This window comes from Endozoicomonas sp. 2B-B (assembly GCF_053470045.1).
In genome coordinates, this window is sequence record NZ_JBLZMU010000001.1 from 115,343 (window position 1) to 173,013 (window position 57,671).

Annotated in this window: 44 protein-coding genes, 3 rRNA genes and 1 pseudogene (1 of these 48 cut by a window edge); 15 read left to right on the forward strand and 33 right to left on the reverse strand. The window is 46.9% G+C overall.

Annotated features, from left to right (window positions below; translation table 11 throughout):
- The 6 genes from ACOMHB_RS00375 to ACOMHB_RS00400 all read left to right on the forward strand — a co-directional run.
- A protein-coding gene (locus ACOMHB_RS00375; RefSeq protein ID WP_448215053.1) for a hypothetical protein crosses the window boundary here: on the forward strand, positions 1-1,546 show its 3' portion. Its footprint begins 245 nt before the window's first position; 1,546 of the gene's 1,791 nt are visible here — the last part of the coding sequence; its start codon lies beyond the left edge, outside the window; it ends in the stop codon at positions 1,544-1,546.
- Positions 1,547-1,578: 32 nt separating this feature from the next.
- A complete protein-coding gene (locus ACOMHB_RS00380) occupies positions 1,579-1,800 on the forward strand; it encodes a hypothetical protein (protein WP_422136005.1) in 222 nt (73 codons plus the stop codon).
- Positions 1,772-3,559, forward strand: a complete 1,788-nt coding sequence (locus ACOMHB_RS00385; protein WP_448215054.1) for a hypothetical protein — start codon at positions 1,772-1,774, stop codon at positions 3,557-3,559. Before ACOMHB_RS00380 ends, ACOMHB_RS00385 begins: the two co-directional genes overlap by 29 nt.
- A 355-nt stretch (positions 3,560-3,914) precedes the next feature.
- Positions 3,915-5,735, forward strand: coding sequence for a hypothetical protein (locus ACOMHB_RS00390; RefSeq protein ID WP_448215055.1), 1,821 nt, complete (start codon positions 3,915-3,917; stop codon positions 5,733-5,735).
- Positions 5,736-6,036: 301 nt separating this feature from the next.
- Positions 6,037-7,953, forward strand: a complete 1,917-nt coding sequence (locus ACOMHB_RS00395) for a hypothetical protein (RefSeq protein ID WP_448215056.1) — start codon at positions 6,037-6,039, stop codon at positions 7,951-7,953.
- A 163-nt stretch (positions 7,954-8,116) separates the two neighbouring features.
- The gene (locus tag ACOMHB_RS00400) at positions 8,117-10,177 is read left to right on the forward strand and encodes a hypothetical protein (protein WP_448215057.1); all 2,061 of its coding nucleotides are present in this window, start codon (positions 8,117-8,119) and stop codon (positions 10,175-10,177) included.
- A 43-nt stretch (positions 10,178-10,220) separates the two neighbouring features.
- Here the strand turns inward: ACOMHB_RS00400 and deoC are convergent, their stop codons facing one another.
- Positions 10,221-10,979 (reverse strand): deoxyribose-phosphate aldolase, encoded by a 759-nt coding sequence (gene deoC, locus ACOMHB_RS00405; protein WP_448215058.1) that lies wholly within the window; start codon positions 10,977-10,979, stop codon positions 10,221-10,223.
- 527 nt (positions 10,980-11,506) lie between these two features.
- Here deoC and ACOMHB_RS00410 point away from each other — a divergent pair.
- Entirely contained in the window at positions 11,507-12,457 is a 951-nt protein-coding gene (locus ACOMHB_RS00410) for a LysR substrate-binding domain-containing protein (RefSeq protein WP_422136012.1), read from the forward strand.
- A gap of 63 nt (positions 12,458-12,520) precedes the next feature.
- Here ACOMHB_RS00410 and ACOMHB_RS00415 read toward each other — a convergent pair whose 3' ends face one another.
- From ACOMHB_RS00415 to ACOMHB_RS00425, 3 genes are all read right to left on the reverse strand, one after another.
- On the reverse strand, positions 12,521-12,982 hold the full coding sequence (locus tag ACOMHB_RS00415) for a nucleoside deaminase (RefSeq protein ID WP_422136013.1): 462 nt from the start codon (positions 12,980-12,982) through the stop codon (positions 12,521-12,523).
- A 38-nt stretch (positions 12,983-13,020) separates the two neighbouring features.
- Positions 13,021-13,920 (reverse strand): DMT family transporter, encoded by a 900-nt coding sequence (locus ACOMHB_RS00420; RefSeq protein WP_448215059.1) that lies wholly within the window; start codon positions 13,918-13,920, stop codon positions 13,021-13,023.
- Positions 13,921-14,027: 107 nt separating this feature from the next.
- Positions 14,028-14,504, reverse strand: a complete 477-nt coding sequence (locus ACOMHB_RS00425) for a YbjN domain-containing protein (protein WP_448215060.1) — start codon at positions 14,502-14,504, stop codon at positions 14,028-14,030.
- A 200-nt stretch (positions 14,505-14,704) separates the two neighbouring features.
- Between ACOMHB_RS00425 and ACOMHB_RS00430 the strand changes: the two genes are divergently transcribed.
- The 3 genes from ACOMHB_RS00430 to ACOMHB_RS00440 all read left to right on the forward strand — a co-directional run bounded on the left by ACOMHB_RS00430 (position 14,705) and on the right by ACOMHB_RS00440 (position 17,016).
- Positions 14,705-15,208, forward strand: coding sequence for a hypothetical protein (locus tag ACOMHB_RS00430; RefSeq protein ID WP_448215061.1), 504 nt, complete (start codon positions 14,705-14,707; stop codon positions 15,206-15,208).
- 168 nt (positions 15,209-15,376) lie between these two features.
- Positions 15,377-16,189, forward strand: coding sequence for an orotidine-5'-phosphate decarboxylase (gene pyrF, locus ACOMHB_RS00435; protein ID WP_448215062.1), 813 nt, complete (start codon positions 15,377-15,379; stop codon positions 16,187-16,189).
- Between the two features lie 320 nt (positions 16,190-16,509).
- Positions 16,510-17,016: a DUF29 domain-containing protein gene (locus ACOMHB_RS00440; protein ID WP_422136018.1), complete on the forward strand. Its 507-nt coding sequence runs from the start codon at positions 16,510-16,512 to the stop codon at positions 17,014-17,016.
- Positions 17,017-17,309: 293 nt separating this feature from the next.
- On the opposite strand, the gene ACOMHB_RS00445 is transcribed toward ACOMHB_RS00440, so the two are convergent.
- A complete protein-coding gene (locus tag ACOMHB_RS00445; protein ID WP_448215063.1) occupies positions 17,310-18,323 on the reverse strand; it encodes an IS110 family RNA-guided transposase in 1,014 nt (337 codons plus the stop codon).
- Between the two features lie 471 nt (positions 18,324-18,794).
- Between ACOMHB_RS00445 and can the strand changes: the two genes are divergently transcribed.
- Positions 18,795-19,454: a carbonate dehydratase gene (gene can / locus ACOMHB_RS00450; protein WP_422136019.1), complete on the forward strand. Its 660-nt coding sequence runs from the start codon at positions 18,795-18,797 to the stop codon at positions 19,452-19,454.
- Positions 19,455-19,644: 190 nt separating this feature from the next.
- Here the strand turns inward: can and ACOMHB_RS00455 are convergent, their stop codons facing one another.
- The gene (locus tag ACOMHB_RS00455) at positions 19,645-19,962 is read right to left on the reverse strand and encodes an RING finger protein (RefSeq protein WP_448215064.1); all 318 of its coding nucleotides are present in this window, start codon (positions 19,960-19,962) and stop codon (positions 19,645-19,647) included.
- Positions 19,963-20,355: 393 nt separating this feature from the next.
- Here ACOMHB_RS00455 and ACOMHB_RS00460 point away from each other — a divergent pair, with 393 nt between their 5' ends.
- Positions 20,356-20,886, forward strand: a complete 531-nt coding sequence (locus ACOMHB_RS00460) for a cytochrome b (protein WP_422136021.1) — start codon at positions 20,356-20,358, stop codon at positions 20,884-20,886.
- 187 nt (positions 20,887-21,073) lie between these two features.
- Here ACOMHB_RS00460 and ACOMHB_RS00465 read toward each other — a convergent pair whose 3' ends face one another.
- The 6 genes from ACOMHB_RS00465 to ACOMHB_RS00490 all read right to left on the reverse strand — a co-directional run bounded on the left by ACOMHB_RS00465 (position 21,074) and on the right by ACOMHB_RS00490 (position 27,145).
- Positions 21,074-22,723 carry a hypothetical protein gene (locus ACOMHB_RS00465; RefSeq protein WP_448215065.1) on the reverse strand — a complete coding sequence of 550 codons (1,650 nt, stop codon included), beginning with the start codon at positions 22,721-22,723 and terminating at the stop codon, positions 21,074-21,076.
- 72 nt (positions 22,724-22,795) lie between these two features.
- Positions 22,796-23,554 carry a tRNA pseudouridine(65) synthase TruC gene (truC, locus tag ACOMHB_RS00470; protein ID WP_448215066.1) on the reverse strand — a complete coding sequence of 253 codons (759 nt, stop codon included), beginning with the start codon at positions 23,552-23,554 and terminating at the stop codon, positions 22,796-22,798.
- A gap of 39 nt (positions 23,555-23,593) precedes the next feature.
- Complete coding sequence (locus ACOMHB_RS00475) at positions 23,594-24,520, reverse strand: SdiA-regulated domain-containing protein (protein ID WP_448215067.1); 927 nt, start codon at positions 24,518-24,520, stop codon at positions 23,594-23,596.
- 55 nt (positions 24,521-24,575) lie between these two features.
- Positions 24,576-24,926, reverse strand: a complete 351-nt coding sequence (locus ACOMHB_RS00480) for a hypothetical protein (protein ID WP_422136025.1) — start codon at positions 24,924-24,926, stop codon at positions 24,576-24,578.
- Between the two features lie 164 nt (positions 24,927-25,090).
- On the reverse strand, positions 25,091-26,314 hold the full coding sequence (locus ACOMHB_RS00485) for a BaiN/RdsA family NAD(P)/FAD-dependent oxidoreductase (RefSeq protein ID WP_448215068.1): 1,224 nt from the start codon (positions 26,312-26,314) through the stop codon (positions 25,091-25,093).
- Between the two features lie 153 nt (positions 26,315-26,467).
- Positions 26,468-27,145: a hypothetical protein gene (locus tag ACOMHB_RS00490; RefSeq protein WP_422136027.1), complete on the reverse strand. Its 678-nt coding sequence runs from the start codon at positions 27,143-27,145 to the stop codon at positions 26,468-26,470.
- A 244-nt stretch (positions 27,146-27,389) separates the two neighbouring features.
- Here ACOMHB_RS00490 and ACOMHB_RS00495 point away from each other — a divergent pair, with 244 nt between their 5' ends.
- On the forward strand, positions 27,390-28,160 hold the full coding sequence (locus tag ACOMHB_RS00495) for a siderophore-interacting protein (RefSeq protein WP_448215069.1): 771 nt from the start codon (positions 27,390-27,392) through the stop codon (positions 28,158-28,160).
- A gap of 362 nt (positions 28,161-28,522) precedes the next feature.
- Here the strand turns inward: ACOMHB_RS00495 and rrf are convergent.
- The 6 genes and pseudogenes from rrf to ACOMHB_RS00525 form a co-directional block, all read right to left on the reverse strand.
- A 5S ribosomal RNA gene (gene rrf, locus ACOMHB_RS00500) occupies positions 28,523-28,638 on the reverse strand.
- Positions 28,639-28,848: 210 nt separating this feature from the next.
- Positions 28,849-31,941 (reverse strand): 23S ribosomal RNA (locus tag ACOMHB_RS00505).
- A gap of 374 nt (positions 31,942-32,315) precedes the next feature.
- Positions 32,316-33,857: ribosomal RNA gene (locus tag ACOMHB_RS00510) — 16S ribosomal RNA — on the reverse strand.
- The 16S, 23S and 5S rRNA genes sit together here, the layout of an rRNA operon.
- 834 nt (positions 33,858-34,691) lie before the next feature.
- A pseudogene (locus tag ACOMHB_RS00515) lies at positions 34,692-36,112 on the reverse strand (ISNCY family transposase).
- Between the two features lie 222 nt (positions 36,113-36,334).
- Positions 36,335-37,894: a hypothetical protein gene (locus ACOMHB_RS00520; protein ID WP_448215070.1), complete on the reverse strand. Its 1,560-nt coding sequence runs from the start codon at positions 37,892-37,894 to the stop codon at positions 36,335-36,337.
- A gap of 168 nt (positions 37,895-38,062) precedes the next feature.
- The gene (locus ACOMHB_RS00525) at positions 38,063-39,448 is read right to left on the reverse strand and encodes a hypothetical protein (RefSeq protein WP_448215071.1); all 1,386 of its coding nucleotides are present in this window, start codon (positions 39,446-39,448) and stop codon (positions 38,063-38,065) included.
- Between the two features lie 598 nt (positions 39,449-40,046).
- Between ACOMHB_RS00525 and ACOMHB_RS00530 the strand changes: the two genes are divergently transcribed.
- Positions 40,047-42,497, forward strand: coding sequence for an OTU domain-containing protein (locus tag ACOMHB_RS00530; RefSeq protein WP_448215072.1), 2,451 nt, complete (start codon positions 40,047-40,049; stop codon positions 42,495-42,497).
- 102 nt (positions 42,498-42,599) lie between these two features.
- Here the strand turns inward: ACOMHB_RS00530 and ACOMHB_RS00535 are convergent, their stop codons facing one another.
- From ACOMHB_RS00535 to ACOMHB_RS00580, 10 genes are all read right to left on the reverse strand, one after another.
- Positions 42,600-43,025: a F0F1 ATP synthase subunit epsilon gene (locus tag ACOMHB_RS00535; RefSeq protein WP_422136032.1), complete on the reverse strand. Its 426-nt coding sequence runs from the start codon at positions 43,023-43,025 to the stop codon at positions 42,600-42,602.
- Positions 43,026-43,128: 103 nt separating this feature from the next.
- Positions 43,129-44,505 (reverse strand): F0F1 ATP synthase subunit beta, encoded by a 1,377-nt coding sequence (gene atpD, locus ACOMHB_RS00540; RefSeq protein ID WP_317144281.1) that lies wholly within the window; start codon positions 44,503-44,505, stop codon positions 43,129-43,131.
- A gap of 42 nt (positions 44,506-44,547) precedes the next feature.
- Entirely contained in the window at positions 44,548-45,408 is an 861-nt protein-coding gene (gene atpG, locus ACOMHB_RS00545; RefSeq protein ID WP_422136033.1) for a F0F1 ATP synthase subunit gamma, read from the reverse strand.
- Between the two features lie 85 nt (positions 45,409-45,493).
- Positions 45,494-47,035, reverse strand: a complete 1,542-nt coding sequence (gene atpA / locus ACOMHB_RS00550; protein WP_422136034.1) for a F0F1 ATP synthase subunit alpha — start codon at positions 47,033-47,035, stop codon at positions 45,494-45,496.
- Positions 47,036-47,072: 37 nt separating this feature from the next.
- Positions 47,073-47,606 (reverse strand): F0F1 ATP synthase subunit delta, encoded by a 534-nt coding sequence (locus ACOMHB_RS00555; RefSeq protein ID WP_448215073.1) that lies wholly within the window; start codon positions 47,604-47,606, stop codon positions 47,073-47,075.
- Positions 47,607-47,618: 12 nt separating this feature from the next.
- Positions 47,619-48,089, reverse strand: coding sequence for a F0F1 ATP synthase subunit B (locus tag ACOMHB_RS00560; RefSeq protein WP_422139378.1), 471 nt, complete (start codon positions 48,087-48,089; stop codon positions 47,619-47,621).
- Positions 48,090-48,300: 211 nt separating this feature from the next.
- The gene (atpE, locus tag ACOMHB_RS00565; RefSeq protein ID WP_257253757.1) at positions 48,301-48,555 is read right to left on the reverse strand and encodes a F0F1 ATP synthase subunit C; all 255 of its coding nucleotides are present in this window, start codon (positions 48,553-48,555) and stop codon (positions 48,301-48,303) included.
- Positions 48,556-48,646: 91 nt separating this feature from the next.
- On the reverse strand, positions 48,647-49,528 hold the full coding sequence (gene atpB / locus ACOMHB_RS00570; RefSeq protein ID WP_422136037.1) for a F0F1 ATP synthase subunit A: 882 nt from the start codon (positions 49,526-49,528) through the stop codon (positions 48,647-48,649).
- A 54-nt stretch (positions 49,529-49,582) separates the two neighbouring features.
- Complete coding sequence (locus ACOMHB_RS00575; protein ID WP_422136038.1) at positions 49,583-49,978, reverse strand: ATP synthase subunit I; 396 nt, start codon at positions 49,976-49,978, stop codon at positions 49,583-49,585.
- Between the two features lie 320 nt (positions 49,979-50,298).
- The gene (locus tag ACOMHB_RS00580) at positions 50,299-51,201 is read right to left on the reverse strand and encodes a LysR substrate-binding domain-containing protein (RefSeq protein WP_448215074.1); all 903 of its coding nucleotides are present in this window, start codon (positions 51,199-51,201) and stop codon (positions 50,299-50,301) included.
- Positions 51,202-51,652: 451 nt separating this feature from the next.
- Here ACOMHB_RS00580 and ACOMHB_RS00585 point away from each other — a divergent pair, with 451 nt between their 5' ends.
- Positions 51,653-51,922 carry a hypothetical protein gene (locus ACOMHB_RS00585; RefSeq protein ID WP_448215075.1) on the forward strand — a complete coding sequence of 90 codons (270 nt, stop codon included), beginning with the start codon at positions 51,653-51,655 and terminating at the stop codon, positions 51,920-51,922.
- A gap of 383 nt (positions 51,923-52,305) precedes the next feature.
- On the opposite strand, the gene ACOMHB_RS00590 is transcribed toward ACOMHB_RS00585, so the two are convergent.
- The 5 genes from ACOMHB_RS00590 to mnmG form a co-directional block, all read right to left on the reverse strand.
- Positions 52,306-52,494 carry a hypothetical protein gene (locus tag ACOMHB_RS00590; RefSeq protein ID WP_448215076.1) on the reverse strand — a complete coding sequence of 63 codons (189 nt, stop codon included), beginning with the start codon at positions 52,492-52,494 and terminating at the stop codon, positions 52,306-52,308.
- Between the two features lie 136 nt (positions 52,495-52,630).
- Complete coding sequence (locus ACOMHB_RS00595; RefSeq protein WP_448215077.1) at positions 52,631-53,533, reverse strand: ParB/RepB/Spo0J family partition protein; 903 nt, start codon at positions 53,531-53,533, stop codon at positions 52,631-52,633.
- Positions 53,533-54,339, reverse strand: a complete 807-nt coding sequence (locus ACOMHB_RS00600) for a ParA family protein (protein ID WP_448215078.1) — start codon at positions 54,337-54,339, stop codon at positions 53,533-53,535. Before ACOMHB_RS00600 ends, ACOMHB_RS00595 begins: the two co-directional genes overlap by 1 nt.
- 52 nt (positions 54,340-54,391) lie before the next feature.
- Positions 54,392-55,036: a 16S rRNA (guanine(527)-N(7))-methyltransferase RsmG gene (rsmG, locus tag ACOMHB_RS00605; RefSeq protein ID WP_422136043.1), complete on the reverse strand. Its 645-nt coding sequence runs from the start codon at positions 55,034-55,036 to the stop codon at positions 54,392-54,394.
- A 678-nt stretch (positions 55,037-55,714) separates the two neighbouring features.
- Entirely contained in the window at positions 55,715-57,589 is a 1,875-nt protein-coding gene (mnmG, locus tag ACOMHB_RS00610) for a tRNA uridine-5-carboxymethylaminomethyl(34) synthesis enzyme MnmG (protein ID WP_448218585.1), read from the reverse strand.
- Positions 57,590-57,671 lie beyond the last annotated feature (82 nt).

Below are 57,671 nucleotides of genomic sequence, written 5' to 3' on the forward strand. Positions count from 1 at the left end.
CACTCCCTTTGTTCTCAATCCAAATTCGACCCATCTTATCTTTGCCATGAACCATGAAAATGAACGAGACCAAAAAAAGGATGAGCATTCAGAAGAAGCCGGAGCACAGCAACCACAGCCTTTAATGCACATTCCGCTCCCGCTAATAAACCATGCACAAATTACTACTATGATTCAGGTCCTGAATTCAGACCTTGATGAAGACTCCCTGCCTCCCCTGAACACTATGTTGAGCTACGTACCGGTAACACTCCCCAATGAGAACCTGACCCTTGCAAGCATGATTCAAAAAATCACACAAACACTCAACATTTTGCCTAACTATAACCAGGATGAGGTAATAAATGCTCTATATTCTATCCAAAGCACCCAATCTCCTGTTGATATAACCAAACTACAACAACAACAGAGCCTCGCGATGTTGATGGTCGCTTACTATACGGCCATCAATTCAAGTGGAGCTAACCGTCAGGAAGCTCATGTTTTTTTTAACTCATTCCTGCTTCACGCTGCTTGCTTGTCTGGTATTGAGAGACTTTATACCAAAAAAGATGACCTTTTAGGCACAAAAAAACCCATAGAAGATCACGAAGTCTTAAACGGGAATATTAAAGAATCTGCTTCAGTCTTCACTGCTCTGAAATCACTGGAAAAAATGCGCCTTGCGTTTTCGCAAGAATTGGAGGATTCCTTAGAAGCTGATGAACCCGGGACATCAGTTAATCCACTGCTGATAGCCGCTTTCTCACTGCTCAATCATGCAGTTAATATAAATGAAATGTTTATCTGTGAGCGTAATATAAGATCGTATAAACGAATGTTAAGGCTGATAAGAGAATATGATAAAAAAAAACCTGAATTAATTACCTCGAATAATCAAATCCTGTGTTTCATTCATGCCATAAGCCTGACTCTTGATCCTTTCGATATACAATCTGCAAGTGAATATGTTGACAGCCTGACGAGTTTTCTCAGTAACTCTAATAGGAATCAAACCATTACTGAGTCTGCAAGCAAAGAAGGCAAAGAGCAGACATTGTTTAAAATATTCAAAAAGGTACTATCCGACGCAAAAGACAACCCGGGGAATGAAAACCCCGCATTATTTAAAGACTTGCTTCTGGTCGTAGCAGAATACATATCGCAACAATCACAAAATACCTTTATTGATCCAAATGATTACCAGGCCATGATGGTAACCCTCGGAACAGGATTTGAGGACCTGCTGGAACAATCACACAAGATGTTGCTATTTTTTGAGGCAACTATTGTCACCGATGCCAATGAACAGGCTAATGCAGCCAAATATAACGGGGCAGCAAAGGCACAAAAGGGAAATGAACTCTGCGAAGAAGAGAAGAAGTTAAAACACCTGAAAGAACGGATAAATTACTTGGATAATTTCGTTGATTGGTTCAGGCTTAACTATGATTTTATCATGAAGACCCCTTATAGCTCTGACAGTAGTGATACTGACAGTAGTGATACTGAAATTCTTGATACTGAAAGTAGTGATGCCGACAAAGCAAGTCTTGACGGCGTTTAATTTTTTATTCATCTTCCCTGCTTTCAGACCGAGTGCCACCATCAGGTTTCCCGGAGAATGTTCGACTCGGAAGCGGTATTGGTTTCAGGCGGTCATTCCATGCTCAGGCACAAACCTATATTGAAGACGGCGTGACCGGATCTGACCTGTTCGTAAAATTGAGTACTGCTGCAATCCATGGACTACTTTATCAGGGCACTTATAAAATAGAGAAGGCCGATGTTGATGAGTCACTCCGTTTCTCGATTACCTGAGACAGTAAAGCGATTGATACTTTTCCGTCGTGACAACACCAATCAGTGGGTTGCAGCTACCCTCAGCCTCGTCGCTATGGCTTGCCCCTGTTCAAAATTGCTGGCAGGAAATCCTTTTTCTACACCGGTGGAGGAGAAATTTATTATAGGAAAAATGACAAAAGAGTCTGGCTTCCTGGAGGATTTGATTAACCATAATACTTATATAGGGAAAAACCCTCCTTCTGCTCTCAGCCCGAATACGACTCATCTTATCTTCGCCATGAATCATGAAAATCAGCAAGGTGAAAAAATGGATGAGGATTCAGAAGCATCGGAGGGAGCTGGAGCACAACAACCGCAGCATTTAATGCAGATACCTCTCCCACCAATGACCCTTGCAGAAGTCGCTACTATTATCGAGGGCTTGAATACAGGCTTTAATCAAGCCACCCTAAACACTATGTTGAGCTATGTTCCGGCGACCCCTCCCAATGGGGACCTGACAATTCTAATTATGTTGCAGCAATTGATAAAAACTCTCAACATTACGGTTCAGGATAACCAGAATGTCATGGTAACTGTTCTATCTTCTATCCAGGGTACCACATCACCTGTCGATATCACCAAACCACAAGATCGACGGAGACTCGCGACGTTGATGCTGGCTTACTATACAGCTATCCATTCAAATGGAGCATCCCCACGAGCAGCTGATGTTTTTTTTAACTCATTCCTGCTTCACGCCACTCAGTTGTCTGGTATCGAAAGACTTGATGCCAAAAAAGGTGATCTATTAGGTACAGATGAGCCAATAGAAGCTCACGAAATTTTAAAAGCCAAACTCAAAGAGTCTGCTTCAATTTTCTCTGCACTGGTGGCACTGGAAGAGATGCGCTTTGATTTTTTGGAACAAATGGAGAACCCTCTGGAAGCTGATAGATTCGGAACATCAGCCGACGATTTACAGCTAATAGCTGCTTCCAGTCTACTCAACTATGACGTTAATGAGAACGAAGAATCACTTTATGAGTGCCATATAAATTCAGCAGAACGAATGTTGATGTTAATAAAGGAATATGGTGAAAATAAACCTGAACTGGTTGCCTTGAATAGTCAGTTCATTAATTTGCTTAATGCCATAAGACTGACTCTTGATCCTTTCACTTTACAATCTGCAACTGCACTTATTCACAATATATCGAGTTATCTTAGTAAATCAAAGTCGTATCAAACCTCTACTGAGGTTAGAGGCATAATGAGCAAAGAACAGAAATTATTTGAAATATTCAGAAATATATTAACCGACGCAAAAGACAATCCGGGCAATGAGAATCCTGAATTATTTAAAGAATTGTTTGTAGCCATAAAAAAATACATATCACATCAATTGAAAAACATGTTTGCTGATGAAAATGATTACCAAGTCATAATGGTAACCCTCGGCACAGGATTTGCGGACCTGCTGGGTCATGCACGCATGAAGCTGTCAATGCTTGAGCCAACTATTGACACCAATGCCAATGAACAGGCTGATGATGCCGTGCATAGAGGAGCAGCAAAGGGGAAAAAAGGCATAGAGCTCAACAAAGATGGGAAGACGAGAAAACACCTGAAAGAACGCATAGATTACTTTATTGATTTTGTCGATTGGTTCAGGTTTTACTACGACTTTGCCATGAAGAATCCTTATGATTCTGATACCAGTGACTCTGAAAAAAGTGACTCTCAAAGCGATGACTCTGAAATCAAGATTTTGAGAGTGGTAACGCCTCACTAAGTACCTGGCCGGGAGTAGCGCCCGTCTGAGCGACCCCGTCTGGGCGACCCCGTCTCGGCGACCCCGTCTTGGCAACCCCGTCTCGGCGACCCCTTAGCGAGGACGGCAGAAAATTGAGGATGAAGGTGCAGGAACCAGATCAACGCAGGAGCAGTTGCCACGTTCCGGGGAAGGTACTTAAAATTTGGCACAGAAGCGATCCTTAGACTACTTTTTCAAGTCATTAATAAACTGGTGAAATCAGATGTTGATGAGCAACTCAATTTCTCGATTACCTGGATCAGCAAAGCGATCGATATTTTTCCACCCAGACAAGACTAATCACTCAATTACCGCGTTCCTGGGCCTCATCATTATGACTTGCTCCTGTTCAAAACTGCTGGCAGAAAGTACATTATTAACGACAGTAGACGACAGATTTATCGAAGACAAAACAACAAAATCCTTTGGCTTCCTGGATGACTTGATTAACCATAATGCTTACATAGGAAAAATCCCTCCATCTGTTCTAAATCCGAATTCGACCCAGCTTATCTTTGCCATGAACTATGCAAATGAGCGAGCCGAAGGAATGGATGAGCATTCAGAAGAATTAGAGGGGGCTGTAGCGTCGCAGCCGCAGCCTTTAATGCATATTCCCCTTCCGCCCATGACCCATGCTCAAATTACTGCCATTATCGAAGGTTTAAATGAAGGCCTTGAAGAAGGCACTCTGAACACTATCTTGAGCTACGTCCCGACAACCCTCCCCAATGAGAGTCTGACCATTGTAAGCATGATTCGGCAAGTGATAAAAAGCCTCAATGTAATAATGACCGACGACCAGAATGTGATGATAAAAGTTCTGACTCACATCCTGGGTACCGAATCTTCTGTCGATATCACCAAACCAGAAGATCAAAAGAGTCTCGCGATGTTGTTGGTGAGTTACTATACTGCCATCCATTCAAATGGGGCATCTCCTCAGGCGGCTTATTTCTTCTTTTACTCATTCCTGCTTCACGCCGCTGGCTTGTCTGGTATAAGAAGTCTCCATGCCAGAATAGGTGACCTTTTAGGTGCAGAAAAACCAATACTGGGCCACAAAGCTTTACAAGAAAATGCTAAAGAATCTGCCAAGTTCCTGGTTGGCCTGGAGGTGCTGGATGAAATGCACCTTCAGTTTTTGCAACATATGAAGGATCTCTCAGAAGCTGAAATATCCTGGACATCAATCGATTCAGTGCTAATAGCCGCGTCCACTTTGCTGAACTATGACGTTAATAAGATCGAAATCCCCATTTATTGGCGTAATGTCAAATCAGCCAGACGCATGTACAGTCTGGTAAAAGAATATTACAAAAAAAGACCTGAATTAGTTGCCTCAAATAGCCAATTTGTGAGTCTCATTGATGCCATAAACCTGATTCTTGATCCTTTCCTTATACAATCCGCATATGAACATGTTGGCAAGATTTCGAGTTATTTTAGTCAATCAAACTGGGGGCAGACCATTACTGATTCCAGAGGCAAAGAACAGGAATTATTTCAAATATTCGAAAAAGTATTAGCCGACGCAAAAAACAACCCGGAAAATCAAAGTCCTGATTTATTTCAAGAATTGCTTCTGGCCATTGAAAAATACATGGCGCAACAATTACAAAAAACGTTCGTGGATCAAAATGATTACCTGGTTATATTGGCAACCCTCTGCACAGGATTTGAAGATCTACTGGAACAGTCAGACAAGATACTGGAATTTCTTGAGGCGACTATTGTCATCAATGCCAATCAGCAGACTAATGAAGCTAAGTATGACAAAGCACTAAAGAGACAAGAAGAACTCAGCAAACAAGAGTGGCAGAGAAAACACCTGAAAGAAAGGATATTATTCTTACAGGATTTCGTTGAGTTGCTCTGGTCTAAATATGAATCTGTTATCATTACTCCCAATGACTACGACAGCAGTGACTACGAAAATAATAACTATAGCAATATTGACTATGCCAGTATTGACTACGGCAGTAGTGACTCTGAAAGCAGTGATACTGAAAACAGTCACGCTGAAAATAGTGATACCGACATTGAGGCTTCTGAAAGAAATGATGCTGACAGTAGTGATGCTAACTTAGGTGATGATGAAAGTAGTGATGCTGACAGAAGCGGTCTTGAGAGACTTGACGGATTTTATTTTTAATTTTCTTCCTGTTCTTTAAAACCGATTGCTACCAGAAACCTTCCCAGCAAATTGCTGGCTCCCAGGTGCAGGTGGTATAGATCCGTTCCTGCCTCATAAGCTCAGTGGCAATCGTCAGGTGTCCTGCGGCGTCCCGGCCCGTGAGTTTAAATCCTACGCTCTCTTTGCCACTGTCACAAATCGCTTCCAGTATGATGCAGACAGATTAAGGTTTGACATTCACAGGCACTCAAATTGAGTACTGCTGCAATCCATAGACTACTTTATCAGGGCATTCATTACCCAAAGAAGGCAGAGGTTGATGAGTAACTCCACTTCTCGATTACCCAAAACAACAAAACAATCGATATTCTTCCATCGTGGCAGGGCCTATCGGTCGGTTGTTGCTTGCCTTGGCTTTATCTTTATGGTCTACCCCTATTCAAAACTGCTGGCAGTACATACTTTATTGACACCAGTGGATGAGAGATTTGTTAGAGAAAAAACGACAAAAGCGTCAAATTACCTGAACGATTTGATTAACCATAACGCTTATTTAGGAAGCACCACTCCTTTTTTTCTCAATCCGGATACCACCCAACTCATCTTTGCAATGAACCATGAAAATGAGCAAGTCGAAATAACGGATGAGCATTCAGAAGAATCGGAGGGAGCTGGAGCACTGCAGCCGCAGCCTTTAATGGAAATTCCGCTGCCACCAATGACCCATGCACAAATTACCGACATAATCCAAACGTTGAATACAAGCACTGAAGAACGCAGGCAAATCATGAACGCTATGTTGAGCTACCTACCGATAACACCTCCCAATGAGAGCCTGACCGTTGCAGACATGATTGAGCACGTGACAAAAGCTCTCGGTGTTGTGCCGGACCCTAACCAGGATGACATAATAGAAGTTCTATATTCTATCCAGGGCACTCAATCACCTGTCGATATTACCAAGCCAGTAGACAAATTCAGGCTCGCGATATTGTTGGTGACTTATTATACCGCCATCAATTCAAATGCAGTTTCCCCTAAAGTGGCTAACATTTTTTTTAACTCATTCCTGCTTCACGCTGCCGCCCTGTCCGGTATCGAGAAACTCGATGCCATAAAAGGTGATCTTTTAGGTATAAAAGAACCCATAAAAGATTACGAAGTTTTAAAAGCAAATGTTAAAGAGTCAGCTTCGATCTTCATTGGCAAGGGAGTGCTGGAAGGAATGCGCTTTGATTTTTTGCAACAATTGAAAGATAACTCAAAAATTGTAGAATTCGAGACACCAGCCAGTTACCTGCTATTAGTTGCTTCTACTCTGCTCAACTATGGCATGATTGATAACGGAATGCCGGTTTATCAGCGTAATATGATATCAGCTATCCGGATGTTAAGACTGATCGTAGAATATGGTGAAAAAAAACCCGAATTAGTTGCCTCTAATAGTCAGTTCATCAATTTTATTAATGCCATAAGCCTGATGCTTGATCCTTACGTTATACAATCTGCAAGTGAATGTATTAACAACATGACGGATTATTTCTACCAGTCAAACTGGGATCAAACCATTACCGACAATGAAGGCAAAGAACAACAATTATTTGAAATATTCAAAAAGATCCTAAGCGACGCTAAAGACAACCCGGGAAATGAAAATCCTGAATTATTTCAAGAATTGCTTCTGGCCATAGAAAAATACATAGAACAAAAATTACAAAAAACGTTTACTGATCAAAATGATTACCAGGTCATAATGGTAACGCTCTGCACAGGATTTGACCACCTTCTGGTACAATCAAACAGAATGGTGACATGCCTTGAGTGCAATATTTTCATCAATGCTAATCGGCATAATGATGAATGCAACCATGGCAAGGCAGCAACAGAACAAAAAGAGAGGCAAAAGAAACACCTGGAAGAGCGGATATCATACTTGCGAGATTTCGTCGATATGCTCAGGTCTAAGTATGATTTTGCTATGAAGACCCCTCTTAACTCTTACAGCAATGACTCTGACAGCAATGATTCTGGCAGCAATGATTCTGACAGTGATGACTCTGACAGTAATGATTCTCACATCAGTGAATCTGACAGAAGTGACTCTGGCAGAACTGACTCTGGCATAAGTGTCCCGGGTAGTAGCGACTCTGAAAGTTGTGATGCGGTCATGGATGACCCTGAAAGTAGTGATGCTGAGAGAGGTGCTCTTGAAAGTCTTGACGAAGTTTATTTTTAATCTTCTTCTCTGTTCTTTCAGACCAAGTGCTAATGGCCTTATGGACTGCAGCTTCCAGCATTATCCAGGTAGATTGAGGTGTAGCATTAAAAAGTGCTCAAGTTGGCCAATTCTGCATTCCGTGGACTACTTTATCAGGGAATTTATAAGTTAGAGAAAGCAGATGTTAACAAGTAACTTCATTTCTGAATTTCCTGAAACAGCAAAACAACCGATACTTTTCCATCGTGACAGGGCCAAACGGTCGGTTGCTGCTTGTCTTAGCTTTATCATTATGGTTAGCCCTTATTCAAAACTGATGGCAGCACATACTTTATTCACACCCGTGGATGAGAGATTTATTGAAGAAAAAACGACAAAAACCTCTAATTACCTGAACGATTTGATTAACCATAATGCTTATTTAGGAAAAACCTCTCCTTTTTTTCTCAACTCGAATACAACCGAACTCATCTTCGCAATGAACCATGAAAATGAGCAAGTCGAAAAAATGGCTGAGCATTCAGAAGAATCCGAGGGAGCTGGGGCACAGCAACCGCAGCCTTTGATGGAAATTCCGCTGCCACCAATGAACCATGCACAAATTACCGCCATTATCCATGAATTGAATACAGGCATTGATGAAGACATCTTAAACACTATGTTGAGCTACGTCCCATTAGCCCCCCCCAATGAAAGCCTCACAATCTTAAGCATGCTTCAGCAATTGATAAAAACTCACCACATTGTGGTTGACTTCGTACAGCTTGAAATGATGGCAATTCTAACCAAAATCCATAATACCGAATCATTTGTCGATATGACCAAACCAAAAGATCAACAGAGCTTAGCGGTGCTGATATTGAGTTACTATACAGCCATTAACTCCCCCCCTCCTGGGGGCCATTTCTTTTTTGGCTCATTCCTGCTTCATGCCATCGGCTTATCTGGTATAGAGGTCATAAAAGATGACATTTTAGGCGAAAAAGAACCCATAGAAAATCACGGTTGTTTAAAAGCAAATGTTAAAGAAGCTAATTCGGTCTTCTCTGGTCTGAAATTATTGGGAGAAATGCGTCTTAATTTTTTGCGGCAATTGAATCAACTCTCAAAAGCTGATCAATCCGAGGAACCAGTCAATTTATTGCTAATAGCCGCTACTACCCTACTCAACGATGGCATTAATCGTAACAAAATACCGTTTTATCGACGTAATATAAAATCAGCTAAACGAATATTAAACCTGACAAATGAATATGGTGAAAAAAAAACCGGATTAGTTGTCTCGAATGATCAGTCCATCAGTTTTATTCACTCCATAAGCCTGATTCTAGACTCTTTCGTTAAAAAATTCTCAGTTCTTGAGTATCTCGTTAGAGAATTCTCAAATGCAGATATTGATAGCATATCGATTTACTTTGGCAAACTAGACTTGGGTCGAACCATTACTGACTCTGAAGACAAAGAAGATAAAGAAGATAAAGAAGATAAAGAAGATAAAGAAGATAAAGAAGATAAAGAAGATAAAGAAGATAAAGAAGATAAAGAAGATAAAGAAGATAAAGAAGATAAAGAAGATAAAGAAGATAAAGAAGATAAAGAAGATAAAGAAGATAAATTATTTGAAATTTTCCAAAAAATATTAATCGGTGCAAAAGATAACCCAAAAAATGAAAACCCTGAATTATTTCAAGAATTGCTTCTAGCCTTAGAAAATTACATAGAACACCAATTACAAAAAAAATTAGTTAATCAAAATGATTATCGCGGCATTTTGATAAACCTCTACACAGAATTTAATAACCTGCTGAAACAATCACACAAGATGCTGGAATTTCTTTCAGCGAGCATTATCATCCATGCAAATCAGCAGGCTGATGTAGTCAAACATGACAAGGCAGCGAATGAACAAGAAGTAAAAGAGCTCAGCAATCACAAAAGGCAGAGAAAACTTCTGGAAGAACGCATATTATACCTGCAAGATTTCATCGATTTGCTCAGCTCTAAATATAATTTTGCTATGGAGACACCTATTAACTCTGACAGTAGTGACTCCGATAGCAGTGACTCTGACAGCAGTGTCTCCGATAGCAGTGACTCTGACAGCAGTGTCTCTGACAGCAGTGTCTCTGACAGCAGTGACTCTGGCAGAAGCGGCTCTGGCAGAAGCGGCTCTGGCAGAAGCGGCTCTGGCAGAAGTGACTCTGAAAGCAGTGACTCTGACAGTAATGGATTCTGGCAGTAGCGATGCTGATATAGGGTAGTCTTGGCGAAACTTATTTTTAGACTTATTCCTGTTCTTTCAGACCGAGGGTCACCAGCAGACTTCCAAGCAAACTGCTGGCTCCGAAGCGGTAATGGTTTCGGTCGATCCATTCCTTCCCCATAATGTCAACGGCAATAGCCAGGTGCTCTGCAGCGTCCTGTGCAGTTCGGATGCCGCCCGCAGGTTTAAACCCTACGTTCTGTTTGCCACTGTCACGAATGGCTTCCAGCATGATACGGGCAGATTCGGGTGTAGCATTGACAGGCACTTTGCCAGTAGAGGTTTTGATGAAATCAGCACCGGCTTCAATGCAGATCTCACTGCCTCGACGAATCAGGGCTGGGTCCTTCAGTTTGCCGCTCTCAATAATCACCTTGAGTATCACTTTGTCTGCACAAACTTCTTTGCAGCGGCGAACCAGCTCAGCTCCAATGGCTTCATCACCGTTCATAAAGGCGCTATAAGGGAAAACAACATCCACTTCATCCGCACCATAAGCGACAGCTGCCCTAGTTTCAGTGACTGCCAGTTCAATATCATCACTGCCTTCTGGAAAGTTGCTGACAGTGGCAACCGTTACATCGTTCAGACCCAGCTCTTTCAGCGTCTTTTTGGCGATGGGAACAAATCTTGGGTAAACACAGACTGCCGCAGTATTGCCTGCAGGTGTTTTAGCTGTGTGGCAAAGATCAATAATCACTTCCGGCGTATCGTTATCGTTCAGGGAAGTAAGATCCATCAATTGCAGAGCCTGACGACTGATAGCAGTGAGATCGGTCAAGGTTCGGTCCTCTGGCTAAAGAGTTTTGGAGGTGACAAAAAAGAATAGAAAAGTGCCTGAATGGAGCCTGTCGTCAGTCGTAGTTTATCTTCAATTCCCTTAAGAACACCACCGAACCATGTGGGAAAAACTGTCAAAAACAAAAAAACCCCTACACCAAAGACGCAGAGATTTTTTTGCTGATCATCCACCTGAGTTTGCAGCGTGGACTGCATACTCGACACTTCGTGCAAGAGTTTCTGTACTGCGGGAACAGGCAACAGTGCAGTACACGACTCCTCATAACCTGAGGTTGCTCGAAGTGAAAATTATTTTAGAGAATTCCTGCCAACAGATACAGCAAGTATTTTTGGACGAGCATTCGGCTTTTTTGAATGCTGATGTAGGTGAGTCCTGTCCTGAGAGTCATCTTATATCACTGGAGGCGAGAACATTACGATAAAAAACTCTTATTTAGACTCCCTTTCTGACAACCTTAGAGATACTCTATTAACATCTGAACGTCAGTAGATAGTAGTATTCTCCTCATGATCCCAACGGAATCCCTCGAAATTGTCAGGGCCGTGGCCCACTTCAGAAACTTTACTGCAGCGGCCAAGCACCTGCATAAAGTGCCTTCAGCCATCAGCTACACCGTCCGGAAGCTGGAAGAACGGCTGGATGTGCAACTTTTTCTCAGGGATAGCAAGCGGGTCGAGCTGACTCCGGCAGGTGAACACTTTATCCAGCAGACAGGCAAACTGCTGACTCAGCTGGAGGAGTTAGAAAAAACAACCCGCCAGATGGCTTCAGGCTGGGAACATGAAATCAGGATTGCCCTGGATAACGTTGTTAACCAGGGCATGGTTTACGATCTGATTCGCGATCTTCAGGCAGTTCGTCCCGAGACCAACCTGGTGATCAATACTGAAGTTCATAACGGCTCATGGGATGCTCTCTTCCACAACCGTTGCCAGCTGGTCATTGGTGCTCCCAAAACCATTCCAGACAATATTGCTACTAACGACCGCTTTGAATGGAAGTCTATGGGATCGCTGGCATGGGATCTGGTGATGTCTCCAGAGCACCCATTGGCCAATGTTTCCGATCCGATTAGTCAGGACATGCTGAAAACTTACAGTTCGATCTGCATTCAGGATACTTCCAGAGTCTTTCGACAGGGCTACAACCTGCTGCTTGAAGATCAGCAAATCCTCCTGGTTCCCAGTTTCCGTATGGCTATTGAGTGCCTGCTGAAAGGGTTGGGCATCACCATCATGCCCAGCCACTTTGTTCAGCCCTACATTGAACAAGAATTACTGGTTCGCAAGGATGTTCTGGATATTCCCATGAACGACAGCTGCTATCTTGCCTGGAATAAGGAAGCCATGGGCAATGGTATCCGCTGGGTTCTGGACTGGCTGGGTGAAGAAAATTGGCTGAACAAAGTCTGGCTTCAGTATGACATTATGAAGCCTATGGGCTATCACGTTCCCTGAGTCAGAAATGTCAGTCAACTCTGTACTTGAATGCCAGCACAAAATTCAATAATAAGCAGGTTTTCAAGAAGGATGGGGCCAGCATTTCATATGTGGTTCGCAGGCAAGCTCTTCTTCTATAGGACCAATGACTTCTATGTTGCCATAGCAACGATCAAAAATGTTTCTGCAACCCATTTGGGTGGAGTGACCGGCAATCTGGTCCAGCGCTTCCATGCTGCATCCATATACCACTTTTGGGATTCCGGCCCAATATATTGCTCCGGCACACATTGGGCAAGGCTCTGTGCTGCTGTAGAGTGTGCATTCACATAACTGTTCTCTCGGTATCTGTCTGCAGGCATGACTTACCAGGTTCAATTCTGCGTGCCGGGTCTGATCACTTTCTGCTTCGGTAGTACATTCAGACTCCAGAACGATTTTGCCGTTATGCACCAGCACCGCACCAAAAGGCGCTTCCCCTTTGTCCAGGGCCTGAGTGGATAACTCTATAGCTCTATAGATGAAAGGCTTGTGCTCACTCATGGGAAACCCCATAGATGTTGGAGAAAAGTATTCTTATGTTAGCAGGAAGTCTCGGTTCTGCGCCGGTCAAAGCGGTTGCCCATGGCCAGAAGATTCCCCAGCAAAATAATCCCTACGCCCAACACAGAAACCGGTTTCCATTGGTAACCCTCCAGAACGGTTGAGATCAAGAGGGCTATGATGGGATAGATAATATCGACATAAGCGGTTCGGTCAGAACCTATGCGCTGAATCAGGGCGATATAAGAGGTCATGGCCACAACCGAACCAAAAACCACCAGATAAACCAGGGAAACCAGATAACCCGGACTGAAGTCAAACGTGGGTGGTACGCCGCGGAGCAAGGCCAACCCACCCATTTCCAACCCACCATAAAACATGGCAAACACTGTCACAGGTGCGACTGACAAGCCGTCTTTCTCATTGACCTCACAGGAGACACTGCCCAAGGAAAACATCACTACTGCACCCAATGCCAATGCCAGGCCCTTAAGCTCCTCAGAGTTTGCGTCAATCTTTATGATATGGGGAAAAAACACCATGAACACACCGACACTACCCAATGCCCCGCCTACAAGAACAGAACGTTTAACGGTGTGCCCCAACCAGAACCGGGCAATGACCACATTTGAATAAAGAATCCCCGTACAAATCAATGCTGAAAGCCCGCTGCTGATGAACTTTTCACTTTCGTAGACCAGCCAGTAGGAAATACCGCAAAGGAAGGTTCCCTGGAAAAAGAACCTGAGATGCTGTTGGCGGGTAAAGCCTGAAAAGCCGCCCCTGAACCGGCAAATCAGCCATAACAACAGAGCGCCCAAGAGAAACCGGTAAGCCACTGACCACATGGAGTCTACGGTCCCTAGCTGCCAGCTAACGGCATACCAGGTCGAGCCCCACACCAGAGAGCAGATACAGAAAAGAGTGGCATTGGACACGTTCTGAAATTCCCGCATCAGAATGTTGACTGTATGACATTAGGCCAATTGGAACATTTCGCCAGAGCAGTGACCGTTTTATTTTCTGATATGAGGCAGCTAAACGTTTAGTGGAACGAAAACTTTCCTTCTACCGGGGGAAGACAATGTTCCTGTTCAGACAGAATATAGTGCATGCTCTGGCACTCCCGATACAACCAGCTCTTAGCCTCCAGGGTCATTGCCAGAAATTCGGAAAACTGACTGTAACAGACACCTTTGGAGGTCATCAGGACATCGGAAGCCACCAGCAAAAGATGGCCTGACTCCAGCATCTCCAGAAACAGTTTGAGCGTCGGTAAGCCGAGATTGAGACGCGTCATATCGGCCTGTATTAAAAATGCAGAGTCGGCTTTCAAATCCAGCTCAGTTGAAAAAAGAATACCAAATGGCTCGATAAACAAACGGCTATCAAGTACGCCATCCAGAGACTGAAGGGATGAGATATGCAAGCCGTCGCAACGATCGCACGCCCAGAATTCATGACCGGCCTGATCGAGCCAGATCTCTACCTGCTGCCGGTCTGGTATTACTAATTTCTGCATCAACGCTATCTCTGTTTTGCCAACCATTTTATGAACTCTCGTCAAGCTATGAAATGGTCAGTTTGACCAGACTCTGAGGCATTCCAACTTCACTGGATGAAAATGTGCAAGCATAACTAACCGCTCTGTCAGTCATTTTGGCAGCAAATCCCTGCATACTGAGCCTACAACATGAAATAACACCACAAGGAGTACAGATTATGCAGGGATCAGGAAGAATCAGTGCCGGTATCCAAACAGCCTTATACGCTTCTGCAAGCCCGATCACAGGCATTGCTGAGGCAGTTCAATTGCTGACCACCATGGTAACCACACCCGGTGCTGTCGCAGGCTATCTGATGGGAAAACTGGTCAGCAAAGCGGTTGAAGCAGGTTGTCACAGACTCAATAAAAACCGGACCATGAAGAGCACGATTGATACCCGGAAGTACGTTTGCCGAACCGTCAGGGGGTTTCAAACTGTCGGTGCCATTTCTGGCTCTCCCCTGGTGATCATGCTGGCACTCTCTCACCCTCTATTGATGGCCTTGTATACCGTTCCTTTACTGACAACAGCCATCAAACAAACCGTTAAGCACCTGATGGCCTGCACAACGGTTTACCGGGCGTTCAGAAGATACGGGACTTCAGGAACTCTGAAGAGTGCTGCAGAACAGATGATAAACTCTGGCTTGATGGCACAGCTATTTCAAAAGGCCAGATAAAAGAAGGCACGGAGGAACATTTCAGCTCCTCCGGCAAATTTCTTTTCCTCAATTCGCGTCAAACAGCCTCATTGGGCGGGGGTGGATGTCAATTGGCGCAACAAAACCCGAGCGTTATCTGTTAGACTGCCCGCCCAGACATCGATCAATGCTACATAAGGCTTTGCTATGCGTTTTCTGGATCAGGTTCAGGCGGCTGTGCGTAAGAACAACTCTCTACTCTGCGTAGGCCTGGACCCTCTACCCGAGAAGTTTCCCGCCCACATTCAGGCGCTTGAGCAACCTATTCTGGAATTTAACCGCTTTATTATTGATGCCACTGCCGACTTAGTGTGTGCTTACAAACCCCAGGCCGCCCATTATCATGCCCGTGGTGCAGAAGACGAACTGGCCCAGACCATCGAATACATCAAGGATAATTACCCGGATATCCCGGTCATTCTGGACTCAAAACGGGGCGATATTGGCAGCACGGCTGATCAGTATGCGGCAGAAGCCTTTGATCGCTACGGCGCAGATGCGATCACCGTCAACCCCTACATGGGCATCGACACCATTGCACCTTTCAGCCGATATGAAGACAAGGGCACCATCATCCTTTGTCGAACCTCTAACCCCGGAGCTGCGGCGATCCAGAACCTGAAGGTCGGTGATGACTTCCTTTACGAAGTGATTGCCCGTATGGCCAAAGAAGAGTGGAACAGCCATAACAACCTGCTGCTGGTTGTCGGTGCTACCAACCCTGAAGAACTCAAGCGTATCCGCGCCATTACCGGTGATATGACATTCCTGGTTCCGGGTCTGGGCGCCCAGGGTGGAGACGTAGAAGCCACCGTTAAAAATGGTCTCAACAGTCAGGGTGAGGGCATCATTGTAAACTCTTCCCGTGGCATCATTTACGCTGGCAGTGATGAAAACTTTGCCGAAGCAGCCAGAGCTGCTGCCATTGAACTCAGAGATCAGGTGAATCAGTACCGTTAAACAATGACTACCCGAAGATACCCTGAACGGATATCTTTCTTTAGTTTTCAAGAGCAAGCCCACCCAGGGCTGTGAAGACGGCCCACTGATCTTGCCGGTCGATGCAGGCAGCTCCCGGTATTGGTCTGACTGCCCGCCAATTCCGACTGAACCAGATCACGACGCAGGACAACGGCATCACCGGCGGCTCCGGTGCGTCCCGGCAATAGGTTCAGCGTTTCTCGCACCTGAGGTTAGCGCTGAAGTGCTGTGAAGGGAATGACATAACAATCCTTGTATAAGCTATCCTATACTGGCTGTGATTAACGGGGAATCATGTCATGGATAATGATCAGAAAACACTTTACCAGTCCGACTTCTATCACTGGAAAAAACAGCAAAAACAACATTTGCAAAACCGTGAGTTCGACCGGCTTGATCTTGATAACCTTATAGAAGAAGTAGACGAAATGGGCAGAAGCGAGCGCAATACACTGGAATCCCATCTGGTCATTCTGGTGCTGCATCTGCTCAAATATCAATACCAAACCTTTGTGATTAACCCCAACCTTTACGAACCCAAAGAGTTCAGAAGCTGGTACGAGAGTATTTCACAGTCACGTATGACAATCAGCCGGTTAATCCGTAAAAACCCGTCCCTGAAGCACGAACAGGATGATGCCTTAATAGACAGCTACCCTGATGCCAAACAGGCTGCCATTCGTGAAATGAATAAGTACCTGCGGGAAAATCATCAATTAGATAACACCAGCTTCCCCGACAGTTGCCCGTGGACATTCGATGACATCATGGTTGATGACTTTCTTCCCGACCATCCACAGCGCTAGGAGCCTTATATGGTCCGCCCCGTTTTGCAAGAGCCTGTTTTGTTAATTAGCAAACAAAGATAACTGCAATCATATATACGGCCTATTCATGAGGTCTAACCCTCTGGCCCTGATGGGTATCCGCGCAACCTGGCCTTATCAGTCCGACGGCCTCAAGGGTCAAGGCTCCTATCAGGTTTCAGGTTGCCGGTTTTTACCTGTTTGCCATCAACTGTACATGCTCATCGCAATCTGCGGGGGGGTCCCCTTTGATTAAGCTTATGCTTTACTTTGCCGCTGCCGCCTTTACTTCATTATGCAGCCTTGTAAACTTCATTTCGGGTCATGATGACCCAGACAATCCGAGCCATTTTATTAGCCAGACCAACGGCGGCAACGTTGTGATTGCTGCGCTCATTAAGTTGGCTAACCCATTTTTTACAGCGGTCATCCTTATTTTTGAGGCAGTGGAGTACCGAACGTGCGCCGTGTATCAATAATGTGCGCAGGTATTTATCACCCCGTTTACTGATGCCCAGCAGGACTGACTTACCGCCTGTGGAATGCTGTCTTGGAACTAATCCCATCCATGCGGCAAGGTGTCGACCAGATTTAAAATACGTCGCATCACCAATGGCTGCCTTCAATGCTGTGGCAGTGATGGCTCCGATACCCGGCATAGTCATCATTCGACGACATTCGTCGTCGTTTTTTGCTAGCTCCTGAATTTTCTGGTCATACTGTTGAATACGCTTGTCAAGACTGGCCAACTCTTCTGATAAACCATGTAGCAGCTCACGAGTCAGCGAATGGAGTCCATTTTCAGCATCTTCCAGAATTCGTGGAAGCTGTGCACGAACTTTACCAATACCCTGGGCAACTACAATACCTTCTTCCAATAGTGACCCCCGGATCTGGTTAACCAGGGCAGTTCTCTGATCAACCGCTTGTTGACGATAGCGGTGCAGAAGTTGCCAGGCCTGCTGCTCTGACGTTTTAACAGGTACAAAACGCATGCTGGGCCGTGAAGCTGCTTCTGCAATCGCTTCAGCATCGTTGTAGTCATTTTTGTTGGTCTTGACATAAGGCTTGACAAATTGAGGTGAAATCAGCTTGACAGTATGCTCATAGTTCTTGAATAACCGAGCCAAATAGTGAGCACCACCACAAGCTTCCATAGCGATAATGCATGGCTCCAGATTTGCCACGTACTCTAGAAGGTTCTTCCTGGACGACTTCTTTCTGATGACTTTGCTACCCTGCTCATCAACACCAAACAGGTGAAAGTTGTTCTTGCCAATATCGATACCAAGTACTGAAATAGTCATGGGTGGTTCGCTCCGGTTAATCCTGTTTAAATGGTTAACTCCATTTTGGCTCATTTGAAGCCGTTTAGGAGGGGCGGACCATCCCATTAGACCGAGCATAGCGCCCGTAGCGAGGACGGCAGAAAATTGAGGATGAAAATTCGGTTTTGTAAGGAGAATAGCGAGCTATTTGACGAACAAAAGCGGATTTTCAGACCAATTTGCTGCCGCAGCACGACTGCATGGATGCAGGAGCTAGAGCAACGCAGGAGCAGTTGCCGCGTAGGGCAGTCTATTCTCGGTCAGGCTCCTAAGAGCCCGACCGTTGCCTATTCAGCCGCTTGCCTTCACAGTAGCCTTAAAACAGCAGAGCTGTTGCGAGGAATTGCAACGGAGATGCAGCTGTTCGGTACGCCATTAAAACCCTACTGTTATTGGCTTCTATTTCTTCAGCTGTATACTTGTGCGTTATTTCTGATGAGGAAGCTTCCCATGCGCAGACTCAAGAAGCTGTTCGACCAAAACCGTGAATGGTCAGATGCTGTTCGGGAAAAGGAACCTGACTTTTTTGAACAACTTTCTCAGCAACAGGCCCCCAAATACCTGTGGATAGGCTGCTCTGACAGCCGGGTGCCTGCCAATCAGATAACCGGTATGGTGCCTGGTGAGCTGTTTGTTCATCGAAATGTGGCCAATCAGGTCATTCACACCGATCTCAACTGTCTCTCTGTTATCCAGTTCGCCGTTGAGTACCTGAAGGTTGAGCACATTATAGTGACCGGCCATTACGGCTGCGGCGGCGTTCAGGCAGCGGTAAAGAACGGCAAACTCGGTCTGATTGATAACTGGCTGCGTCATATTCAGGATGTACAGCACAAACACCAGACTTTCCTGGACACTCTGGGCAGCCAGGAAGAAGTCTTTGAGCGCATGTATGAGCTGAATGTTGTAGAACAGGCTCTGAATGTTTGCCAGACCCCCATCGTCAGGGATGCCTGGCTGCGAGGACAGGACCTGACGGTTCATAGCTGGATCTATGGGCTGAAAGACGGTCTTCTGAGGGACCTGGGATTATGTGTCTCTGATCCTGAAAGCCTGCATGGACTTTACAGCGATGCCATCAGGCAGATCACCAGTGCAGCTGATGGATGATATAGATACCCTTTCATTTTCTAGATCTATCCTTCCTCTGTGAAAACCAAATCGGAAGGATAGAATCATCAGAAAGACGCTCTCTGCGGCACAACTGTTGCTGCTATCATTTTTTTCTGTCATCTCCCAGGCCAGAGTGCTTGCTCTGGCAGCAGGTGATGATGTTAAGGTGCCTTCAAAGAGAACGGAATCAGCGATTTAAACTTCGAACCGCTATCGGCTGCCCATCTGGATAGAATGACATATGACTATTTCTCGATAAAAATTCCAATATCACATCACGAGATGTTTGTACTTCCCTTTCCCCAAGACTGGCTCTGCAATATGGACAAGTTCTATTTTCCAATAACCAAGTCTCCAGGCAGTCTTCGTGAAACATATGGCTGCATGGTTCAAGAACTGTGACTGCCCTTCCGGCAAAAGGTGTGAGACAAACAGGGCAATTATCGGTCTCCTGTTGATAAGGTGCCTGATTATTTGGGCTGCCTGGTGGTGTGATTCCGTTCATATCTCTTACTCCTATCTACTGTTTTTCAAATGAATTGTGACCTTGGGTCATTGTCTATCCATTTAGTTCCCTGTGTTTGTTTATTTTTTTACGCCCGACATGGGCATGAGCTAATGGGGTGAAAGTCCCCTGTGGAAGAAGCTACATCTGACTGTCGGTAAAGATGCCCGTTGATGACAACCACCAGCTTAAGGCGAGTGGAGTCACGCGAGGATCTTTGCGCAGACAATCTGTGCGAAAAAACATAATTTGCCGGAACCAGGTGACAGGATCACCGTTTAAAGTAAGAATAAATGCATCCTTGTGGGTGAAGTTTATTCTTCACTCATAGCAGCCTTGAATAAGATAACGAACTCTAAGCCGCACGCGCTTTCCACTCCAGAGGATAAATCTATGACACCTGCAAAATATCCGTTACTGATGAGACTGCTTCACTGGCTGATGGCCATTACCATCCTGAGTATCATTGCCAGTGGCTGGTACATGGCAGGTCTATCCAAGGACGTCAGCTATAAATACGACATCTACCCTTGGCACAAGTCTTTCGGCATCCTGGTACTGCTGCTGGTTGCGATTCGTATTCTGATACGATTGTTCAGCAAAGTACCCGAGCTACCCAAAGGATTGCCCAACCGTGAGAAGGTATTGGCCAAAATCACCCATTATTCGCTCTATGCCCTGATGATTCTTGTACCTCTGAGCGGTCTTACCATGTCGGATGCAGGAGGGCGTGATGTTTTCTTCTTTGGCATCCAACTGCCCGAATTTATGGAAGACAACAAAGAGCTGGCAGGAACCCTTCATACAATCCATTCCTATATTCCCTATGCATTTCTGGCCATCATAGCCCTTCACGTGGTGGGGGCATTCAAACACCGGTTCATGGATAAGCCTGAACACGATGTGCTGGGCAGAATGTTGTAAATTTGCCAATAAGGGCTCGTTCGGGAGCCCTTTTCCAGACTCTATGCCACTCTTGATTAAATCCGCAACGAGCGCAACACTCGCTGTTATGGATAAGGTTCAAGCTACCTTGTAAAACACTTAAGAAAGACATTTCTGGCACCGTTGATATCACGATCAACGGGATTGTTGTAATTTTATTTGACTGTTAACTATTAGTGTCGTCAGATAGCCTTATTCGATAAAGCTTGAGGTTATAACCTGTTCTTAGAGTATGCATAAGAACCTGTAATGCTTCATTCCATTCACAAACCAAGCCACTGCATGCTTTCAACGAGGCTCGCTCTCCAAGACCGTCAGAAAAACACAACATTCTCAGTGTCATAATGGCACCATTAACCGAGATAAAAACAGCAAATGTTGATTCATTGGGCTCCTGAATCACCATGACAAAGGTGCCCTCTCCGATGGCATTGTCCATTATCATTTGAATTGAGTTGAACTCCTTAAGCTCATTAACCTCGAGGTCAATATTAAGGGCCATCATCGCTTGATCCATTTCCATTAAACTCAACAAGGGGTATAAATCCGGAAGCTGGGATTCGTCTAACTTCCGAGGTAACGGAATCTTTTGCAGACCTCCAGACATTTGATTCATGAAACATTGCCGAATAGCAACGTCATGCCCCGTTGAGTTATCAGAAACCAGCAACACTTCAACCTCATCGTCATCATCAAATGCCTGCAAGGCTTCCACAGCTTCTTTATCCAGGCAATTAAAAGCCTTAATGGCATTCTCCACCATGAGGTTGAACACATCATCATCAGGCAAGTGAACTTGATAAAGCTGGCCTCCTCTCGACTTATCCAGATAGCAGTTGATCGCAAAAACAAAGAGACTGTGTTTATTACTGGCATAGCCCACCACTTCACCATCCTGATTCAGAAGAAATACAAAAGCCAAACTCTGTTCAATAATAATAAGAGCGAAGGAATAGCCTCCCTGAGAATCAGGAAGCGTCAGAAAATATCCCCGATCTTTCAAAGCCTCGATTGTGCCAAGGGGTCGAGTGTATTCACTCATCCAACCAACAGAGATCAGCCCTGCAATTACATCCTGTTGGATGGCAGCCTTCACCTGAGTCAATAGCTGCTGAAATTTAAGTACCCCGCTATTTGAATTCTCGAGGACGATCTTATCCATGCCGGTCTCCAGATAACAGACATTGAAAGATGAAGCTGAGAAGGCTTTCTGCTGACAGAGAGTTTCATCGACAGGCAAAGTCTGCAACTGGATAACGCTAAAATCACACTGCCGGTTCATCCATTCACAATCAAGCTGATTTTTCTCATCAGATACAGGAGCAGGATCTGGAACATTAACAGCAACAAGAAGAGGCAGCATTTCGCTGGAAAAACCACTCAAGGACGGCTCTACCAGAGTCATCTGGCTGGTTGAAGGCCCATCAAAAGCAGCCATCCTTTCCCTGGGACCAAGCCTCGGAACAGAAGCTGACGCAGCCTCACGGACCAAAGGTCTTTCACACTGGCAAGTATTCTCAGTGGATAAATACACCTCTCTGGATTTAGGGTCTTTGCCTCTGGCACTCTTGGCATTAGACTGCCCTTTTTTTCTTATTGCGGCCTGGGCAATCAGCCTTTTTTCCCTGAACCGCTTGCCACACTGATAACATCGACAATCACAGGCACCAAGATTAAGGTCGCACTGCTTGCACCTTTGGCGACCTGATTTATCCGTTACTATTCTATCTTTCTTATAGTCATCGAATCCGTGACTGTAGAACGCTCCAAGCAACAACAATGCAAAAAAAAATATACTCAAACCCGCTCTGAGCATAAAGCCTCCTGAAACAAACCGTTCAGGCAGACTAGATAGTTAATTGACATTCGTCATGGGGAATCAGGAAATTCACTCAACTTTCCGACGAAGTGATCTGTTCCAACCAAAGCGAGTCATCAGATCAGAGAAGACAGCATCCAGCGAAGCAGACAAAAGCAGTCGTTCACGGGTAAGGGGATGAGTTAATTCAAGATCAGTACAGGCCAGTAGCAATCTACCCGCTGAAAAGTGTTTGGCAAAGTATCGATTATGAACGCCCTTCCCATGTTTGGCATCGCCAATGATCGGGTGGGCTATATGCTTCATATGCCGACGAATCTGGTGTTTCCTGCCCGTTTTAGGCCAGGCTCTTACCAGGGAGTAGCGACTGGTTGGGTATCTTTCTATGGCAAGAGGCAGCTCAACGGTCGCGAGTCTTTCATAAACAGTGACCGCCTCCTGAGCCGGTTTGTCCTGCCGGGCCTCGCGGTCTGTCATTTTATCCAGCTCTTCTTTCAGAGGATGATCAATCACGCCAGACTCTGGCGCATAACCCCTGACGACTGCCAGATAGGTTTTCTCGACCAGCCCTTCCTCAAATTGTTTTCCAACCTGCCGGGCAACCTCAGGCGACAGGGCAAACACTAAAACACCGGAAGTCGGTTTATCCAGACGATGCAGTGGGTAAACATGCTGACCCACCTGATTTCTGACGATCTGCAAAGCGAACCGGGTTTCATTCCGGTCAATCATGGAGCGATGCACCAGCAGACCCGACGGTTTATTTACCGCTACCAGCCAGTGATCCTGATAAATGATTTCCAGTGTTTCCTGGCTCTTTTCTGACATGCACGACATCCCAACAGCAAAGCTCAATATCAAAGGAGGCTACTTTCGTTCAGACAAGGTACTCTTCCTGAATATGTAAAGGTCGTCAGGCTCCCCGACAATAAACACCGTTCCCTGTCTGTCCATAGTAACCCCTTCTGGCTGCTCAATCGTATTCTTCAATCCATGCCAGCCCTTCTCAAGCACCATAACACTGACGGCCTCTCCATTTTCGTCCAGTTCTGTCAAAGAATCGGACTGATCACTGAGCACAACAAAATGCCTTGAAACCGTATCGAAGTGCATCCCTGACAGGTCCTGATTGAAAAACCTCAGGCTTTCTTCCATTTCTTCCTGCTCACGAATCACCAGCTTCCTATCTTTACCCTGCTCGGTGAAACCATCAATACGAAAAATCCGGATGGGGTCTCTCTCTTTGAGGACATAGATCGATTTTGTCTCCGGATCCCAGGCAATACCTTCAAAGCCTTTGTTGCCTCCTTCTCCTATGCCAAAGGTAAAAGTGGACGCACTGGAGAAATCGATCTCATTCGAATCCGGTTTAATGTCTACCAGCAACAATTCCTGCTGACGTTCGTTGACAACAATAAAACGATCGCCGTCAGCCCAGGCAATACCTTCTACATCAGCATTAAGATTGGATTTCAGCTTTCTCTTGAGGTTTCCATTTTGGTCGTACTCCAGGACATGGATCGAAGAACCTCCTCCGGATACAACATAAAGGGAATCGGTAACAGGACTCCACGTCACTCCGGATACCTGATCACCTGCATCAACGAGTTTCACAGGTCCGGCCACCAATTTATAATCACTCAACGCAATGGCATTTGCCCACTGTTCACTGGATACCGTATGGGACAGGTATTCATTGTAAAGTTTGTCATCGATATCGAAATATTTAATAGCAATCACGGCCACAATCAAAATGACAATGATTCCGAGGGAGAGTTTTCTGAAATTCTTCATAATGAGGGAATAGGTCAATTTCAGAGGGGGCTTTATGGAGACCGGCAGAGCGCCGTCACATCCCCCCAAGATCAGACAAGTCAGCTCTCATAAGGCCTTCGGTACCCAGATCAAAACCTGCTACTGAAACATGAACATCAAACCAGCTTTTCAGGGCGTTGGCATCTCTCTGACAGGGCCAGCGGCCCGGATCTTCTTCCCAGGCGGAGAGCTCATTTTCCATCATGTCCCGGGCGTGGTTGGCTACTGCTGCTTCCAGGCCCTCCTCTGTTTCCTGTTCATCCAGCAGGTAGGAGCCACCTTCCAGGCTCCAGTCTTCTGGCAATTCTGTCCCCAGCCCTTTCGCCCATTCAATAAAAGGCTGTCTGGGCTTCAGGGTTACAACACAACGATTGATAAACTTCATGACTTTTACCATAAAATGCAGCTTCATCGGATTCTGGAGCCATTTCGACAAGGTCAGCTGCAATTTCCGTCCAAGGAGAATGTCTTATGAGGCATTAACGTCAACAGTGCTTCACGGACGATGCATTATGCTCTTGGCGGATGGAGAAAATCAAACCATGTAAACTAAACATACTGCCCTGCACAATGACCTGAAGCCCAGGCCCATTGGAAGTTAAAGCCTCCCAGATGACCGGTAACATCCAGAACTTCACCGATAAAGAAAAGCCCCGGCTGGATACGGCTCTCAAATGTTTTCGAAGAGACTTTCGCAGTGTCCACACCACCCAGGGTGACTTCTGCTTTTTTATAACCTTCTGTTCCAGAGGGTTTCAATTCCCAGTTTTCCAGTGCATGGGTCAGGTCCTCAAGATCAGCCGCTGTGTAATGTGCCATCAGCTTTTGACCATTGTCGGTTAATAATCTCAGATGACCTTGACCGCATAGGACTTGAGACAACCTTTTAGTCATATGTTCAGACAAGATGGTTGCCGTCTGTGCCCTGGGTCTCTGCATGGCACAGGACTGAAGCCAACTATGAATATCTGCACCGGGAATCCAATTAATGGAAACCGTATCTCCCGGATTCCAATAGGATGAAATCTGTAAAATGGCCGGCCCGCTGACACCACGATGAGTGAACAGAATATTTTCCCGGAAAGACTGTCCATTGCAGCTGGCGATCACTTCTGAGCTAACGCCGGAAAGCTCTAGAAAGTGCTTAAGCCAGGCCTGGTTCATCGTAAAAGGCACCAGTGCAGGCTTTTGTTCAATCAGTTTATGGCCGAACTGTTCCGCTATCTGGTAACCAAACCCTGTGGCTCCCATTGTCGGAAATGATAAACCACCGGTTGCCACTACCAGTGACTGACAGGAGAGTTCGCCGATGTTGGTTGCCAACACGAAACCCGAAGCTTTATTGGACTTTATGGATTCAACACGGGCTTTGGCTCGAATGGTGACGCCTGCATCCTGACACTCGCTGACCAAAAGATCGACGATATCCTTTGAACGATTGTCACAGAAAAGCTGCCCCAGCGTTTTTTCATGCCAGGCCACCTGATACTTATCTACAAGCGCCTGAAAATCCCACTGGGTGTAGCGTGCCAGTGCTGACTTACAGAAGTGCGAGTTATGCGAAAGATAATGGGCAGGTTCGATATAGAGGTTGGTGAAATTACAACGTCCACCTCCTGAAATAATAATTTTCTTGCCAATTTTGTTGGCGTGATCCAATACAAGAACATTACGACCACGATAGCCAGCTGTGAGCGCACACATAAGACCCGATGCACCGGCACCGATAATAATGGCATCATAGTCAGACTGCAGAGCTCTGGTCAGGGGCATATTTATTAGATCCCAAAAACAGATAGGGGAAGCCTTTAGCGTTGCTCCTGCCGGGAGCTAAACAGGCCCGTAAGAAACCAGAGAGCATAAACCGACTGCCTGCAACGGTTTGCCCTTTCCTTCGTTTCTTTAATCCGGGCCTGAGACACAGCTTCAATGAGTTTTCAGAATGGCCAACACATTATTAAGAAACATTTTGGCTTCCTGGCTACTGACACTCTTACGCAACTCAGCAGGAATCATACGCTGGTACGCGCGGGTATTGACTGGACGAGTAGCCACCAGAGCATTCACCATAGCAGGCTTGAGCAAACGCTGGCTTGCAGGAGTACTTGGGTAGGCTTTACGGATAGATTGAACATCAAATTCAACCAGAGCTTCAGCCAACGGACTATCGGCCACTTCAACAACCACTTCTGGCTCTGATAACACCGGAGCCACTTTGACTTCAACCTTAACTGCCTCTTTGGTTCTTACAGACTCAACAGCAACTTCTGCATGAACGTCTTCAGAAGTGACAAAACCTTGAGCCACCAAAGCTTGAGACAGCTCTTCTCGCATAACCCATACAGCTTTGCCCGCTCCGTTTTCTTCATCCAGGGCAATAACGGAAGCACCAGAGCCAGCATCTACTTCCAGAAACCCGGCAATACGCTTGCCCAGGTTGTTAACGATCATGGACGCACGTTTGGCCCCCGTCAATGTAATCACCTGCTCAGCACTGGCAGCGCGTCCGGGCAGAGAAAACCATGCTGCCAGCAGTTCAATATCTTGAGGACGAACCGCTTTATTATTGTTAAGGGCCTTCAGGAACAAATCTTGGGTGATCAATTGTTTAACCTCTAGAAAAATCCGGCTATTTTTTCAGGAAATGACAAATTATCAATCCTTATATTTGCGGATCTTTATGCTTTTTCTTCTGAGCGCAGAGGTTAAGTACCGACTTCGCCTCTTACCCGCTCATTTCAACCTGAAAACAAGCAATATAAGAAGTCGCTGAGCATTACTTGAAATTACCCCATGCTGAGATGATAATGATTCTCAACTAAAAACCTAAAATCAGTTGAACAGTTATATGGCAAGATCTCCTGCAAGAGAGCTATCTGTAAAGAGTATTGAATCCCTGAGCCCTCATATGACGCGGGTTATCCTGACCGGAGAATCTCTTTCTGATTTTCCATCGGATCAAGCCAGCGCCTACGTAAAGCTGGTATTTGATAACCCTGCAATGCCCGAGAAGCCACTTCAGAGAAGTTACACCGTGGTTTCCTCTGATCAGCTTGCACGACATTTGACGATTGATTTCGCAGTGCATTCCCATGACCGCGATCAGGGGCCTGCCGCACGCTGGCTGGAGGGTGCCAATATTGGCGATCCAGTTTTAGTATCTGGACCGGGACCTACCAAACTGGTCGACCTCGAAGCGGACTGGTTTGTTATGACCGGAGACCTGACCGCACTTCCAGCCATTCGTGCAAACATAGAGATTCTACCTGCCGATGCAAAAGGCTTCGTCGTTGTGGAAATTCCTCACCAGGATGACCAGCAAGCCATGGCCCTTGAAGCATCGTCGATCCCTGAAGGCATGGAAATTATCTGGGTTATAAACCCTCATCCAGGCCAACAAAAGGAGCTTTTAAGAGACGCTCTGGCCAACCTGCCTCGCCTGCCAGGAAATCCCTATCTATGGGCTGCCAGTGAACTGAACTCTGTGCTGGAGATCAGAAACTGGGTGAATCGAGAATCCCTGGCCCCCCGCTCTTCACGTTATATCAGCAGTTACTGGCAGCTTGGCCTTCCAGATGAAGCTCATAAGGTACAAAAGAGAGAGAGACTGACTGAGTGACAAGGGCCTCCACGCCAGAGATCTGTCGTTCAGCCACTTTCTTTAATGGACAGTCTTTGATGGACAGGAAAGTCTGAATGCACTGGAAGACACTTCGCCCGAGAACTGTCAACACCTGTGCTCTTGCCGCTTTTTTGCCACAATACAAAAACCCCAGTCGATCTCTCAACCGGGGTTTTGCTTTATTCAATGCCTGGCGATGAACTACTCTCACATGGGTAAGCCCCAAACTATCATCGGTGGGGCCGCCTAGGTGGGGGCCGCCCAGGCATGTGTCGTTTCACTTCTGTTCTGCCACATTCCTTTGCCCACAAAACAAAAACCCCGGTCAATCTCTCAACCGGGGTTCTGCTTTATTCAATGCCTGGCGATGACCTACTCTCACATGGGGAAGCCCCACACTACCATCGGCGATGTGTCGTTTCACTTCCGAGTTCGGGATGGGATCGGGTGGTTCCAACACTCTATGGTCACCAGGCAAAACTGGTCGAGCCGTTGGCTCTCGAGCTGGAAGCTTTAAGCTGGAGGCTTGAAGCTGTTTCTCGAAAACTAAGGCTCTGGAATCCAAATCTCTTTTAAGCTGTGTCGTCTATTCTTGCTCAACACTCTCTTTCACTGTGTACGGCTTCCAGCTTCAGGCTTCCAGCTTTTGCTGGCAGCTTCGCTGCGCAAATCGCTTTGGCGTTATATGGTCAAGCCTCTCGAGTCATTAGTACGGGTTAGCTCAACGCCTCACAACGCTTACACACCCCGCCTATCAACGTCGTAGTCTTCAACGTCTCTTATGGGCCTTAAGGCCAGGGAAGTCTCATCTTGAAGGGGGCTTCCCGCTTAGATGCTTTCAGCGGTTATCCCGTCCGAACTTAGCTACCGGGCAATGCGTCTGGCGACACAACCCGAACACCAGTGGTTCGTCCACTCCGGTCCTCTCGTACTAGGAGCAGCTCTCCTCAAACTTCCAACGTCCACGGCAGATAGGGACCGAACTGTCTCACGACGTTCTAAACCCAGCTCGCGTACCACTTTAAATGGCGAACAGCCATACCCTTGGGACCGGCTTCAGCCCCAGGATGTGATGAGCCGACATCGAGGTGCCAAACACCGCCGTCGATGTGAACTCTTGGGCGGTATCAGCCTGTTATCCCCGGAGTACCTTTTATCCGTTGAGCGATGGCCCTTCCATTCAGAACCACCGGATCACTATGACCTACTTTCGTACCTGCTCGAGATGTTCCTCTCGCAGTCAAGCTGGCTTGTACCATTACACTAACCGCACGATGTCCGACCGTGCTTAGCCAACCTTCGTGCTCCTCCGTTACTCTTTGGGAGGAGACCGCCCCAGTCAAACTACCCACCACACAATGTCCCCGATCCTGCTAAAGGACCTGGGTTAGAACCTCAATATTGCCAGGGTGGTATTTCAAGGTTGGCTCCATGCAGACTGGCGTCCACACTTCAAAGCCTCCCACCTATCCTACACAAGCAACATCAAGATCCACTGTGAAGCTGTAGTAAAGGTTCACGGGGTCTTTCCGTCTAGCCGCGGATACACTGCATCTTAACAGCGATTTCAATTTCACTGAGTCCTGGGTGGAGACAGCGTGGCCATCGTTACGCCATTCGTGCAGGTCGGAACTTACCCGACAAGGAATTTCGCTACCTTAGGACCGTTATAGTTACGGCCGCCGTTTACCGGGGCTTCGATCAACCGCTTCTCTTGCGATAACAGCATCAATTAACCTTCCGGCACCGGGCAGGCGTCACACCGTATACGTCCACTTACGTGTTAGCACAGTGCTGTGTTTTTAATAAACAGTCGCAGCCACCTGGTATCTTCGACCACCGCCAGCTTACGGAGCAAGTCCGGTCACCGGCAGCGGCGCACCTTCTCCCGAAGTTACGGTGCCATTTTGCCTAGTTCCTTCACCCAGGTTCTCTCAAGCGCCTTGGTATTCTCTACCTGACCACCTGTGTCGGTTTCGGGTACGGTCCCTTTTGACCTGGTGCTTAGAAGGTTTTCCTGGAAGCCTGGCATCAACCACTTCCCCACCTTGGTGGGCTCGTCATCAGTTCTCGGCTTTGTGGACCCGGATTTGCCTGAGTCCACAGCCTACGACCTTAAACAGGGACAACCATCGCCCTGCCGGCCTAGCCTTCTCCGTCACTCCATCGCAGTCAAAAGGGGTACAGGAATATTAACCTGTTTCCCATCGATTACGTCTTTCGACCTCACCTTAGGGGCCGACTCACCCTGCGCCGATTAGCGTTGCGCAGGAACCCTTGGTCTTCCGGCGAGGGAGCCTCTCACTCCCTTTATCGTTACTCATGTCAGCATTCGCACTTCTGATACCTCCAGCCCACCTTCCGGTTGACCTTCGACGGCTTACAGAACGCTCCTCTACCGGTTGCAGTGGTCAGTTTTCAGTGGTCGGTTGTCAGTCTACTCATACTGACAACTGACCACTGAAAACTGACCACTGAACCCCGTAGCTTCGGTGAATAGTTTGAGCCCCGTTACATCTTCCGCGCGAGCCGACTCGACCAGTGAGCTATTACGCTTTCTTTAAAGGGTGGCTGCTTCTAAGCCAACCTCCTGGCTGTCTGGGCCTTCTCACATCGTTTCCCACTTAACTATTACTTTGGGACCTTAGCTGACGGTCTGGGTTGTTTCCCTTTCCACGACGGACGTTAGCACCCGCCGTGTGTCTCCCGTGATTGCACTCATCGGTATTCGGAGTTTGCATGGGGTTGGTAAGCCGGGATGGCCCCCTAGCCCAAACAGTGCTCTACCCCCGATGGTGAGACACGAGGCGCTACCTAAATAGCTTTCGAGGAGAACCAGCTATCTCCGGGCTTGATTAGCCTTTCACTCCTATCCACAAGTCATCCCCTGGCTTTTCAACGACAGTGGGTTCGGTCCTCCAATCAGTGTTACCTGATCTTCAACCTGCTCATGGATAGATCGCCCGGTTTCGGGTCTATTCACTGCGACTGGACGCCCTGTTAAGACTCGCTTTCGCTACGGCTTCCCTATACGGTTAACCTTGCCACAGAAAATAAGTCGCTGACCCATTATACAAAAGGTACGCAGTCATCAGTGGCCAGTTGTCAGTTGTCGGTGGTCAGTTTTGTTCAGCGTCAATTTCAACACCTCTGCAAATCTGCCCGTATTTTCCAACTTGACGACCTGGTAATCAGTCATCTGCTGTCGCTTGCCTACTGGCAACTGACAACTGACAACTGACCACTGACTCCCACTGCTTGTACGTACACGGTTTCAGGTTCTGTTTCACTCCCCTCAACGGGGTTCTTTTCGCCTTTCCCTCACGGTACTGGTTCACTATCGGTCAGTCAGGAGTATTTAGCCTTGGAGGATGGTCCCCCCATGTTCAGACAACATTTCACGTGTGCCGTCCTACTCGATTTCACAATCACTGGCTTTTCGCGTACGGGGCTATCACCCACTATGGCCACACTTTCCAGAGTGTTCCGCTAAACCAAAAATTGCTTAAGGGCTACTCCCCGTTCGCTCGCCGCTACTGGGGGAATCTCGGTTGATTTCTTTTCCTCCGGGTACTTAGATGTTTCAGTTCCCCGGGTTCGCCTCCTGAACCCTATGTATTCAGGTTAAGGATACTCACTTGTGTGAGTGGGTTTCCCCATTCGGACATTCCTGGATCAACGCCTGTTTATCGGCTCCCCAAGACTTTTCGCAGATTACCACGTCCTTCATCGCCTCTGACTGCCAAGGCATCCACCGTGTACGCTTAGTCACTTGACCATATAACCCAAAGCGATCTCTTCGAGATCTCAGTTGTCAGTTGTCGGTGACCAGTGGTCAGTCGATTCGTGGCAACTGATGGTTATAGGCAATAACTACCTTAACGATCTTCAGTTCATCACTGGCCACTGTTAACTGACCACTGACAACTGAACGCCATACACATTAGCTATTACCTTTCGGTAAATAACTTGAGAGTGTCTCAGCAAGAATTTCATTAAAAGACCAGCGTCTTTTAAATCAACTCAGCTTAATTTAAGTTTGGATTCCACATTGTTAAAGAACAAAACTAACAACTGACAACTGGTCACTGACCACTGTCAACTGATAATCAAACAATTCGTGTGAACGCTTATGGAAGGTCGGTCGTCGTTTAAGGAGGTGATCCAGCCCCAGGTTCCCCTAGGGCTACCTTGTTACGACTTCACCCCAGTCATGAATCACTCCGTGGTAACCGCTCTCCCGAAGGTTAAGCTAGCTACTTCTGGAGCAACCCACTCCCATGGTGTGACGGGCGGTGTGTACAAGGCCCGGGAACGTATTCACCGTGACATTCTGATTCACGATTACTAGCGATTCCGACTTCATGGAGTCGAGTTGCAGACTCCAATCCGGACTACGATGCACTTTCTCAGATTAGCTCCACCTCGCGGCTTGGCAACCGTCTGTATGCACCATTGTAGCACGTGTGTAGCCCTGGCCGTAAGGGCCATGATGACTTGACGTCGTCCCCACCTTCCTCCGGTTTGTCACCGGCAGTCTCCCCAGAGTGCCCACCCGAAGTGCTGGTAACTGAGGATAAGGGTTGCGCTCGTTGCGGGACTTAACCCAACATCTCACGACACGAGCTGACGACAGCCATGCAGCACCTGTCACTGCGTTCCCGAAGGCACCCCTCTATCTCTAAAAGGTTCGCAGGATGTCAAGGCCAGGTAAGGTTCTTCGCGTTGCTTCGAATTAAACCACATGCTCCACCGCTTGTGCGGGCCCCCGTCAATTCATTTGAGTTTTAACCTTGCGGCCGTACTCCCCAGGCGGTCTACTTATCGCGTTAGCTGCGTCACCAGAAATGCAAGATCCCCGACGACTAGTAGACATCGTTTACGGCGTGGACTACCAGGGTATCTAATCCTGTTTGCTCCCCACGCTTTCGTACCTCAGCGTCAGTGTCAGACCAGAGTGTCGCCTTCGCCACTGGTGTTCCTTCCTATATCTACGCATTTCACCGCTACACAGGAAATTCCACACTCCTCTTCCGCACTCTAGCTTGCCAGTTTTGGGTGCCGTTCCCAGGTTGAGCCCGGGGCTTTCACATCCAACTTAACAAGCCGCCTACGCACGCTTTACGCCCAGTAATTCCGATTAACGCTCGCACCCTCCGTATTACCGCGGCTGCTGGCACGGAGTTAGCCGGTGCTTCTTCTGCGAGTAACGTCACAGCTCAAGGGTATTAACCTTGAACCTTTCCTCCTCGCTGAAAGTGCTTTACAACCCTAGGGCCTTCTTCACACACGCGGCATGGCTGCATCAGGCTTGCGCCCATTGTGCAATATTCCCCACTGCTGCCTCCCGTAGGAGTCTGGGCCGTGTCTCAGTCCCAGTGTGGCTGATCATCCTCTCAGACCAGCTACGGATCGTCGCCTTGGTAGGCCTTTACCCCACCAACCAGCTAATCCGACGCAGGCTCATCCGATAGCGCAAGGTTCCGAAGAGTCCCCTGCTTTCCCCCTTAGGGCGTATGCGGTATTAATCCGGATTTCTCCGGGCTATCCCCCACTACCGGGCAGATTCCTACGTGTTACGCACCCGTCCGCCGCTCGTCAGCAACTAGCAAGCTAGTCCTGTTACCGCTCGACTTGCATGTGTTAGGCCTGCCGCCAGCGTTCAATCTGAGCCATGATCAAACTCTTCAGTTTAAATCGTTTTGCTTCCTGTCCGAAAACAGTCCGCTGCTCAATCATTTGCAATTAAACGTACATGAATTACAGGTATGTTCGCTTGCTTGATCAGCATTTAAATCATTTCAGAGCAAAGCTCTGTTGACCGATGCCATTCGCACAAGCGCCCACACGAATTGTCTGATAATTTGTTAAAGAACCGGATTAAAACAAGAAGGTTTTAATCGACTGAATCAGCTGCCAGCGCTGTTCAGTGAGGCGACTATACTACCTTGGCGCCGCTCGTTGTCAAGCGATTGTTTCAAGAAAGAGAAACAAAAGACTTAAAAACATCGCTAAACATTCCACTAGAGAGATGGAAACTCCGTTCAGCGAGTTGTGCATAACTGCACTCACCAGGATAACTGCCAACAACTACAATTTACTGCTCTTGAAATGACACTCTGGCTACCGAGTCGGTACATCTTCAGCCCCGACCGATAGACATAGCTTACTTCTTAAGCCGCCTTTTTCAAAAGATCGGATTACACCTAATTTTTTGCGAAGAATACATGCAGCCCTCGCTGCTGAAGGCTTTCAGAAACATAAGTGTTCATAATGATAATTAACTGGAGTGAGTCACTCTTCATAATTAGAGGTGTTTAATTAGTGCCTGTCAGAAAACCCAGAAAATTCACAGCGAATTCTAACTGACATCCATTCATAGCGACTGAACTTTACTGCTACGGCAAGCAAAGGCTATTTCTTATACTCATTTGTGTGAAATATAAACAAAAACACCCTTTCCAAATCGTGCAAAACCCTCATGCATAGCACGATAAAACAAAAACTGACCGGTAACAGGCTGGAAAGCTATTGACGATCTCTACTCAGAAGAATTTTACCTAATCGCTTTAGATTGCTGGCAACAACAGCCAGCACAACGTACCGCTTAAAGCCTACAATGCCTTTATCCGGGCATTTGTCCAGGCCATTGGCTTCCAGTGCATTGATGTCTGACTCCACGGCTGAGTGTTTTCTTTTTGCCCGGATAAATTCAGGATGGAATTCTCGTTTTTTGTCATTGGCTGACAGCCTGCCTTTCTTTGGCAGAACCGGACGCTCAAGGAAGACTTCCAACTTTTCAAGATTGTCCGGGCTCCAGAAGCCCTTGTCGTAGCTCACCTGGTTCAGTGCTGGGAATCGCTTTTTAGCACCTTCTGCCATAGGCACAGTAACCTGGTCGTCTGTTTGCCTTTGCATGACCAGATGATGCAGGGTAAAACCAAATTGATCCTGTAGCACGCACACTCGTAGCCCCAGTTCTACTGGCGTACCGGTTGCCTTTGCTGATCCATTCAGTGTGAGGTTCAAAAATCGAGAATATCTTCTCGCTGTGGGGAATCTGTTCGTGCTCAATTACTCGCCGATAAATCAGAGCTATCTGGTGCTTGCCGTGAGCGATGTGGTATTTGAGATTTTCCAGCCTTGGTTCATCGGGGTGTTTCTTCACCAGCAAAGATAAGGTCACTTCTGCTCTGTAAAGAACGGAGGTGCTGTACTTGATGTATTCTATATGAGCCATCTCAATGTCGTGCTGTCGCAGGCGCTTTTTCAGCTCACAGGAAGCACCGGAATGTTTCAGGTTTCGTGCTTTGTGGTAATGCTTACGGTGCTGATTCTTGAGATATTCACGCTGGCGCCACCCCGGAAGCTGGTACTGGTCAGCAAGGGCTGACGCAAACTCGATACTTTTACGGCAAGCGTCGCTCAATAGGTTGATGTCCGTAGGAAAATGAACATCGGTTTTGACTACGAAAGAATCGGCACGGCCATGTAACGGCTCGTCTTTTTTTTAACCAGTATGTGGCCTGCTGCCACGACGATTTGGTTCACCCGATCCAGTATTTCAGGGGTGAAGTGGCTGATATTATCCTGCAATGTCTGTATATGGTAAGAGTGCGTACAGTAAGGGCCGTGGCCAAGCATTTGTCTAAGGGTGCCATGTTCATTGGCAAGCTCTCTCAGTCGGTCGAAATCGCAGTTAGTGACCAGCCGGAGTGTACCCAGTACTAAGATTTTCCAGAACTCTATGCCAGAGCGACCATTGTTCTGGTCAGTGGTGGTCATGGTATCAAGTATTGAAAGACCTGATTGCGTAGTTCGATATTTGTCCATATGAGCTGTAAAGCCCGCAACAATCGTGGAATATCGTCCCTTGATTTAGCATCGAAGGTGATGGCAGAGATATCAACCTCTCCCAGCTGCATTTGTGGGTTGATGGTTTGGCGCATAAATGTGAAAACAGCCTGTTTTGGTAAATCTTCGAGAGCTATATGGGGCTGAAGGCTTCTGTATTCAAGTGCTTGAGGGTTTTCGGACAGGCACTAATTAATCTCTTCGGGTCTTATATCCCGCCACCTAGAGCGGGGTAGTTCATCGGTGTTACATTGCCAGAAACCATCATCAAAAGGGAGGTCAATATTTTGCCTGCAACCTCCTTTTAATTGGGCCCATCATTCCCTGACCAGGATTTCAAAGGTCTTTGAATCGACTAAAGCGTGGGAGTCTCGATTCGGTGTTGCAAAAGATGCTTTACAGACTTTGCCCTTCTTAAAATATTTGCCGTAGGTATTGAAACCATTGTTCATAAAACGACAAAAATATTGCGGCACTTTGCTGACTTCTTTGCCTGAACCAGAAAAACTATACCCGGCAATAATAGCCTTATCAGGCGGCTCAGCCTCAAAAGCCTGCCAGCGAATATTACCGTCAACCACAGGAGTCAGGTAATCGGAAGCGATGCTGCCATCTTGATTGGTAGCAACATAACCACTTTTTCCACTGGTACCAATGTATCTGCAATACTTATCAGGCCCCTCTCTTACCAGTGAGCCCAGTATAAATTCTTTATAAGGCTTTTTGGGGGAGCAAAAGTATTCCTGAACTTCGGTGTTGATTATGCCTTTACCTTCTTGTGACGGCACTTTCTGCCATATTACGGAAGATGGTCTGCTTTTATGAGCCTTCTGTCGTACAGGAATAAAGTGGGACACATCGCCTACTGAGTCAGCATCAGCCGTCAGGCCTGCGCACCCATGCCCACAGCTATGAGCACCATCGTTGTACCATTCAGTCCCGGGACTGGCACCGTCTTTACACAAGGTTTCGTGACGCCAACTTTTAGACAACAGTATTGTTGACGCAAAGGGTACCGGATGCCCCTGCGATTCCTGAAATTGGTAGGTGGTATTGCCGTAAATAACATTAATCTGGTAATACTTTTTGTCGGTAACCAGAATATCTCTGGGTAGCACAGTTTCGCTCCCCAAAGATGCCAGAAAATTGTCTCTTTTTCGACTTGATAACAGACATCCGCTGACATTATCAGGTGTATTAGCCAGCATACCAACCAATCTACCGATCCCGCCGATCTTAACACGACAGAATCCGGTCAAATGCTGGTCATTGCAGCGAAACTTTTTGGTTAAAGGTGCCGGCAATGGAGAAATACAAAACTCGTCTGCAGATCCGTAGGGATTAGCCGGATCATAGGTAGTGTTTAATGGAATTAGAGCTGGTTGGACGTCACCTTCATTATGATGCAAGGGTTGGGCATCAAGAAAAGTCGCTCTTGCCCAAAGGTACTTCAACTTCTTATTTGAGTCGGTATAGTTATCTTCACTGAGATTAAAAGGAAGCAGGTTATATTGGTCGATAATGGTTTTCTGATAATGCTCAGTAGCCAGCGTGCTACGCATCGGCTCTCTGAAACCGGGACTGACATTACTCTGCGCCAATGGTGGATTATCGGGACTCTTTTTCTCAGCTTTGTCAGCTTTCTCAAGATCTAAAGCATATAGCGTAGAATAATGCCCAACCGAGAACCCCACCTCAAAAACGAACACAGATAAGCCCAATATAGCCAGTACCCTAAATAACTTTGAATCCTTTAATTGTTGTGAATACGAGTACGTAAGCAACTCACGGCCTTGCACTCCAACCACAGCGATAGCATTGTTAGTGACAGCAATAGATAACACCAGCACAGATAAAGCCCGTGAAACTCGCTTCATAGCAAAGCTCCTCCACAATAACTCTCAAAGAAGCCAAGAATGTAGTGTCTACTCCAACAGCAAATAGTATAGAAATGATTTGTAAAAACTGATCCTTATGAACAAAGTACCTGACCAGTTGGTTTCAAAGATTTTCAGGAATACACACTTCCCTTTCAACTGATTCCGTCATTCCCCGACCAGAATTTCAAAGGTCTTTGAATCAACTAGAGCGTGGGAGTCTCCACTCGGCGTTGCAAATGAAGCTTTACAGACTTTGCCCTCCTTAAAATACTTTCCGTAGGTATTGAAACCATTGTTCATAAAACGACAAAAATATTGCGGCACTTTGCTAACTTCTTTGCCTGAACTTGAATAGCTATATCCGGCAATAACAGCCTTATCAGGCAGCTCACCCTCAAAAGCCTGCCAGCGAATGTTAGCGTCAACCAAGGGAGTCAGGTAATCAGAAGCAGTACTGCCATTCTGATTGGTAGCAACGTAACCACTTTTTCCACTGGTACCAATGTATCTACAATATTTATCAGGTCCCTCTCCTGCCAAGGAGCCCAGTATAAATTCTTTGTAAGGCTTTCTGGGGGAACAAAAGTATTTCTGAACTTCGATGCTGACTGTCCCTTTGTCTTGTTGTGATGGCACTTTCTGCCATACCACAGGAGACGGTCTGCTTTTATCAGCTTTCTGTCGTACAGGGATGAAGTGGGATATCTTGCCTGCTGGCTCTGCCTCAGCTGCCAAGCCTTCGCATCGATTCTCGCTGCTATGAGCGCCATCGTTGTACCATTGGACTCCAGGACTGACTCCATCTTTGCACAGACTTTCATGACGCAAACTTCCAGATAACAGCACTGTTGATGCAAAGGGTGGTAGATTCAAGAGCCAATCCTGAAATCGATAGGAGACATTGTCATAAGTAACATTAATCTGATAATACTTTTTGTCGGTGACCAGAATATCTCTGGGTAACAGAGTTTCACCCCCCAACGACACCAGGAAATTATCTCTTTTTCGGCTGGATAAAAGGCATCCGCTGACATTATCGGGTGTGTTGGCCAACATACCAACCAGAGTACTGATCTTGCCATTGAGCATGAACTTGATTCGACAAAATCCGGTCAGTTGCTGATCATTGCAGCGGAATTTTTTGGTTAAAGGTTTCGGCAGTGGAGAGTTACAAAGCTCGGTTGCAGACCCGTAGGTATAAGCCAGATCGTATGCAGTGTTTAATGGAAACAGTGCTGGCTCGAGGTCACCTTTATTAAGGTCCTTGGGATAGACATCAAGGAAAGTAGCCCTTGCCCAGAGGTACTCCAGCTTTTTCTCTGGGTCAGCATAGTTATCATCACTAATATTAAATGGAACCAGATTGTACTGGTTGATAATTGTTTTCTGGTAATACTGAGTTGCTGGCATGGTCCGCATTACCGCATTTAAATTGCTGCTGACAGTAACAAGACTCAATGGGAAGTCCCTTGGATTTTTTTTCTCCGCGTTCTCGTCCGCTTCCGCTTCTTCAGCAGCACTGCGCCCTAGCATGAAACCTATTCCAAACATTAACCCACCAGACACCCCCATAAAACACAGCTCAGTAATAAACTTTTTATGGTTACTAAAATATGAATACGTGTACTCTAGAGAGCTTTGCACCCCAGCAAGAGCTATTCCATTGTAAATAACAGCAATGGATAACAACGTCACAGGAAAAGCCCTTAAAACTTGTTTCATATTTAAGCTCCTCGACGGCAACTGCAGTAAAGTCCAGAATCCAGAAATAAAAGGCCCCGTAATACTGGGGAAAGCTGAGAGTATAGCGTTTATTTCAGCGGCAAATTGTATATAAACGATTTATAAAAACTGATTCTTATGAAGTCTGTTGCATGGCATATGCGCTCAATGATTTTATAGTTTGATAAAGAAATAACCCTATATAGTCTCTGTCTGCTTCTCCCTTATTAAAATCAGCATTTATGCTCAATTCGCGTGAGACCCCACCGAACTAGAGGGTGTCAATTTAGGATTTACGTGCCAAACAATTTATTCCTGATTAGGGTGGTGGGCTTTATTTACGCAAAATTAGCAATACCGGCACTTTTATTAATTTCAACTATAATTGTCAGCCTTAAATAAAATCATAAACAGGATATAAGAAACTATGGATATTAAAAATCTGAGGGCAGCGTTAACAAAAACTTTATTAATAGCTGCTGTATTAAAAAAACCTCAATTTAAAGCACTTGTACTCGCTCTTTTGTATACAGCCTCTCCGGTTCAGGCAGAAAATGAAGAACAAAAGCACTATTATCAGCTGGTAAGAAAAAAACTGCTGGATATCTCTCTGCTGATTAAAAGCAGCCATTGTGCTGATTCAGCTAAAAAACTATTACCTGCAACCTATGGCTATGCCCATTGGTTGAAATGCAGAGACCATTTTAATTTTTACACCCATGTCAGGGAGGACCTGACATGGGTTGATTACAATAAAAAAACCTATCGTTACCTTGAAATGGAAAGGTCCACCGGACGCTTTACAACTCAGGCCTCTAACGTGATAAGCCTTCACGACCTGCTTGAATATGAGCCTGAAGATCCCAATGCCACGCCTTCTTTCTGGCAGTTTGTTAACCGTATAAACGTTGAAGATAAAACCGATATAACCGGGCTACTTTTTCAGTACTTCACTGAATACCCCGAAAAACTGATACAGCTTCTTAATTCAGACATTATCTATCCGCTTCCCGGTTTTTTTTCAAAACGAGACAATACATCAGAGCTTTATTCAATGGCTATGCAAATAAGGCTTATGCTCATTGACAATGGGGGCTCTGTAACAAAACCGAAAAACGACTTTCTCCTGGCCTATTCGGTAACACCAGTTAGTAATCCAATGCAGACAGATCCGGCAACAGGTAGCAATCAGGAATCAGAAGAAATATGGACACAGTTGACTGATCAGGAAAAAGAATTCGTTGGAAGGCTCAACGATGCACTTCATCTGGGTATGGTTTTCACTCTGGCTGATCTGTATGAAGCTTTATCACGGGCACTAAGCACCACTAACTTCGATAATATGACAACAGCTAAGCTGTTAGACATTATTGAGAACAAGCCAGTTAATGGCGAGAAAGAACTGGCTGCCTGGGAATTGCATAAATTATCCAGCTCGGTCATTCAACTAAAGGGGGCTGTGTATGAAACCATAAAATCAACTTACATGAGCTCAGTTCCCTGGCTGCGACAGAGAAAGACAATGAGGTTGATGCGGGACCCGGACCGGGAGCTGGAACAGCAACGGAAATTTGCACAGGAACAAGAGCAGGCCCTGAGATTGTTTGTCAACCGGCACATATCAAATATTAATGCTTTACTGCGATTGCTTCCGGATCAGAATAAGACTCAATTGCCCTTTAACCCCCAGGATTCTGTTACGCTCAGTGGAGTCAGCTACTCAGCTCTGAAAAACTCTGCGAACAAATATAAAAACGGGCAAACCCGACAACAATGGTTTAGTACAGAAAATCATGTCCCCTCTTTTACATCGACACCTGATTTCTCAGATCTCAATGCCGATCATCGCAGCAGGGATGACAAAGAGAAGCCCCGGGGGTTCTTTATGGTCAGCGCGGGTAATAATAGACTTCCAGAAGGAATCAAGGAGGTCGTTGTTAACTCTCCCATTACAGCACCTGAGTTGCTCAATGAAGGGATTGCCAAGCTTGACACTGACGACATTAGCATTTCGAAAATGCTGCAGGTGATGTTCAGCATCGGTTTTCTGCGCCCCGGTTACAGTGAGATTGATGCCATAAATTTCATTGCTGCTTATAGCTACTCTCCCCTGCACAGCGCACTATGGACATTGATTTTTCATGCGATCGGCGTTGGCGACGCAACGGTTCATCCCCATATGCATTACATAGGTGGTTATAAAAGAAAATTCATATTTAACCATCTGGCGCGTGAAGATATTGCGCAGCAGCTATCGACCATCTATCAAAAACTACAAACGAATACCACAGACGGGTCTGAATATGCCCGGCAACTCAATGAATTTCTCGAACAAAAACAGCTGGCACTGGGCGATACTCCCGGCGATGGACATTGCTTTACCCATGCGTTGGCACAGCAATTACCGGGTTACGACGAAGAAAGCATAAGACGTGCGTTACAAATCTTTCTTGCGTCCCCCTCAAACTACCAGGGTTATGTTCCCGAAAGCATTATGTCCTTAGCCCCTGAACTTCTAGCCCAGATATCATCAGACGGACCAGACGGCTGGGTTGACATATCCATGGCTGCCTTCGCTTCACTGGCATTCGGCAGGAGCGTTGTTGTAATACACCCGCAATTCAACCACAGCTCTGATTTGCAGGTGACTGTGTGGAACCAGGGCCAGCCGGAAGACATTGACCCTGCCGATGTACCTCAACATATCGATAATGCGTTGATCTTAGTATTCATCAATACAAACCACTGGACTTTTGCCTATCAGCAAGATCCGTTCCCCGGTCAACCCAATATCATTAACGTTGATGAATTACCCGATCTTCCTTCTTTGGAAAATAACCTAGGGAGCAACGGTTTCCGGTTTTTCATGCAGCAATAAAAAAGACAAAATACTTCTATCCCGTTGTACCCGCGCGGGTGATTTTTTACACGTATAAAAAAACCCGGAATAAACCGGGTTTTTTTATAAGACACAAGTTGCTTATTTACCAAGCTTCTTGCGAATGGCCTGCAGAGTACGCAGCTGAGCAGCGGCTTCAGCTAGCTGAGTGGCTGCACGGGAGTAATCAAACTCACCGCTCTGATTAGTCAGCTCCTGTTCAGCCAGTTTCTTGGCCTCTTCAGCAGCAAGCTCATCCATATCGTCTGCACGCAGAGCCGTGTCAGCCAGAACCTTAACCTGGTTAGGCTGCACTTCCAGAAATCCACCTGAGATGTAGAACACCTCTTCTGCGCCGCCCTGGGTGATCAGGCGGATTGGACCCGGATTCAGATCAGTCAGCAGAGGCGTGTGGCCAGGGGCAATACCCAGGTCACCAAGAGAACCGGTAGCAATAACCATCTCTACCAGTCCGGAGAAGATCTCCTCCTCGGCGCTAACGATGTCACAGTGAACCGTGATCGCCATTTGTGTCACCTCCTCTTATGTCCTCGCATGGACGGTAGACCGGAAATGATTGAACCATTCCCGGCACGGGGTGACGCTCCTCAAAAGCAGAGCGTCCCGGCCATTACATGGACTTGGCTTTCTCGATCGCTTCCTCGATGCCACCCACCATGTAGAACGCCTGCTCTGGCAGGTGATCGTATTCACCGGCCAGAATACCTTTAAAGGCACTGATGGTGTCTTTCAGGGAAACATACTTACCAGGTGCACCGGTGAAGACTTCCGCAACAAAGAATGGCTGAGACAGGAAACGCTCAATTTTACGGGCACGTGTTACTGTCTGCTTGTCTGTTTCAGACAGTTCGTCCATACCCAGAATTGCAATGATGTCTTTCAGCTCTTTGTAACGCTGCAGTACGGTCTGCACACCACGAGCCACGTCGTAGTGATCCTGGCCGATGACCAGAGGGTCCAGCTGACGGGAAGTAGAGTCCAGAGGGTCGATCGCAGGGTAGATACCCTTGGAAGCGATATCACGGCTCAGTACAACGGTCGCATCCAGGTGCGAGAAGGTGGTCGCCGGAGACGGGTCAGTCAAGTCATCCGCAGGTACGTACACGGCCTGGATAGAGGTGATAGAACCGGTCTTGGTGGAAGTAATACGCTCCTGCAGTACACCCATCTCTTCTGCCAGAGTCGGCTGGTAACCTACCGCAGATGGCATACGACCCAGCAGAGCAGATACTTCAGTACCCGCCAGGGTGTAACGATAGATGTTGTCGATGAACAGCAGTACATCACGACCTTCGTCACGGAATTTCTCAGCCATAGTCAGGCCTGTCAGAGCAACGCGCAGACGGTTTCCGGGTGGTTCATTCATCTGACCGTAGACCAGAGATACTTTGTCGATTACGTTGGAATCGGTCATCTCATGGTAGAAGTCGTTACCCTCACGAGTACGCTCGCCAACACCTGCGAAAACAGAGAAACCGGAGTGCTCGATAGCGATGTTACGGATCAGCTCCATCATGTTTACGGTTTTACCAACACCGGCACCACCGAAAAGACCGACCTTACCCCCTTTCGCAAAAGGGCAGACCAGATCGATAACCTTGATACCGGTTTCCAGCAATTCGTTGGAAGCGGATTGCTCTGCATAGGTGGGTGGTTTACGGTGGATGGACGCTCGCTCTTCTTCACCGATAGGGCCCTTCTCATCGATAGGGTTACCCAGAACGTCCATGATACGACCCAGAGTCTTGGTACCTACAGGTACCTGAATCGGTTCACCACTGTTAGCCACTGTGAGACCGCGGGATACACCTTCGGTGGAACCCATGGCGATAGTACGAACAATACCGTCACCCAGCTGTTGCTGAACTTCCAGTACCAGATCTTTGTCTTCGACGTTCAGAGAGTCGTAGACTTTGGGAACACTTTCCCTGGGGAATTCGACGTCAACGACGGCGCCGATGATTTGTAAGATACGACCACTACTCATAGCCTTTCCTCTACCCTTTAATCTTTTATACAGCCGCCTTAGTTACACCGCTGCAGCGCCACTGACGATTTCAGACAGTTCCTGTGTGATTGCAGCCTGACGAGCCTTGTTGTACACCAACTGAAGGTCATCAATCAGATTGCCGGCGTTATCTGTTGCGTTCTTCATGGCAATCATTCGCGCGGCCTGCTCACAGGCGTTATTTTCTACTACTGCCTGGAATACCTGGGATTCGATATACCTGATCAACAGGCCATCCAGCAATTGTTTGGCATCAGGTTCATAAATGTAATCCCAGGGTCTTTTCAGTGACTCATCTTCATCTGGAACCAGAGGCAACAACTGCAATACCTCAGGAGACTGTGTCATGGTGTTGACGAAGCGGTTGTGAACAACGTACAAACGGTCAATTTCACCGTTTTCGTACTTGTCCAGCATCACTTTTACACCACCAATCAGATCAGCAATGTTGGGTGAGTCACCAATATGTGTTGTGGCTGCTACGACGTTCCCGCCGTAACTACGGAAAAATCCAACAGCCTTGCTGCCGATCAGGCAAAGATCTATTTCAGCACCCTGATCTTTCCACTGAGTCATACTCTCAATGGTTTTCTTGAACAGGTTGATGTTAAGACCTCCACAGAGGCCCCGATCCGTGGAAACGATGATAAAACCGACACGCTTCACCTCACGTTCTGTCATGAAGGTGTGTTTGTACTCGGCATTGGCGTGAGCAACATGCCCTACAACCTGACGGATACGCTCGGCATAAGGGCGGCTGGTTTCTCTCCGCTCCTGAGCTTTACGCATCTTACTCGCCGCCACCATTTCCATGGCGCTGGTGATCTTCTGCGTACCTTTAATGGACGATATCTGCGTCCGGATCTCTTTTGCGCCTGCCATTATTCAGTTCCTCAAGCCAGGCTTTCGAGGCCAGCGGCCAGTAAGCCAGCTTTACTGACCACTGACCACTGACCACTGAAAACTGTTACCATGACTGGGTGGCCTTGAACTTCTCAATAGCCGCTTTGATACCCTCTTCAATTTCACCGTTGTAATCTCCAGATTCGTTGATGCGAGCCATCAGCTCACTGAATTCAGAGTTTACAAAGCTCAACAGGGCAGCTTCAAAGTCCAGGATCTTGTTTAACTCAACGCCTTCCAGGTAGCCTTTTTCAGCGGCGTAGATGACAACACCCATGTCAGCAACAGACATTGGCGCGTACTGTTTCTGCTTCATCAGTTCAGTAACACGCTGACCGTGTTCGAGCTGCTTGCGGGTAGCTTCATCAAGGTCAGAAGCAAACTGGGCAAACGCCTGCAGTTCACGATACTGAGCCAGAGCCAGACGGATACCACCACCCAGTTTCTTGATGATCTTGGTCTGGGCAGCACCACCTACACGGGATACGGAGATACCAGCGTTCATCGCAGGACGGATACCCGCATTGAACAGATCGGTTTCCAGGAAGATCTGACCATCGGTAATAGAGATTACGTTAGTCGGTACGAAGGCCGATACGTCACCTGCCTGGGTTTCGATGATGGGCAGGGCGGTCAGGGAACCGGTCTGGCCTTTCACTTTACCATCGGTCAGCTTTTCAACATGCTCGGCGTTTACACGAGAAGCACGCTCCAGCAGACGGGAGTGCAAGTAGAATACGTCACCCGGATAAGCTTCACGGCCCGGTGGACGGCGCAGCAACAGAGAGATCTGACGATAGGCCCAGGCCTGCTTGGTCAGATCATCATAAACAATCAGGGCATCTTCACCCAGATCGCGGAAGTATTCACCCATGGAGCAACCGGCAAATGGCGCCAGGAACTGCATGGATGCCGGATCAGAAGCTCCTGCGGCAACAACTATGGTGTGTTCCATTGCGCCATGCTCTTCGAGCTTGCGTACCACGTTGGCGATAGAAGACTGCTTCTGGCCAATCGCTACGTAAACGCACTTGATACCAGTACCTTTCTGGTTGATGATCGCGTCGATGGCCAGAGCGGTCTTACCCGTCTGACGGTCACCGATGATCAACTCACGCTGACCACGACCAACAGGAACCATGGCATCAACGGACTTGTAACCTGTCTGAATCGGCTCGTCTACAGACTGACGGGCAATAACGCCTGGCGCTACTTTTTCGATTGGCGAAGTTTCAGTGGCTTCAACGGGACCTTTGCCGTCGATGGGGTTACCCAGCGCGTCAACAACACGTCCCAGCAACTGCCTGCCAACAGGTACTTCAAGAATTCGACCGGTGCACTGAACAGTCTGGCCCTCAGCCAACTGACTATAGTCACCTAATACAACAGCGCCGACGGAGTCCTGCTCCAGGTTCAACGCCATACCGTATACACCGCCGGAGAACTTGATCATTTCCCCGTACATTACGTCTTGCAGACCGTGTATACGAACAATACCGTCAGTGACACTGACGATGGTGCCCTCATTGCGGGCTTCACTGGACACATCAAGCTGCTCTATGCGGCTCTTGATGATGTCACTGACCTCGGAAGGATTCAGTTGCATAGCTTACCTGCCAAACTTTTTACTTAAAAAAAAGTAATTATGAAATCATCGCATCGGCAAGCTTGGTCAACCGCGAGCGGACACTGCCGTCGATAACGAGGTCTCCAGCTTTCACGATGACGCCGCCGATCAGGTAGGTATCTACCTGTGTATGCATTCGTACTGATCGACCAAGTCGTTTTTCAACTTTCTTTGCGATTTTGTCCTGCTGTTCATCGGACAGCGGGAAAGCCGAAGTGACGACTATATCCTGATAACTCTGATCTTGTGCTTTCATCTGCTCAAAGATCGCGTCGATCTGGGGAAGCAGAAAAATCCGTTTTTTATTCGTAAGGATCCGAATGTAATTCTCGACTTCAACCGAAAGACTGCCTTTGCACAGTTCGATAAAGGCGTCTGCCTTCATGTCCCCTGTGGTGGACGGGTCTTTCAGCGTCCTGCCCACAGCCTCACGCCTGGATATACTCGCACATAAAGTTAGCATCTGAGACCATTCAAATAACTGGTCGTGCTCTTTTGCTATCTTGAATGCGGCCTTGGCGTAGGGACGGGCACATGTAGTCAATTCCATGGTCAATCCCCTTTAGAGTTCAGCAACCAGGTCATCAACCAGACGGCTGTTAGCTGACTCATCCAGATTTTCACCCAGAATACGCTCAGCACCGACTACAGCCAGGGCTGCAACCTGTGAACGCAGAGCTTCGCGGGCTCTGTTGGCTTCCTGCTCAATGTCAGCCTGCGCAGCCACCTTGATGCGATCAGCTTCTTCACGGGCCTGATCTTTAGCCTCGTCAAGGATCTGGGCAGAACGCTTGTTTGCCAGCTCGATGATTTCCTGAGCCTTTTCACGGGCTTCACGCAGTTCTTCGAGAACTTTTTTCTGAGCCAGTTCCAGCTCTTTCTGACCACGAGCTGCAGCGTCCAGTCCGTCAGCGATTTGTTTCTTACGGTCGTTGAGGGCCTGCATGATGGGTGGCCATACATACTTCATGCAGAACCAGACAAACACAGCAAAGGCGATCGTCTGACCGATGATAGTTGCATTGATATTCATGCGAACTCCAAATGCTCCAGTAAAATCTTAAAATCCTGCCTCAGATGAGCGTACTACTTCTATTTAGCAAAATAAGACGCTCCCAACAAAGTTGTTTAGATCAGCTTACCCAGCCTACGAGTACATCCAGGATCTTTATTCGGCTTTTCGTTTCGTTACGGCTCTCAGACCGGCCGTACTTCAACGCCAAGCCGGATCTTCACTGCAGCGATTACTGAACCAGAGCTACAAAAGGGTTAGCAAAGGTGAAGAACAGGGCTATACCCACAGCAATCATTGGCACAGCGTCAAGAAGACCCGCTACGATAAACATTTTGGTTTGCAGCATTGGTGCCGTTTCAGGCTGTCTGGCAACGCCTTCAAGGAATTTTCCACCCAGCAAACCAAAGCCGATAGCTGTAGCCAGAGCCGCAAGACCCAGCATGAAAGCAACACCGATTGCAGTCAGACCTACTACCAGTTCCATATTTCCTCCCGACCTATTGTGGTCTTTGTTAAATTGAAGTTTTAGGTTAGTTAACACACTACGTCAGTCAGCTGACGTACAATATCTATAATTAATGGTCTTCGCTTGCCATGCTTAGATAAACAATGGTCAAAATCATAAAGATGAATGCTTGCAGAGTGACCACAAGAATATGGAAAACAGCCCATCCAAAGTGCAAAGGTAGCTGCATGTAGCCGACCAGGGCAATCAGGATAAAGATCAGCTCACCTGCGTACATATTACCAAAAAGACGCAGAGCCAGAGAGATAGGCTTGGCAATCATGGTCACAGATTCCAGCAGGAAGTTGATTGGAATCAACAGAGCCTGCACAGCTTTGTTAGGGCTGCTGAACGGATGCAGGGTCAGCTCACCAATAAAACCACCTATACCTTTCACTTTGATCGAGTAAAAGATAATTAACATAAAGACAGAGAGGGACATACCCAGAGTAATATTCGGATCTGTACTCGGTACAATCTTCATATAAGGAATGCCCAAAGCAGAGGCCAGCCCCGGGATCCAGTCAACAGGGATCAGGTCCATCAGGTTCATAAAGAAAACCCAACAGAAAATAGTCAATGCAAGCGGGGCGATCAGGTTATTTCTGCCATGAAAAGAGTCTTTGACACTGCCATCCACAAACTCAACGACCATTTCAACCAGATTCTGCATGCCAGTAGGAACACCGGCAGATGCACGCCTGGCCACCATACGGAAGATCGAGATGAACACCACACCCAGCAGAACAGACCAGAACAGACTGTCTACGTGCAGCGCCCAGAAACCCATTTCTTTTGCTTCAGCAGCGGTTCTGGCAAAGGTCCAGGTGTCTTCCGACAGAACACCCAGCTCATTGCCATAATTGTCCACACGTTCAAAACCTGCAGGCAGCTTACCGAAGGTAAGATTCTGCAGGTGGTGGGCTATGTACTCAGTTGCAGTCGTCGCCATGAATTTTCCCGTACACCATCATCATTGTATAAATCTGTCGTCAGTAAACCTGCCTCAACTCTTAATAAGAAGAGGGGTCAGCCAGTTTACCGCCTGAATCAAAGCAAATGCACCGAACATCGTCAGGGGGTCGATTGACGGTATCCGTGTAAAAATCAGAACGAACGCCAGAACCGTTAAGGCAAACTTCCCCGCTTCACCCTGATAAAAAGACCTGACTATTTTCTGTGCCGCACTGGCTCCCCGGTATCGAAATGCTCTCCAGACCAGATAAGCATTGGGGACGCTGCATGCCAAACCACCTGACAGAGCGGATATAGCGAAAGACTTACCCAGCGGCAGCAAAAGCAATGTCAGAGATACTGTAGCCAACAGTTGAGCAACGACAACACGATAGATACGTGGCTGTTGCAGGTGCGGGTAACTGGCCCGACTGTCACTTCTAAACATCTCTTTACTTTTGACTCTCCACGTCGTCTTTACAGACACAGGCTCCTGCGCTTGACCTGAGTATCTTAACAGGTCTGATAAGTCTTGATCCGCCCCTCAGAAAATACCAGGGGTTTCAGCCTTTGCGATGTGTGAATACAGTTAAACATCAGATGGCAAAACTTCACACAACTGAAAATCTTAGAACTTTTTTTCACCCCTACGGCGCGCGAAAGTATACTAGTGACATGCACCTGCGTTCAACTAATATCTTAAAGGTTGACACTATACGACTTCGGAAGAATATTATCCCGTGAGTCCCAATGAATGACGTTCAATAGCTAATGGACCAAAAGCTCGTCATCCCATTGCAAAATAAACTCAGAGACTTTCTTGATCACGCCACTTCGATATTTTTTCCTGTTAAGTAACAGATAAAAATGACGATTCAGAGTCAGGTCAGACACGTTGATGGTCGATAGCAGACCGGCATTCCTGGCCCGCCATATAGCCAGGTTGGAAATACAACCAATACCCAACCCTTCCATAACAGCCTGCTTGACGGCTTCGGCCCGGTTAAGACTCATTATAACGTTAGGTGTACATAAACGTGTTGCCAAGACTTCATCAAACAGTTCCCGGGTTCCTGAGCCTGGCTCCCTGAGTATCCACTCTTCGTGTTTCAGGGACTGAAGATCCACGGTCTTCCCGGCCATGGGGTGGTCAGGATGACAAATAATAACAAGCTCATCTTCGCGCCAGGGGATCACTTCTATTTCCGGGTGCAGACAGCTGCCTTCAACGACGCCCAGATCAATCTCCATAGCCAATATTCTCTGCTGAATACTGCGGGTATTTTCAACCGCCAGTTCGGCCCTGATATGGGGAAATTCCTTGAAAAACCTCCCAAGAATACGAGGCATCAGGTTATTACCAATGGTAGAACTTGCATGTATCTTCAGCGTTCCCTCTTTATAGCAGCTGTCCTCTATAAACTGGGTTTCAATCTCGTTGGCCCGATCGATCAGCTCTGCTGCCATGGGTAATAATGATCGACCAGAGTCGTTTAATGCCATGGACGCACCAGCATGTCGGTCAAATAAGGGGCCTAAATGCTTTTCCAGTTCTGACAGTGCCATACTGGCAGCGGGCTGCGAAATAAACAGGGATTCTGCTGCTGCTGTAACTCTGCCGGACTGGGCGACCGCCTTAAAAATTTCAAGCTGCCTCAATGTGATACGCATTTACTGCTCCGATATCCATTGCCAGCTCAAAAAGGACGGTGAAATCCCGGGTGGCATAGATAAAATTAACACCTTAAATTTTAGGAGTTGTTATTAGTGAACAGGACACCAAAACCTGGGTTGGCCTAAAAAAATGACACCCGCAATGAAAGAGGTCCTTCGTTACACGCACATTATAAAATAGAGTACGTCATCCCTCGATAACCTTAACGACTTTTGTAATAAAACCGTCAAGATTTTTAAGTAGATTTAGGTTTTCCTCATTTGTCTATCAATTACTCACTCATAAGTGCTCATTATAAGACTCTCTTGATTTATTGATTATTCAGGGAATAAGCCTACTCCTTATAATGCAGCCACCCTCGCAGATCAATAATAACACTCATCTTAGAGTTGTTTTGAAACCGTACTCAGAAAGATTTTTATGATAATTGTCCAACAAGGAGTGGCTATGTACCAAGTATATAATGATCGAAATGTAAAGCATTGGGTTGATCTTAAAAAACAAACATCCGTTCTTGAAAAGATTGTGTACTGCAAAAAAAAGAGAAAGTATTCATCAACACTTGATAATCCTGGTGCTTTTTTCCGTGAAGCAGATAAACATTTGAAATGTTCAGGTCTTCGAAAAAGTTACCCGGTTTTGTCTGCTCCTGCGACTTATTGCAGGACAAAATTCGAACACTTTTTCAAGGCTAAATCTTGTCTGACCATGCATTGAGCTACTTTTTAATAACCGACAAACTTGCCAGTTTTCAGGAGCCCGGTAACAATAACACACAACCCATAAGTTTGACTTATATGCGCCTGTAATTTTATTGATTATCCAGAAAGACTTTCAGAACTCTATAATTCGTTCACCATCATCAAGCGCTATAAATAGCCGCTACCTTCAACCTCCGACATTGAAAGATAAGCAGCTATAAGAGGGATCAGAATAAAACACAACAAGATAAAATAAATGTACAAAATATCTATTATCAGCAGCTGGTAATGTATTAATCGATGCTGTGAAAATGGTGTCGGATTTTGTTTCTTTAAACCCGTGATCATCAGGACAAAATCCGATAGCTTTTTCCAAGCTGACCAGTGTACGACAAGGTATTAGGCTGCTTTATGCAGCCGTTTTTTTACCTGTAATAACTTCTCTTTTTTGCCGGGAGCCGTTTCAACTGTCACATTCAGGTCTATCTTGCTAGTGATGGGAGCAATGCCCCAATTATTGTTGGCACCGGGAACAGCCTGACCTTTTCCTTCGGCTAATACAATCTGCCAAAATCTGACGGTTTTCATCCGGGGAAGCGAAAGCAACAAACGCCTCTCCGGTACCTGCAATATTATCGCCACAAAACGGGCAGGTTAATTGACAATCACGCTGGTATCAGGGTTTTGCGAACAACCTGCCTAGTGTTTATTGGGTATCGGACACTTATTGAATATGCGCCAGAACCCCGTCCAGTTCATCCAGGCTATTGTAGGAAATCACCAGCTTTCCCTTGCCTTTGGCGTTATGAGTAATGGCAACCCTGGCTCCGACACGATCCGATAAGTCATCTTCCAGACGCTTGATGTCAGGATCTATTTTCATCGAGGTTTTTTTCTTGCCCTGTTCTTTTTCCTGCACCATGCGACGCACCAGAGCTTCTGTCTGGCGAACTGAGAGTCCTTTGGCCACAACCGTTCTTGCGGCTTCCAGCTGCTCCATATCAGACAGGGGCAACAGAGCCCGGGCGTGACCCATCTCCAGGTCACCGTATTCCAGCATTTTCTTCACGTCAGAACTCAAAGACATCAGACGTAAGATGTTGGCTACTGCTGCTCTGGATTTACCCACGGCCTCAGCCACTTCCTGCTGCGTCAGTTCAAACTCTTTCTGCAAGCGGGACAGCGCAATGGCTTCTTCAATGGGATTAAGATCTTCCCGCTGAATGTTCTCAATCAGAGACATCGCTATGGCTGCTTCGTCAGGAACATCCCGAACCAAGGCTGGTACCTCCGCCAGACCAGCCAGCTGTGCGGCTCTCCAGCGACGTTCTCCGGCAATGATTTCATAACGATTCCGGGACAGAGGACGAACCACAATAGGCTGCATGATGCCCTGGGCTTTGATACTTTCAGCCAGTTCTTCCAGCGCATCCGGATGCATATCCCGACGCGGCTGATATTTGCCACGCACCATAAACTCGACAGGAATCTCTTTAAGTTCCTTATTCTGAAGTGTTTCGCCTTCAGGCGTTTCTGTCGGGTTGGTTAGTTCATCGGAAACCGATGATGAGAGGTTAGCGCCTCCCATCAATGCACTTAAATTGGTGCCAAGACGTTTTTTAGCCATCAGGTCCCTGTCTTCCTTTCAGTCTTGAGCCCCTTGTTAAGAGCCTCTTGTCTGCGAACCAGCTCACCCGCCAGCGCCAGGTAAGCTACCGCCCCCCTGGAGGTTCGGTCATAAGCCAGCACTGGTTTGCCATGGCTCGGGGCCTCAGCCAGACGCACATTCCGTGGAATAACGGTACGATAAACCTGATCACCAAAATGACCAATCAGCTGTCTGGATACTTCGTTGGTCAAACCCATTCGGGGGTCGTACATAGTCCTGAGTAGCCCCTCAATATGGAGCTTCGGATTAATGGTCTGTCTGATACCGGTAATGGTTTCCATCAGGGCAGTTAAACCCTCCAGCGCATAATATTCGCACTGCATCGGGATAATAACGCCTTCTGCAGCCACCAGAGCATTCAGCGTCAGCATATTAAGCGACGGAGGGCAATCAATCAGAATATAGTCATAGCGTTCACTGACAGAAGCCAGAGCACTTCTCAGTCGGGTTTCTCTGGCTTCCATCGACATAAGCTCTACTTCAGCGGCAGTGAGGTCAGCGTTAGTGGGAACCACGTCGTAGCCCGCATCTTCAGCGTTCTCAATAGCCTGATCGATGGCGCATCGCCCGGTCAGAACCTGATAGGAGGAATACTCCAGGTCATGTTTATTGATACCACTTCCCGTCGTGGCATTTCCCTGAGGGTCCATATCAACCAGTAACACCTTTCGCTTGGTCGCTACCAGAGAGGCGGACAGGTTGATGCAGGAAGTGGTCTTTCCTACCCCACCTTTTTGGTTCGTTACCGCAAGAATTTTTCCCACTGCCAATTGCTACCGTATCGTCTTTATGTTTGTGAAAAGCTGTCTGTTTAAATTACACGTCAGCCTTCAGGATAACCAGATGCCTCTGTGCTTCACAACCCGGGACGTCAAGGGCATGGCTTTCCAGCAGGGAAATTTCTGGTCTTAGCTGCTTCAGATCGACCAGTTCCTGTTCCGGGAACAGGCCTTTCATTGCCAGAAACTTACCACCTGCCTTGATCAGATGGTGGCTGCCATTCACCATATCAGCCAGAGAACTGAATGCTCTGGACATAATAACGTCAAATGGCTGGATTGCCTCAAAGGATTCTACCCGGCAATTCGCCACTGTGATATTTTCAAGACCCAGCTCTGTTTTGGCCTGAGTCATAAAACGGGTTTTCTTACCATTACTGTCCAACAGGGTGTAGTGCTTTTCTGGATTAAGGATCGCCATAGGTATGCCTGGCAGACCGGGCCCGGAACCTACGTCCATCAGATGATCCCCTTCCATAAAGGGCGCAATACTCAGGCTGTCGTGTATGTGTCGTGACACCATTTCCAGCGGATCCCTGACGGCGGTCAGATTATAAGCTTTGTTCCATTTGGCAAGCAGCTCTACATAACCTGTCAGCAAGTCTGCCTGGCTGTCCGCCAGTATCAGAGATTGCGCAACTGCTCCCTCGCAGATGCGTTCACGTAAGGACAGAAAAGACATCAAGAAACAGTCCAGATAGGGTACATGGATTCACAGCCTCACGGCTTGATGGATAGTGTATTGCAAATAGCAGATTCAGTCGAATTCATAACCTTCTGATTGCACGTTAATTTTCATAGTCTTATTGATAAAAAAACAGTATCGAACCCGATTTGCGACTTTGCAGGCTGAAATTAAACCTTCTCGATGGTGAACAACCGGTTTGGCGGATAGGTTTAAAGAAAAGGTCGGAGTACAAATCGTCGATCAGACAAGAGATGGTGATGATAAACTCTTGGCTGTGCCTCTACTAATTTCTCTGCGAAGTCACACAATGCGTTATCAACAAACTTATGAAAAAAATAATCAAACGACTCTCACAGACTATTCTGAGCAGGCTTAAGTCAGCGGTTGATCTTTTCTCAGGTGATCCGTCAGAAACCAGATTGACTGTTAGAGAGCAGACTCAGTTAATCACTGACTTTTCACCATCGACTCTGAATATCAGGAAACCCACTCTGATCACTCAACCCGTCACGCCCTATTCGGTAAAAAAAGGACGAGTGGCTCCGCGTAATCCTCTAAAAACAAAGCGCCAGTCATACCGTGACTTGGCTCTGAAAAGAAGTAACCGATTCCCGAATCGAAGCAGGCTTGATTTCTCGACCAGAAAGTCAAGCCTGCGTCAGCGGGTCAAAATCAGGCAACCATCGAGCGTTTTTTAAGATGAATCAGTAGCAAGGAAACCGCTGCGGGCGTCATCCCCTGAATTCGGGAAGCCCGTCCCAGAGTTTCAGGCCTGTTATCATTAAGCTTCTGCTTCAGCTCATTAGACAACCCCTCGATCACACTGTAATCCAGAGCCTCAGGAATCTTTGTGCCCTCATAACGGCGCAGACGATCAATCTCTTCCGTCTGGCGATGGATATAACCTTCGTATTTGGTAGCAATTTCAACCTGCTCACAGACTTGGGGATTAGCTTCCGGTTCACCGGAGAGTGCGGCAACATCCGCATAAGTCAGCTCGGGACGACGCAGTAGTTCCTGCAGGCTGTATTCACGACTGATGGGCTTGGAGAGCTTATTGTCGATTTTTGCAGAAGCTTCGGTCTCTGGATGAATGAATGTGGTCCGAAGGCGTTCATGTTCCTTCTCAATTCGCTCTTTTTTGTCGCAGAATGCCGACCAGCGCTCATCGTCCACCAGACCCAGCTCACGACCTTTTTCTGTCAGACGCAAATCGGCATTATCTTCACGCAGAATCAGACGATATTCGGCACGGCTGGTAAACATTCTATAGGGTTCACTGGTGCCATTGGTAATCAGATCGTCCACCAGAACGCCAATGTAGGCTTCGTCCCTGCGAGGACACCAGCTCTCTTTACCCTGCGCTCTCAGTCCAGCATTTAAACCAGCCAACAGTCCCTGGGCCGCAGCTTCTTCATAGCCAGTAGTGCCATTAATTTGCCCGGCAAAGAACAAACCACCGATCGCTTTTGTTTCAAGAGAATATTTCAAACCTCTCGGGTCAAAATAATCGTATTCAATGGCATAACCCGGACGGGTAATATGCGCATTTTCCAGACCAGGGATGGAACGCACCAGATCGACCTGAACGTCGAAGGGAAGACTGGTAGAAATCCCATTGGGGTAGAGCTCATTGGTATTCAGACCTTCTGGCTCAAGGAATACCTGGTGTGAAGACTTGTCGGCAAAGCGGGTGATCTTGTCTTCAATAGAAGGACAGTATCTTGGGCCAATACCTTCAATCACCCCGGTAAACATAGGTGAACGGTCAAGACCACCACGAATGATCTCATGGGTCCGTTCGTTGGTGTGGGTAATATAACAAGACACCTGACGGGGATGCTGTTCGACAGAGCCCAGATAGGACATGACCGGAACCGGAGTATCACCCGGTTGCTCTGCCATCATCGAAAAATCAACAGAACGGGCGTCAATACGGGCAGGCGTCCCTGTTTTCAGACGCTCAACGGCCAGATCAAGATCTCTCAATCGATTGGCCAAGGCTATAGAGGGAGGGTCTCCAGCTCTGCCACCGCTGTGATTTTCCAGACCAATATGAATTCGTCCACCCAGAAAAGTTCCTGCAGTCAGGACCACACTGGTTGCAAGGAAACGAACCCCCATGTTGGTTACCACACCGGTAACCTGACTCTGTTCAACCATCAGGTCATCAGCGGATTGCTGGAATATCCACAGGTTGTCCTGGTTTTCCAGAATGTTTCGGATCGCTTCTTTATAAAGTGCCCGATCAGCCTGGGCACGGGTGGCTCTGACAGCTGGCCCCTTTCGTGCATTCAAAACCCGAAACTGAATACCCGCCAAATCCGTAGCCCGACCCATGGCACCACCCAGGGCATCCACTTCTTTCACCAGGTGACTTTTGCCAATACCACCGATGGCAGGATTGCAGGACATCATCCCCAGAGTTTCGATGTTATGGGTCAACAAGAGTGTTTTAACACCCATACGTGCAGAAGCAAGAGCAGCCTCTGTGCCCGCCTGGCCACCACCAATCACTATCACATCAAACCGGGTTGGAAAGTCCACTGCCAAGGTCACATCACCTTTGTTCGTTTATGGGTCTGGTAAAAAGGAGGCGGATTATACCTCAGCTCTTTTGTCCACAACA

Excerpts from the sequence above, each read along its gene's own strand:
- rsmG (WP_422136043.1), bottom strand. The coding sequence starts at position 55,036 with ATGTCTTTTCTGTCCTTACGTGAACGCATCTGCGAGGGAGCAGTTGCG.
- ACOMHB_RS00535 (WP_422136032.1), bottom strand. The coding sequence starts at position 43,025 with ATGGCGATCACGGTTCACTGTGACATCGTTAGCGCCGAGGAGGAGATC.
- ACOMHB_RS00425 (WP_448215060.1), bottom strand. The coding sequence starts at position 14,504 with ATGCAGAAATTAGTAATACCAGACCGGCAGCAGGTAGAGATCTGGCTC.
- ACOMHB_RS00455 (WP_448215064.1), bottom strand. The coding sequence starts at position 19,962 with ATGAACGGAATCACACCACCAGGCAGCCCAAATAATCAGGCACCTTAT.
- ACOMHB_RS00385 (WP_448215054.1), top strand. The coding sequence starts at position 1,772 with ATGAGTCACTCCGTTTCTCGATTACCTGAGACAGTAAAGCGATTGATA.
- ACOMHB_RS00430 (WP_448215061.1), top strand. The coding sequence starts at position 14,705 with ATGCAGGGATCAGGAAGAATCAGTGCCGGTATCCAAACAGCCTTATAC.
- truC (WP_448215066.1), bottom strand. The coding sequence starts at position 23,554 with ATGTCAGAAAAGAGCCAGGAAACACTGGAAATCATTTATCAGGATCAC.
- ACOMHB_RS00530 (WP_448215072.1), top strand. The coding sequence starts at position 40,047 with ATGGATATTAAAAATCTGAGGGCAGCGTTAACAAAAACTTTATTAATA.
- ACOMHB_RS00485 (WP_448215068.1), bottom strand. The coding sequence starts at position 26,314 with ATGCCCCTGACCAGAGCTCTGCAGTCTGACTATGATGCCATTATTATC.
- ACOMHB_RS00525 (WP_448215071.1), bottom strand. The coding sequence starts at position 39,448 with ATGTTTGGAATAGGTTTCATGCTAGGGCGCAGTGCTGCTGAAGAAGCG.
- ACOMHB_RS00410 (WP_422136012.1), top strand. The coding sequence starts at position 11,507 with ATGATCCCAACGGAATCCCTCGAAATTGTCAGGGCCGTGGCCCACTTC.
- ACOMHB_RS00560 (WP_422139378.1), bottom strand. The coding sequence starts at position 48,089 with ATGAATATCAATGCAACTATCATCGGTCAGACGATCGCCTTTGCTGTG.
- ACOMHB_RS00475 (WP_448215067.1), bottom strand. The coding sequence starts at position 24,520 with ATGAAGAATTTCAGAAAACTCTCCCTCGGAATCATTGTCATTTTGATT.
- atpA (WP_422136034.1), bottom strand. The coding sequence starts at position 47,035 with ATGCAACTGAATCCTTCCGAGGTCAGTGACATCATCAAGAGCCGCATA.
- ACOMHB_RS00520 (WP_448215070.1), bottom strand. The coding sequence starts at position 37,894 with ATGAAGCGAGTTTCACGGGCTTTATCTGTGCTGGTGTTATCTATTGCT.
- ACOMHB_RS00595 (WP_448215077.1), bottom strand. The coding sequence starts at position 53,533 with ATGGCTAAAAAACGTCTTGGCACCAATTTAAGTGCATTGATGGGAGGC.
- ACOMHB_RS00575 (WP_422136038.1), bottom strand. The coding sequence starts at position 49,978 with ATGTTTAGAAGTGACAGTCGGGCCAGTTACCCGCACCTGCAACAGCCA.
- atpG (WP_422136033.1), bottom strand. The coding sequence starts at position 45,408 with ATGGCAGGCGCAAAAGAGATCCGGACGCAGATATCGTCCATTAAAGGT.
- ACOMHB_RS00440 (WP_422136018.1), top strand. The coding sequence starts at position 16,510 with ATGGATAATGATCAGAAAACACTTTACCAGTCCGACTTCTATCACTGG.
- atpD (WP_317144281.1), bottom strand. The coding sequence starts at position 44,505 with ATGAGTAGTGGTCGTATCTTACAAATCATCGGCGCCGTCGTTGACGTC.
- ACOMHB_RS00400 (WP_448215057.1), top strand. The coding sequence starts at position 8,117 with ATGTTAACAAGTAACTTCATTTCTGAATTTCCTGAAACAGCAAAACAA.
- can (WP_422136019.1), top strand. The coding sequence starts at position 18,795 with ATGCGCAGACTCAAGAAGCTGTTCGACCAAAACCGTGAATGGTCAGAT.
- pyrF (WP_448215062.1), top strand. The coding sequence starts at position 15,377 with ATGCGTTTTCTGGATCAGGTTCAGGCGGCTGTGCGTAAGAACAACTCT.
- ACOMHB_RS00445 (WP_448215063.1), bottom strand. The coding sequence starts at position 18,323 with ATGACTATTTCAGTACTTGGTATCGATATTGGCAAGAACAACTTTCAC.
- ACOMHB_RS00395 (WP_448215056.1), top strand. The coding sequence starts at position 6,037 with ATGAGTAACTCCACTTCTCGATTACCCAAAACAACAAAACAATCGATA.
- ACOMHB_RS00585 (WP_448215075.1), top strand. The coding sequence starts at position 51,653 with ATGTACCAAGTATATAATGATCGAAATGTAAAGCATTGGGTTGATCTT.
- ACOMHB_RS00390 (WP_448215055.1), top strand. The coding sequence starts at position 3,915 with ATGACTTGCTCCTGTTCAAAACTGCTGGCAGAAAGTACATTATTAACG.
- ACOMHB_RS00590 (WP_448215076.1), bottom strand. The coding sequence starts at position 52,494 with ATGAAAACCGTCAGATTTTGGCAGATTGTATTAGCCGAAGGAAAAGGT.
- ACOMHB_RS00580 (WP_448215074.1), bottom strand. The coding sequence starts at position 51,201 with ATGCGTATCACATTGAGGCAGCTTGAAATTTTTAAGGCGGTCGCCCAG.
- atpB (WP_422136037.1), bottom strand. The coding sequence starts at position 49,528 with ATGGCGACGACTGCAACTGAGTACATAGCCCACCACCTGCAGAATCTT.
- ACOMHB_RS00495 (WP_448215069.1), top strand. The coding sequence starts at position 27,390 with ATGGCAAGATCTCCTGCAAGAGAGCTATCTGTAAAGAGTATTGAATCC.
- ACOMHB_RS00465 (WP_448215065.1), bottom strand. The coding sequence starts at position 22,723 with ATGCTCAGAGCGGGTTTGAGTATATTTTTTTTTGCATTGTTGTTGCTT.
- ACOMHB_RS00460 (WP_422136021.1), top strand. The coding sequence starts at position 20,356 with ATGACACCTGCAAAATATCCGTTACTGATGAGACTGCTTCACTGGCTG.
- ACOMHB_RS00415 (WP_422136013.1), bottom strand. The coding sequence starts at position 12,982 with ATGAGTGAGCACAAGCCTTTCATCTATAGAGCTATAGAGTTATCCACT.
- ACOMHB_RS00555 (WP_448215073.1), bottom strand. The coding sequence starts at position 47,606 with ATGGAATTGACTACATGTGCCCGTCCCTACGCCAAGGCCGCATTCAAG.
- atpE (WP_257253757.1), bottom strand. The coding sequence starts at position 48,555 with ATGGAACTGGTAGTAGGTCTGACTGCAATCGGTGTTGCTTTCATGCTG.
- ACOMHB_RS00480 (WP_422136025.1), bottom strand. The coding sequence starts at position 24,926 with ATGAAGTTTATCAATCGTTGTGTTGTAACCCTGAAGCCCAGACAGCCT.